Origin of the sequence: Pseudomonas mediterranea CFBP 5447 (assembly GCF_000774145.1) — a bacterium.
In the GTDB taxonomy this organism is placed as follows: Bacteria; Pseudomonadota; Gammaproteobacteria; order Pseudomonadales; family Pseudomonadaceae; genus Aquipseudomonas; species Aquipseudomonas mediterranea.
Window position 1 is genome coordinate 1,644,588 of sequence record NZ_KN322987.1, and the last position, 56,839, is coordinate 1,701,426.

Annotated in this window: 51 protein-coding genes (2 of these 51 only partly in view); 25 read left to right on the forward strand and 26 right to left on the reverse strand. The window is 61.1% G+C overall.

Annotation, left to right across the window (positions count from 1 at the left end; all coding sequences use genetic code 11):
* Positions 1–154, forward strand: partial view of a hypothetical protein gene (locus tag N005_RS27130; RefSeq protein WP_193754048.1) — the end only. The gene continues 587 nt to the left of window position 1, outside the view; 154 of the gene's 741 nt are visible here — the last part of the coding sequence; its start codon lies beyond the left edge, outside the window; its stop codon occupies positions 152–154.
* A 69-nt stretch (positions 155–223) separates the two neighbouring features.
* Here N005_RS27130 and N005_RS27135 read toward each other — a convergent pair whose 3' ends face one another.
* The 5 genes from N005_RS27135 to N005_RS27155 all read right to left on the reverse strand — a co-directional run bounded on the left by N005_RS27135 (position 224) and on the right by N005_RS27155 (position 4,627).
* Positions 224–1,351 carry a GGDEF domain-containing protein gene (locus N005_RS27135; RefSeq protein WP_047703969.1) on the reverse strand — a complete coding sequence of 376 codons (1,128 nt, stop codon included), beginning with the start codon at positions 1,349–1,351 and terminating at the stop codon, positions 224–226.
* 249 nt (positions 1,352–1,600) lie between these two features.
* A complete protein-coding gene (locus tag N005_RS27140; RefSeq protein WP_081993370.1) occupies positions 1,601–1,975 on the reverse strand; it encodes a lysozyme inhibitor LprI family protein in 375 nt (124 codons plus the stop codon).
* A gap of 121 nt (positions 1,976–2,096) precedes the next feature.
* Positions 2,097–2,867, reverse strand: coding sequence for a MetQ/NlpA family ABC transporter substrate-binding protein (locus tag N005_RS27145; protein WP_047703970.1), 771 nt, complete (start codon positions 2,865–2,867; stop codon positions 2,097–2,099).
* Between the two features lie 78 nt (positions 2,868–2,945).
* Positions 2,946–3,620, reverse strand: a complete 675-nt coding sequence (locus N005_RS27150) for a methionine ABC transporter permease (RefSeq protein ID WP_041024679.1) — start codon at positions 3,618–3,620, stop codon at positions 2,946–2,948.
* On the reverse strand, positions 3,620–4,627 hold the full coding sequence (locus N005_RS27155; RefSeq protein WP_047703971.1) for a methionine ABC transporter ATP-binding protein: 1,008 nt from the start codon (positions 4,625–4,627) through the stop codon (positions 3,620–3,622). Before N005_RS27155 ends, N005_RS27150 begins: the two co-directional genes overlap by 1 nt.
* Before the next feature lie 414 nt (positions 4,628–5,041).
* Here N005_RS27155 and N005_RS27160 point away from each other — a divergent pair, with 414 nt between their 5' ends.
* Both N005_RS27160 and katE read left to right on the forward strand, forming a co-directional pair.
* Positions 5,042–6,928 (forward strand): ricin-type beta-trefoil lectin domain protein, encoded by a 1,887-nt coding sequence (locus tag N005_RS27160; RefSeq protein WP_144402732.1) that lies wholly within the window; start codon positions 5,042–5,044, stop codon positions 6,926–6,928.
* A 203-nt stretch (positions 6,929–7,131) separates the two neighbouring features.
* A complete protein-coding gene (gene katE / locus N005_RS27165; RefSeq protein ID WP_047703973.1) occupies positions 7,132–9,270 on the forward strand; it encodes a catalase HPII in 2,139 nt (712 codons plus the stop codon).
* Positions 9,271–9,391: 121 nt separating this feature from the next.
* On the opposite strand, the gene N005_RS27170 is transcribed toward katE, so the two are convergent.
* The 4 genes from N005_RS27170 to zur are packed head-to-tail and all read right to left on the reverse strand — an operon-like array spanning position 9,392 to position 12,188.
* Positions 9,392–10,105 carry a PA5502 family lipoprotein gene (locus N005_RS27170; protein ID WP_047703974.1) on the reverse strand — a complete coding sequence of 238 codons (714 nt, stop codon included), beginning with the start codon at positions 10,103–10,105 and terminating at the stop codon, positions 9,392–9,394.
* Positions 10,106–10,142: 37 nt separating this feature from the next.
* Positions 10,143–10,931, reverse strand: coding sequence for a zinc ABC transporter permease subunit ZnuB (znuB, locus tag N005_RS27175; RefSeq protein WP_024778402.1), 789 nt, complete (start codon positions 10,929–10,931; stop codon positions 10,143–10,145).
* Complete coding sequence (gene znuC, locus N005_RS27180; protein WP_041024685.1) at positions 10,924–11,706, reverse strand: zinc ABC transporter ATP-binding protein ZnuC; 783 nt, start codon at positions 11,704–11,706, stop codon at positions 10,924–10,926. Before znuC ends, znuB begins: the two co-directional genes overlap by 8 nt.
* A complete protein-coding gene (zur, locus tag N005_RS27185) occupies positions 11,706–12,188 on the reverse strand; it encodes a zinc uptake transcriptional repressor Zur (RefSeq protein WP_047703975.1) in 483 nt (160 codons plus the stop codon). Before zur ends, znuC begins: the two co-directional genes overlap by 1 nt.
* A gap of 66 nt (positions 12,189–12,254) precedes the next feature.
* On the opposite strand from zur, the gene N005_RS27190 reads away from it, so the two are divergent.
* Positions 12,255–13,178 carry a zinc ABC transporter substrate-binding protein ZnuA gene (locus tag N005_RS27190; RefSeq protein ID WP_047703976.1) on the forward strand — a complete coding sequence of 308 codons (924 nt, stop codon included), beginning with the start codon at positions 12,255–12,257 and terminating at the stop codon, positions 13,176–13,178.
* Between the two features lie 91 nt (positions 13,179–13,269).
* On the opposite strand, the gene N005_RS27195 is transcribed toward N005_RS27190, so the two are convergent.
* Positions 13,270–14,220 (reverse strand): homoserine kinase, encoded by a 951-nt coding sequence (locus N005_RS27195; protein WP_047703977.1) that lies wholly within the window; start codon positions 14,218–14,220, stop codon positions 13,270–13,272.
* 55 nt (positions 14,221–14,275) lie between these two features.
* On the reverse strand, positions 14,276–14,566 hold the full coding sequence (locus N005_RS27200) for a DUF2782 domain-containing protein (RefSeq protein WP_041024687.1): 291 nt from the start codon (positions 14,564–14,566) through the stop codon (positions 14,276–14,278).
* Positions 14,567–14,640: 74 nt separating this feature from the next.
* Here N005_RS27200 and polA point away from each other — a divergent pair, with 74 nt between their 5' ends.
* Positions 14,641–17,409, forward strand: a complete 2,769-nt coding sequence (gene polA, locus N005_RS27205) for a DNA polymerase I (protein WP_047703978.1) — start codon at positions 14,641–14,643, stop codon at positions 17,407–17,409.
* A gap of 338 nt (positions 17,410–17,747) precedes the next feature.
* On the opposite strand, the gene yihA is transcribed toward polA, so the two are convergent.
* Complete coding sequence (gene yihA / locus N005_RS27210; RefSeq protein WP_047703979.1) at positions 17,748–18,389, reverse strand: ribosome biogenesis GTP-binding protein YihA/YsxC; 642 nt, start codon at positions 18,387–18,389, stop codon at positions 17,748–17,750.
* 191 nt (positions 18,390–18,580) lie between these two features.
* Here yihA and N005_RS27215 point away from each other — a divergent pair, with 191 nt between their 5' ends.
* From N005_RS27215 to N005_RS27245, 7 genes are all read left to right on the forward strand, one after another.
* The gene (locus N005_RS27215) at positions 18,581–18,871 is read left to right on the forward strand and encodes a c-type cytochrome (protein WP_024778410.1); all 291 of its coding nucleotides are present in this window, start codon (positions 18,581–18,583) and stop codon (positions 18,869–18,871) included.
* A gap of 46 nt (positions 18,872–18,917) precedes the next feature.
* Entirely contained in the window at positions 18,918–19,529 is a 612-nt protein-coding gene (locus N005_RS27220) for a c-type cytochrome (protein ID WP_041020743.1), read from the forward strand.
* A gap of 195 nt (positions 19,530–19,724) precedes the next feature.
* Positions 19,725–20,369: a thiol:disulfide interchange protein DsbA/DsbL gene (locus N005_RS27225; protein ID WP_047703980.1), complete on the forward strand. Its 645-nt coding sequence runs from the start codon at positions 19,725–19,727 to the stop codon at positions 20,367–20,369.
* 14 nt (positions 20,370–20,383) lie between these two features.
* A complete protein-coding gene (locus tag N005_RS27230; RefSeq protein ID WP_047703981.1) occupies positions 20,384–21,262 on the forward strand; it encodes an endonuclease/exonuclease/phosphatase family protein in 879 nt (292 codons plus the stop codon).
* Positions 21,259–23,289 (forward strand): GGDEF domain-containing protein, encoded by a 2,031-nt coding sequence (locus tag N005_RS27235; protein WP_047703982.1) that lies wholly within the window; start codon positions 21,259–21,261, stop codon positions 23,287–23,289. The genes N005_RS27230 and N005_RS27235 overlap by 4 nt, the downstream gene beginning before the upstream one ends.
* Before the next feature lie 104 nt (positions 23,290–23,393).
* On the forward strand, positions 23,394–24,173 hold the full coding sequence (locus tag N005_RS27240) for an N-acetylmuramoyl-L-alanine amidase (RefSeq protein ID WP_047703983.1): 780 nt from the start codon (positions 23,394–23,396) through the stop codon (positions 24,171–24,173).
* Positions 24,174–24,250: 77 nt separating this feature from the next.
* Positions 24,251–25,864 (forward strand): EAL domain-containing protein, encoded by a 1,614-nt coding sequence (locus N005_RS27245; protein WP_047703984.1) that lies wholly within the window; start codon positions 24,251–24,253, stop codon positions 25,862–25,864.
* Positions 25,865–25,875: 11 nt separating this feature from the next.
* Here the strand turns inward: N005_RS27245 and N005_RS27250 are convergent, their stop codons facing one another.
* Both N005_RS27250 and algB read right to left on the reverse strand, forming a co-directional pair.
* On the reverse strand, positions 25,876–27,666 hold the full coding sequence (locus N005_RS27250; protein WP_047703985.1) for a KinB sensor domain-containing domain: 1,791 nt from the start codon (positions 27,664–27,666) through the stop codon (positions 25,876–25,878).
* 10 nt (positions 27,667–27,676) lie between these two features.
* Positions 27,677–29,023 (reverse strand): sigma-54-dependent response regulator transcription factor AlgB, encoded by a 1,347-nt coding sequence (gene algB / locus N005_RS27255; protein ID WP_047703986.1) that lies wholly within the window; start codon positions 29,021–29,023, stop codon positions 27,677–27,679.
* Between the two features lie 436 nt (positions 29,024–29,459).
* Here algB and N005_RS27260 point away from each other — a divergent pair, with 436 nt between their 5' ends.
* The 5 genes from N005_RS27260 to N005_RS27280 all read left to right on the forward strand — a co-directional run bounded on the left by N005_RS27260 (position 29,460) and on the right by N005_RS27280 (position 33,944).
* A complete protein-coding gene (locus N005_RS27260; RefSeq protein WP_047703987.1) occupies positions 29,460–29,747 on the forward strand; it encodes a hypothetical protein in 288 nt (95 codons plus the stop codon).
* An 80-nt stretch (positions 29,748–29,827) separates the two neighbouring features.
* Positions 29,828–29,992, forward strand: a complete 165-nt coding sequence (locus tag N005_RS28570) for a DUF1328 domain-containing protein (RefSeq protein ID WP_003177151.1) — start codon at positions 29,828–29,830, stop codon at positions 29,990–29,992.
* A 2-nt stretch (positions 29,993–29,994) separates the two neighbouring features.
* Complete coding sequence (locus N005_RS27270) at positions 29,995–30,459, forward strand: inhibitor of vertebrate lysozyme family protein (RefSeq protein ID WP_047703988.1); 465 nt, start codon at positions 29,995–29,997, stop codon at positions 30,457–30,459.
* 691 nt (positions 30,460–31,150) lie between these two features.
* Positions 31,151–32,482: a glutamate/aspartate:proton symporter GltP gene (gene gltP, locus N005_RS27275; protein ID WP_047703989.1), complete on the forward strand. Its 1,332-nt coding sequence runs from the start codon at positions 31,151–31,153 to the stop codon at positions 32,480–32,482.
* Between the two features lie 232 nt (positions 32,483–32,714).
* Complete coding sequence (locus N005_RS27280) at positions 32,715–33,944, forward strand: nucleoside recognition domain-containing protein (protein ID WP_047703990.1); 1,230 nt, start codon at positions 32,715–32,717, stop codon at positions 33,942–33,944.
* A 201-nt stretch (positions 33,945–34,145) separates the two neighbouring features.
* Here N005_RS27280 and N005_RS27285 read toward each other — a convergent pair whose 3' ends face one another.
* The 6 genes from N005_RS27285 to N005_RS27310 all read right to left on the reverse strand — a co-directional run bounded on the left by N005_RS27285 (position 34,146) and on the right by N005_RS27310 (position 41,627).
* On the reverse strand, positions 34,146–35,153 hold the full coding sequence (locus tag N005_RS27285; protein ID WP_047703991.1) for a DUF5924 family protein: 1,008 nt from the start codon (positions 35,151–35,153) through the stop codon (positions 34,146–34,148).
* 210 nt (positions 35,154–35,363) lie between these two features.
* Positions 35,364–36,740 carry a M16 family metallopeptidase gene (locus tag N005_RS27290; protein ID WP_047703992.1) on the reverse strand — a complete coding sequence of 459 codons (1,377 nt, stop codon included), beginning with the start codon at positions 36,738–36,740 and terminating at the stop codon, positions 35,364–35,366.
* A gap of 58 nt (positions 36,741–36,798) precedes the next feature.
* Positions 36,799–38,457 (reverse strand): Na/Pi cotransporter family protein, encoded by a 1,659-nt coding sequence (locus N005_RS27295; protein WP_047703993.1) that lies wholly within the window; start codon positions 38,455–38,457, stop codon positions 36,799–36,801.
* A gap of 313 nt (positions 38,458–38,770) precedes the next feature.
* A complete protein-coding gene (locus N005_RS27300) occupies positions 38,771–39,538 on the reverse strand; it encodes a TerC family protein (protein WP_024778426.1) in 768 nt (255 codons plus the stop codon).
* Between the two features lie 76 nt (positions 39,539–39,614).
* The gene (locus N005_RS27305; protein ID WP_047703994.1) at positions 39,615–40,922 is read right to left on the reverse strand and encodes a CitMHS family transporter; all 1,308 of its coding nucleotides are present in this window, start codon (positions 40,920–40,922) and stop codon (positions 39,615–39,617) included.
* A gap of 378 nt (positions 40,923–41,300) precedes the next feature.
* Positions 41,301–41,627 carry a DOPA 4,5-dioxygenase family protein gene (locus N005_RS27310; protein WP_047703995.1) on the reverse strand — a complete coding sequence of 109 codons (327 nt, stop codon included), beginning with the start codon at positions 41,625–41,627 and terminating at the stop codon, positions 41,301–41,303.
* Between the two features lie 74 nt (positions 41,628–41,701).
* Between N005_RS27310 and N005_RS27315 the strand changes: the two genes are divergently transcribed.
* A complete protein-coding gene (locus N005_RS27315; RefSeq protein ID WP_047703996.1) occupies positions 41,702–42,361 on the forward strand; it encodes an NAD(P)-dependent oxidoreductase in 660 nt (219 codons plus the stop codon).
* A 183-nt stretch (positions 42,362–42,544) separates the two neighbouring features.
* On the opposite strand, the gene N005_RS27320 is transcribed toward N005_RS27315, so the two are convergent.
* The gene (locus N005_RS27320; protein WP_047698861.1) at positions 42,545–43,495 is read right to left on the reverse strand and encodes a choline sulfate utilization transcriptional regulator; all 951 of its coding nucleotides are present in this window, start codon (positions 43,493–43,495) and stop codon (positions 42,545–42,547) included.
* A gap of 114 nt (positions 43,496–43,609) precedes the next feature.
* Between N005_RS27320 and betC the strand changes: the two genes are divergently transcribed.
* The 3 genes from betC to N005_RS27335 all read left to right on the forward strand — a co-directional run bounded on the left by betC (position 43,610) and on the right by N005_RS27335 (position 47,869).
* Positions 43,610–45,124 (forward strand): choline-sulfatase, encoded by a 1,515-nt coding sequence (gene betC / locus N005_RS27325; RefSeq protein ID WP_047698863.1) that lies wholly within the window; start codon positions 43,610–43,612, stop codon positions 45,122–45,124.
* A gap of 19 nt (positions 45,125–45,143) precedes the next feature.
* On the forward strand, positions 45,144–46,064 hold the full coding sequence (choX, locus tag N005_RS27330) for a choline ABC transporter substrate-binding protein (RefSeq protein ID WP_047698865.1): 921 nt from the start codon (positions 45,144–45,146) through the stop codon (positions 46,062–46,064).
* Between the two features lie 236 nt (positions 46,065–46,300).
* Positions 46,301–47,869, forward strand: coding sequence for a SulP family inorganic anion transporter (locus N005_RS27335; protein WP_047703997.1), 1,569 nt, complete (start codon positions 46,301–46,303; stop codon positions 47,867–47,869).
* A gap of 104 nt (positions 47,870–47,973) precedes the next feature.
* Here N005_RS27335 and aroE read toward each other — a convergent pair whose 3' ends face one another.
* Complete coding sequence (gene aroE / locus N005_RS27340; RefSeq protein ID WP_047704195.1) at positions 47,974–48,795, reverse strand: shikimate dehydrogenase; 822 nt, start codon at positions 48,793–48,795, stop codon at positions 47,974–47,976.
* A gap of 20 nt (positions 48,796–48,815) precedes the next feature.
* A complete protein-coding gene (gene hemF, locus N005_RS27345; RefSeq protein ID WP_047703998.1) occupies positions 48,816–49,730 on the reverse strand; it encodes an oxygen-dependent coproporphyrinogen oxidase in 915 nt (304 codons plus the stop codon).
* 165 nt (positions 49,731–49,895) lie between these two features.
* On the opposite strand from hemF, the gene N005_RS27350 reads away from it, so the two are divergent.
* Positions 49,896–50,873: an NADPH:quinone reductase gene (locus tag N005_RS27350; RefSeq protein WP_047703999.1), complete on the forward strand. Its 978-nt coding sequence runs from the start codon at positions 49,896–49,898 to the stop codon at positions 50,871–50,873.
* Between the two features lie 281 nt (positions 50,874–51,154).
* Here N005_RS27350 and tsaC read toward each other — a convergent pair whose 3' ends face one another.
* From tsaC to N005_RS27365, 3 genes are all read right to left on the reverse strand, one after another.
* Complete coding sequence (gene tsaC / locus N005_RS27355; RefSeq protein ID WP_003196294.1) at positions 51,155–51,712, reverse strand: L-threonylcarbamoyladenylate synthase type 1 TsaC; 558 nt, start codon at positions 51,710–51,712, stop codon at positions 51,155–51,157.
* A 61-nt stretch (positions 51,713–51,773) separates the two neighbouring features.
* Positions 51,774–52,874 (reverse strand): DNA-processing protein DprA, encoded by a 1,101-nt coding sequence (gene dprA / locus N005_RS27360; RefSeq protein WP_047704000.1) that lies wholly within the window; start codon positions 52,872–52,874, stop codon positions 51,774–51,776.
* Between the two features lie 81 nt (positions 52,875–52,955).
* The gene (locus tag N005_RS27365) at positions 52,956–53,981 is read right to left on the reverse strand and encodes a LysM peptidoglycan-binding domain-containing protein (protein ID WP_047704001.1); all 1,026 of its coding nucleotides are present in this window, start codon (positions 53,979–53,981) and stop codon (positions 52,956–52,958) included.
* Between the two features lie 180 nt (positions 53,982–54,161).
* On the opposite strand from N005_RS27365, the gene def reads away from it, so the two are divergent.
* The 3 genes from def to rsmB form a co-directional block, all read left to right on the forward strand.
* Positions 54,162–54,668, forward strand: coding sequence for a peptide deformylase (gene def / locus N005_RS27370; RefSeq protein WP_047704002.1), 507 nt, complete (start codon positions 54,162–54,164; stop codon positions 54,666–54,668).
* Positions 54,669–54,738: 70 nt separating this feature from the next.
* The gene (gene fmt / locus N005_RS27375; RefSeq protein WP_047704003.1) at positions 54,739–55,698 is read left to right on the forward strand and encodes a methionyl-tRNA formyltransferase; all 960 of its coding nucleotides are present in this window, start codon (positions 54,739–54,741) and stop codon (positions 55,696–55,698) included.
* Positions 55,695–56,839: the 5' portion of a 16S rRNA (cytosine(967)-C(5))-methyltransferase RsmB gene (gene rsmB, locus N005_RS27380; protein ID WP_047704004.1), read on the forward strand. It continues 166 nt past the right edge of the window; 1,145 of the gene's 1,311 nt are visible here — the first part of the coding sequence; it begins with the start codon at positions 55,695–55,697; its stop codon lies beyond the right edge, outside the window. The genes fmt and rsmB overlap by 4 nt, the downstream gene beginning before the upstream one ends.

Below are 56,839 nucleotides of genomic sequence, written 5' to 3' on the forward strand. Positions count from 1 at the left end.
CACTCAAAAGCCGCTGCTTGCTGCTCAGTACGAAGCCGAAGCCCGCCGTCTGGCTGGTTGTGCGACCAGTATTGAACGTCAGTTCTTATCGGTTAGCCTCGCCAAAGGCAAGGAGCTTGAGCCCGTTGGCCGGATGGCTGGCGCTAAATCCTGAACTCTGTTCATATATAAAAAAACCGCCATATAGGCGGTTTTCTGGTTCCTGCGCCGGACAAATCCACCGCTACTGCGCAACCGCCACCTGATTGCGCCCCAACGCCTTAGCCCGATACAACGCCTTATCCGCATTATTCATCAAGCTATGCAGATCCTTATGCCCAGACTCCGTCGACGCGACGCCGAGGCTGGCCGTTATCCCGTGGACAGGCTCGATCATCAACCCGCCAATGGTTCGGATCAGTTCCTCTGCAATCCTGGTAGCGACCTCGATGGAAGTGTCCGGAAGCAAAATCGCGAACTCTTCCCCACCCAGCCGACCGTGAATGTCCGTCGCACGGAACGACGAACTGATGACCCCACCCATCTGGCGCAGTACCTGATCCCCAACCTGATGACCGTAGGTGTCGTTGATCTGCTTGAAATGATCCATGTCCAGCATCACCACGCATAACCCCAGCCGGTTGGCTTTACAGTCGTTGTAGAGGCGCTGGGCGTGTTCGAAAAAAGCCCGCCGGCTTTTCAGGCCGGTCAGTTCATCGGTTTGGGCGGCGCGGGTTGAGATGCTGTTCGCCTGTTCCATTTCACGGGTGAGTCGGAAAGCGGTTTCCAGTGCCTGGGACATTTTGTGTGTGGCGCGGGCGGCAAAGGCTGCGAACACCACGATCGAAAGCGCCATGCCCACCTGGATCGGCGACGGTTGGAACAGCAGCCAGGCGGTGCAGGGAAACAGAACCAGACCAATGGAGGCGAGCGTCATGTCGCGGTAGGCCGAGTAACAGGACACCGCGCTGACGGACATGCCGACCGTAAAGAGCATGACCAATGCCTGGGACAAAAGATCGTCCGCCGGCATGACCGCCAATGCACCTGTTCCCCAGATGCTGGCGGACAACACCAGCGTGACCCAGTATTTGCGCTCCCAGCGCCGAGGCGTGCGTCTGCTTTCGTCGCTGCGCACATAGGCAACGAACAGCGAGACGCGCAATAGCGTCGATCCGGTCAGGAAGACGAGCCACCAGAAGATGACATTGTGGTCAAAGCGATCCCAGCACAGCCAACACAACATGATAGCCGCGAGGTAGCTACCAAACACCGCAGAAACCGATTGGCGAAAAAGTTGCTGTAGCCGGTCGGTTCGCACCTGCTCGGCGATGAACAAATCCTGCTCATCCCGAGATCCTAGGCAACCCATATGATTCACCTGATCGTGACGCAACTGAAAAAGAACGATTGTGGCACCTTGCCAGCAACGCAAACAACCGGGTTGAGTTCGTTGCTGGCGAATCGGCCGTTGAATAGCGTTGAGCCGCGATAGCGGGTGAACCCGTTAAAGAAAAACCCGACGCTTTACGTCGGGTTTTTCGGTACGGCTTTGCGCCTGTCCTACCTCTTCCTGGCGATGGACGTCAGCGATCCTTGGCAGACGGCTAGCGGTTACGGCTTACTCGACTTGCGACAGCTTGGCGTCATCGCAACCGGCTGCACGGCACTCGCGCTCGACAGCTTTGAGTATGACGATACGCGCTTCGGTCTTCTCGTTGGCGCAGTCCAGGTAGAGCAGGCCATCGTTGGAACAGGCGTTGTCACGAATTTTGATCCACTGGATCTGAGCGGCTTTCACCTTTTTCTTTTGATCCGGGTTCAGGGCACTCATTGTTTTCTTGTATTGATCGTTGATTTCCTGATCCGACTGAACCATTTTCAGCGACGCGCAATAGGTTCTGTCATAGGCGTTTCTAGGGTTATCGCAACTCATCGCTGATGCCGAAGCGGATGCCATTGCCAGCAATGCGCCAACCAACAAAGACTTGATCACTTACTTCTCTCCCTGAATGCCCTCTATTCATTAGAGGTCGCGGCGAGGAATTTATCATGAGTGCAAAAAAAACGAGCCTGCATTCCCACGCAGCCCTGTTTTTTTTTAACACCCGATCAGATCAAAACGCCGGTAATACCGCGCCTTTGTATTTCTCCAGAATAAACGCCTTCACTTCCGGGCTATGCAACGCAGCCGCCAGCTTTTTCATCGCCTCACTGTCCTTGTCGTCCTCACGGGCCACCAGGATGTTCACGTAAGGCGAGTCGCTGCCTTCGATCACCAGGGCGTCCTTGGACGGATCCAGCTTGGCTTCCAGCGCATAGTTGGTGTTGATCAGCGCCAGGTCGACCTGAGTCAGCACGCGGGGAATGGTCGCGGCTTCCAGTTCGCGGAATTTCAGGTCCTTGGGGTTATCGATGATGTCCTTGGTGGTCGATAGGATGTTGTTCGAATCCTTGAGCTTGATCACTCCAGCCTTCGCCAGCAGCAACAGCGCACGGCCGCCGTTGGTGGCGTCGTTCGGGATCACTACGTTGGCGCCGCCAGGGAGTTCTTCGAGCTTCTTGTACTTGTTCGAATAAGCGCCCAGGGGTTCCAGGTGCACGCCAGTTACGGCTACCAGCTGGGTACCCTTGGCCTTGTTGAACTCATCCAGGTACAGCTGGTGTTGGAAGAAGTTGGCGTCCAGGCGTTTTTCGGCGACCTGTACGTTCGGCTGGATGTAGTCGGTGAAGACCTTGACCTTGAGGTCCACGCCTTCCTTGGCCAGTGCCGGTTTGACGAATTCGAGGATTTCCGCGTGCGGCACCGGCGTTGCGGCGACGGTCAGGGTGTCGGCATGGGCGGAAAAGGCTGCGGCGGCAGCGAAGGCAACCAGTAACTTCTTCATTCAGCTAACTCCTTGTGGGGCGCCCGCTCTCGGCGCCTGCCAGCGAATGGCTGGCTCATGGTTTATGGGCGCGAGGCCTTATTTTCTAGAGAAATGCACAACCAGCTTGTCGCCTACGGTTTGCAGGACCTGGACCAGCACCAGCAGCAGTACCACCGTGACCACCATGACATCGGTCTGGAAACGCTGGTAACCGAACCGGATCGCCAGGTCGCCCAAGCCACCGGCGCCCACCACACCGGCCATGGCCGTGTAGGACACCAGCGTAATTGCTGTCACCGTAATCGCTGCAAAGATGCCCGGACGGGCTTCCGGCAGCAAGGCGTTGACGATGATCTGCCGGGTGGTTGCGCCCATGGCCTGGGTCGCTTCGATGATGCCGCGGTCGACTTCGCGCAGGGCGGTTTCCACCAGGCGAGCGAAGAACGGGGTCGCGCCCACCACCAGCGGTGGAATTGCCCCGGCCACGCCCAACGAGGTGCCGGTAATCAACACCGTGAACGGGATCATCACGATCAACAGGATGATGAACGGCAGCGAGCGCAGGATGTTGACGATCAGCGACAACAGCGCATAAACGCCGCGGGCCTCAAGCAACTGGCGTGGGCTGCACAGAAACAGCAGCACGCCCAGGGGCAAGCCGAGCAGCACGGTGAACAGCAGCGAACCGAACAGCATCAGGAAGGTGTCGCCGGTCGCCAGCCAGATTTCCAGCCAGTCGATGTTTGCAAAGAAATTCGTCAGCAGTTCCATCAGCGCAGCACCTCCATGTGGACATCGGCCGCGGTGAAGCGGGCAAACGCCGCCTCCATGTCACCGCCGGTGATGGCGAGGGTCAGTTGCCCGTAGGGGGTGTCTTTGATGCGGTCGATACGACCGGCCAGGATGCTGTAGTCCACGCCGGTTTCCCGGGCGACGGTGCCGAGCAAGGGCGCGTAGGTCGCATCGCCCTGGAAGGTCAGACGCACGATGCGCCCGGGCACATGGGCAAAATCGTCGCGCTGTTCGCTTTCGTCGATCTGCTCGTCTTCCTGGACGAAACGCTTGGTGGTCGGGTGCTTGGGATGCAGGAACACCTCGGCCACCGGACCTTGCTCGACGATGACGCCGGCATCCATCACCGCCACTTCATCGCAGACCCGGCGGATCACGTCCATTTCATGGGTGATCAATACAATAGTCAGCTTCAGCTCGCGGTTGATTTCGGCCAGCAGTTGCAGCACCGATGCGGTGGTCTGCGGGTCCAGGGCACTGGTGGCTTCGTCGCACAGCAGGATCTTGGGCTTGGTCGCCAGGGCGCGGGCGATGCCGACGCGCTGCTTCTGGCCGCCGGACAACTGCGCCGGGTATTTTCTGGCATGGTCGGACAAGCCTACCCGGGCCAGCAATTCGGCCACTCGTTGGTCGATTTCGCTGCGGGACAATTCACCGGCCAATGTCAGCGGCAACGCGACGTTGTCGGCCACGGTCTTGGAGGCCAACAGGTTGAAGTGCTGGAAAATCATCCCGACCTGTTGACGGAAGCGTCGCAGGCCCGTGGCATCCAGAGCGGTGACTTCTTCACCGTCGACAATGATCTTGCCGCCGCTGGCGTCTTCCAAGCGATTGATCAGACGCAGCAGGGTACTTTTTCCTGCACCGGAATGACCAATCAGACCGAAGACCTGACCGTTCTCGATCGTCAGGCTGGTCGGGTGCAGCGCGGGGATATCCTTACCGGCGACGCGGTAGGTTTTATGGACGTTTTGAAACTCGATCACGTAGCGAACCTTGTGGGGCGCGTTGGAAAAGGGGCAGCGGTTAGCCGGGGGCGCATTTTAGCCTGTCTGTATAGAGGTCATTAGCATTTATTTCGCAATCCGGCTGCCATTTGGCAATAACGCGATAGAAGGCCTGCAAACCTGCCGTCAGTCGTCGGGCACCCATCCGAGCCGCTATCAGGGGGCGATGGACATGCAGCGGTCGTCAGGCCTGGCAGGCAAACGATCGTTCGTGCGTTCTGCGAAAGCGCATTTAAAGTTGGCTGTTAAATATATTCACATACTCGGTTTCATTTCGAATAAGTCCTTTCGGTTGTCCATGGATAAGTATCTGCTAAGTTACCGGCCGTCGCTCACTACAGCGAAGTAAAGCCCGTCACGCAACGGCGGGGAAATATTTAAAAGGAATTGAATGTGAAAAAGCATAACGCTATTTTTGCAGGATTGTTTGCGTTGAGCTTAATGGCTAACGCGGTGGCTGCAAGTTCGAATCCCTCGGACATTTTAATGATCTTCGGTGAACTTCCCGATGCGCAGGTGGCTCTGCCCCAATACCAGGCGCTGTCAGTCGTGGCGATGCCCGAGGAAGAGTTCAGGAAACGACTCGCCGACGACAAGTTTTCTTCCCTGGCCTATCTGGACATTGCCTCAGTAAAGGATGATGAAGCCGCCATCGAGAAAGCCATGGCGATTTTCCGCTCGGGAAAACCGGTGCTGTTGAAGATGGGTTACCAGACGACAGAACTGGCGAAAACAGTAAGCAGCATATTCGGAATCTCCAGCGCGTTTGACTATGCCTTGTTTCACCGGGTGAGCCATTCGGAGATCAATGTCTATCGCCTGGAAGGTTATCAGGATGAAGCCGTCCTGGAAGCGGTGGGGTTGCTGGTCACGGAGCTGCAGGCACAGGCCGGGTACCCCCGGGAGGAAGGCGAGTTCATTGGCCTGCCGAAACTGACCTACAACATCAATCTTCAGAGCCCGAACCAGGAAATGACTTCGGTGGTGAATATCGATGTCATCCGGAGTGCAGAGCGAAGCCAGGACAAGAAGTTTGTTTCCATCAAGACGTCGCCCACGACAACGCGCTCGACGAAAAACGGTATCACCATCGGTGGATTCGGACCGGGTGGCAGTGGGGAAAATCTCTGGGGGGCATACCTGCCACATGCGTACCGGTTCACTCACCAATTGACCGCTGAACAGATTGTTCCGGTGTTGGTCAATTCGGCGCCTGCCAGTGATTCGAGGACGGATTTCAATTACAGCGAGACGAAAACCAATGGATTTTCCATTGGCGGAACATTGGGTAGCGAGTTTGGTGGAACGAAAGCCGAAAACATTACCTATGCCGCCAAATCGCCGTTCAATGTGAACTTCGGTCTGAGTTATTCACATTCCAAGACCATGAGTTACGCGTTCCAGGACTACTCGTTGATCGCAGCGCAGAACGGTTCGAAGTTGACGTGGAACGCTCCCATAGATCCCAAGCTGAAGGCGGTATTGGTCGACCGGCTCACAGCCGGCATGCCTGTTCTAACGGAGGCGCGAATGACGCCGATGATGCGTTCGGCATCGCTCGAGTCTTATACCTTGTGGGAGTTGCCCGGTGCCTACACCGGTGCGGCAACCATCAGCATTGGCGGTGGCTATGATTTGAATCGGCGAGAATGGTGGTGGGATCGGACCCAGGTCAGATCCCTTCATGTCACCGATGTCTACGATGCCGCCGAGCAATACACGCTGGACTTGAACAGTCCGTTCCTGACACGCGAGATGACCGTGCTGATTCGCTCCGCCGACGGTGTCGGCAAATGCATGTCCGAAAATGCCAACTCGGGCGTTTCCCTTGAAGCCTGCGCGGCCTCGAACACCAATCAGCTGTGGGGCCTGGATTCGGAGAATCGCTACGTCAACCGGGCCTCGAACCGGTGCCTGAGCGTGCGCGAAACGGATGGTGCCCTGATCACCGAGAGCTGCGCCCTGGATAACCGGCAGCAGTGGGAGTGGCAAGCGGACCGGATCCATTCGCTGTACAACCGCGACTGGCGCCTTTACGCCGACAACAGCCGGCTGAAAGCCATTCCAGATGACTCCATGCACTTCCAGGACACGCCCAAGAACGTGTTCAACCCGCTGAACATTCCTTGGGCCAGTTATCCACGGGCACCGTCCATCCATGATGTGATGCCCAACCACCTGGGCCCATCGCCTCAGATCAGCCCGGAATGGGTCGACCGCTATCAAGGCGTGGATACGCGCCAGCGCTGGAGAATCGAGATTCTGCGCGATGGCATCTGACCGCTGAAGCTTCGCCAACCCAGCGGTGATGCCCATCATCGCTGGGTTGGCGCTGGTGGGGAAAATCCAGGCGCGTTCCGAGGGAACGGCTCGAACCGTCATCAGTCACTACATAAGCCACTCCCAAATGCCTGGGCGCCACTGCCCGGCGCTTGTCCGCAAGCCCTGGATGAAAAGGGATCGAAACGAGGAGTTTATGTCTGATGAATACCAAGCAGCCTGCAACCGGCAAGAGTCAACTGGCCGGGACCGACACCCTGGATCGCAGCAACACCAACGCCAAGCTTGAGAGCCTGGAGCCGTTTCGCTCCGATGCCACCGAGCAGGCCCTGCGCACCAATCAGGGTGTGAAGATCGCCGACAACCAGAACACCCTCCGCGCCGGTGCCCGCGGGCCCTCGCTGCTGGAAGATTTCATCATGCGTGAAAAGATCACGCATTTTGACCATGAGCGCATTCCTGAGCGCATCGTGCACGCCCGCGGTACCGGGGCCCACGGTTACTTTCAGAGCTATGAAGCGCATTCGGCACTGACCAAGGCTGGTTTCCTACAGGACCCGAGCAAAAAGACCCCGGTGTTCGTGCGCTTTTCCACCGTGCAAGGGCCGCGGGGTTCCGGTGACACGGTGCGTGACGTACGGGGTTTTGCGGTGAAGTTCTTCACCGACGAAGGCAACTTCGACCTGGTGGGCAATAACATGCCGGTCTTTTTCATACAGGATGCGGTGAAGTTTCCGGACTTCGTCCACGCGGTAAAACCCGAACCCCACAACGAGATTCCTACTGGAGGCTCGGCCCACGACACCTTCTGGGATTTTGTCTCGCTGGTGCCGGAGTCGGCGCATATGGTGATCTGGGCGATGTCCGACCGGGCCATTCCAAAAAGCCTGCGGAGCATGCAAGGCTTCGGCGTGCATACTTTCCGCATGATCAACGCCGAAGGCCGCAGCAGTTTCGTCAAATTCCATTGGCGGCCCAAGGTCGGCACATGTTCATTGGTGTGGGACGAAGCCCAGAAGCTGGCCGGTAAAGATACGGACTACCACCGTCGCGATCTGTGGGAAGCGATCGAGATGGGGGATTACCCGGAATGGGAATTCGGTGTGCAGATCGTCGCCGAGGAAGACGAGCACAAATTCGACTTCGACTTGCTCGACCCGACCAAGATCATTCCTGAAGAACTCGTGCCCATTACGCCCTTGGGCAAGATGGTGCTGAACCGCAACCCGGACAACTTCTTCGCCGAAGTCGAGCAAGTCGCCTTCTGCCCCGGACATATCGTACCGGGCATCGACTTTTCCAACGACCCGTTGCTGCAAGGCCGGCTCTTTTCCTACACCGATACGCAAATCAGCCGACTCGGTGGGCCGAATTTCCATGAGCTGCCGATCAACCGGGCGATCACCCCGGTGCACAACGGCCAGCGCGACGCCATGCACCGCACCACCATCGACAAGGGGCGGACCTCCTACGAGCCCAACTCCATCGACGGCGGTTGGCCGAAGGAAACCCCACCCGGCCCGCAAGACGGTGGTTTTGAAAGCTATCCGGAGCGTATCGACGCCTACAAGATCCGCCAGCGCAGTGACTCGTTCGGCGACCATTTCTCCCAGGCGCGGCTGTTCTACAAGAGCATGAGCGCTCACGAGCAGGAGCACATCATCGCGGCCTACAGTTTCGAATTGGGCAAGGTCGAGCGCGAGTACATCAGGGCGCGGCAGGTTAACGAAATTCTCGCCAACATCGATTTGGAGCTGGCGGCGCGAGTGGCGAAAAACCTTGGTTTGCCGGCGCCCACCGCATGCACCGTGGATGTACCGATGCCTTCGCTGGAGCAATCCCCGGCCTTGAGCCAGGCGAACCTGCTGTCTGGAGATATCAAGACGCGCAAGGTTGCGGTGTTGGTGGCGAACGGTGTCGATGGGGCGATCATCGATGCGTTCAAACAGGCGCTGAAGGCCGAGGGCGCCCACGCAAAAATCCTCGGGCCGACCTCCGCGCCGGTCATGACCGCTGCTGGGCAAACGTTGCCGGTGGATGCGTCCATGGAAGGGTTGCCATCCATTGCGTTTGACGCAGTGTTCGTACCGGGCGGCGCGCAATCGATCCAGGCCCTGAGCGGCGATGGCGTTGCGTTGCATTACCTGCTGGAGGCCTACAAACACCTGAAGGCTATCGCCCTCCATGGTGAAGCCCGGCAATTACTGACGCTGTTGAAACTGGACGCAGACGCGGGGCTGATTCCGGATGCGGATGCCGGCAAGTTCGCGGATTTCTTTGCGGCGATTGCCCAGCATCGGGTTTGGGCGCGGGAGCCCAAGGCCAAGGGGATTCCGGCTTGATGCTCGTCTGCTTGTAAGGACGCTATCGCGAGCAGGCTCGCTCCCACATGGGCTTTGTTGTGAATACGAATGTTGTATCCAACACCAAACCCTGTGGGAGCGAGCCTGCTCGCGATGCCTTTTAAGATTTATGCGGAGTCAGCACCAGCTGCGCCGGCACGCTGCGCAGGATCTGTTTGCGAAGCTTCAGATCGAACCCCGGCTCCAGCTTCTTGACCCGCTTGGTCAGCAGGTTCGCCAGCCACGGATAATCGTCGGTACGCGGCACCTGGACTGTGACATCACACTGAAAATTCACCACATCAGCGGCAATGGCATCCAGTTGCCGACGCATTTGCTGGATATCGTTGATATTGAGCTGAATCGTGGTGCTCTCGGCGCTCGGATCGATCAACTTGGCGGCCGGTTTGGTTTCGGCAGCCTGGAGAGCGGCCTCGGCTTTATCCAGCTCGACCTTACGGGCCTGGGCTATCGCGCCATTGAATTCACCGGTCAGCGCCGGCGCCTTGGGCATCAGCGCGCGGGCACGGCTCAGGGCGGTGGCGGCGGCGTTTACATCGCCTTTTTGCAGATCGATCTGGCTACGGCGCAGATACGCCTCGGCCAGTTGCCGCTGATAGGGCTCCAACGCCGGATCGTTGGGCGTCTGGGCCTGCAGCGCGGCCAATTGATCTTCAGCGGTGGCCAGTTCATTGCTGGCCAGGCTTTGTTCCAGCTGCGCAATGGCCGGCCCCCGGGTGTCGGGTGCTTCGGTCACTGGCGGCGAACTCGTGCAAGCCCCCAGCAGCAAGGAAAATGCGACAAGGAGCAGATAACGGGAGGCGAACGGCTTCATTCCTGCGACTCTCTATTTGCGCAAAAAGCGAGCAAGTCTACACCCCTCGGCGGGGCAGGACAAAACTCAGCAGAAACAAGGCCGCGGCGCTGACCACGATCGACGGTCCCGCCGGGGTGTCCTTGAACCACGACAAGGCCAGCCCGCCACACACCGCAAGCATGCCCAGCAGGCTCGCGCCCAGGGCCATCTGCTCCGGCGAGCGGGCGTGACGTTGTGCCGCGGCGGCCGGGATAATCAGCAATGAGGTAATCAGCAACACACCGACGATTTTCATCGCTACCGCAATAACCACAGCAATCAGCAGCATCAGCGCCAGCCGCAGCCCCGTCACGGGCAGGCCTTCGACCCGGGCCAGTTCTTCGTGGACGGTGACGGCCAGCAAGGGTCGCCAGAGCGCCACCAGCAACAGCAGCACGGCGGCGCTGCCACCCAGGATCCAGGCCAGGTCCGTCGGGCTGATGGCCAGCAGGTCTCCGAACAGGTAGGCCATCAAGTCGATCCGCACTTCACGCATGAAGCTCAGCACCACCAGCCCAAGGGACAGGGTGCTGGGCGCAAGGATGCCCAGCAGTGTGTCGGACGCCAGCGGCTGGCGCTGCTGCAGGGTTACCAGCACCACCGCCAGCAACAGGCAGCCGACGGTCACCGCCACCGTCGGGCTGACGTCCAGCAGGAACCCCAGCGCTACACCGAGCAAGGCCGCGTGGGACAAGGTATCGCCGAAATAAGCCATGCGCCGCCAGACCACGAACGAACCCAGGGGACCGGCCACCAGCGCGAGGGCCAGGCCTGCAAGCAGGGCGTACACCAGAAAATCAGCCATGCTTGCAGCCATCTCCATGAACGTGGGGAGTAACAGGGGCACCGATGACCACCGAACCGTGCAGGTCGTGGGCGTGGTCATGGTGGTGGTGATAAATCGCCAGGCTGGGTGCGTTCTTGCCGAACAGCTCGACGAACGCCGGGTCGCCGCTGACCTGCTCGGGGTGCCCGGAACAGCAGACATGCCGATTGAGGCAGACCACCTGGTCGGTGGTGCTCATGACCAGGTGAAGATCGTGGGAGACCATCAGCACGCCGCAGCCATGACGGTCGCGCAAGCGGGTGATCAGGCTGTACAGCTCGGCCTGCCCCGCCACGTCGACCCCTTGTACCGGCTCGTCGAGCACCAGCAGCTCGGGCTCGCGCAACAAGGCACGGGCCAGCAGCACACGCTGCATTTCACCGCCGGAGATGCTTTGCACCGGGCTGTCGATCACGTGTTCGGCGCCGACTTCGTTGAGTGCCGCCAGGGCCCGCCCGCGATCCACGCCAGGCACCAGGCGCAGGAAACGCAGGACCGACAGAGGCAGCGTCGGGTCTACATGGAGTTTCTGTGGCATGTAGCCGACCCGCAGCTTCGGTTTGCGCCAGACGCTGCCGCTGTCCGGCTTGAGCAAACCCAGCACGGCGCGCACCAGCGTGGTCTTGCCGGCGCCGTTGGGGCCGATCAGGGTGACGATTTGCCCCGGCTCGACGCTCAGGTGGATGTTATCCAGCACGTTCTGCCCGGCGAACGTCACGGCCACCTGCTCGAGGCGGATCAAGGCGTTGCTCATCAGGCCCCCTGGCAACCGGAGCAGAGACCGACCACTTCGACGGTCTGGCTGTCGACCACGAAGCCGACCTCTTTGGCGCTGGCGACAATGGCATCGCTGATGGACTTCTGTTCCAGCTCGATGGCCGCGTGGCATTCGCGGCAGATCAGGAATTGGCCCTGGTGGGCGTGTTCGGGATGGTTGCAGCCGACGAAGGCGTTCAGCGAGGAAATGCGATGCACCAGGCCGTTTTCCAGCAGGAAATCCAGCGCCCGATAGACGGTTGGTGGCGCAGCGCGGCGGCCATCCTGTTCGCTGAGTACCGCCAGGATGTCGTAGGCACCCAACGGCTTGTGGCTTTGCCAGACCAGTTCCAGCACGCGTCGCCGCAAGGCGGTCAGGCGCAGCCCCTGCCGTGCACAGATGGCATCGGCGTCGGATAGCGCGCTGTGCACGCAGTGGGAGTGATCGTGGGGACGACTGGCGAGGGGTGTAATAGGCATGGGCAGCGACGAGTTCAGTGAGAGACGTTATTATGTTACCCGGTCTCGCCTCTTCGAGTGGTTATTGTGTCCCGATTTTTTTCGCTGTTTGTCGCTTTTGTCGCAACTTTTCTACTGATCGGTCCAGCCCAGGCCGAGGTCAAGGTCCTTACCAGCATCAAGCCGTTGCAGTTGATTGCCGCTGCGGTGCAGGACGGCGTGGCCGTTCCCGAGGTGCTGCTGCCTCCCGGTGCTTCGCCTCACCACTATGCCTTGCGCCCATCCGACGTACGCAAGGTGCAGTCGGTGGACCTGCTGTACTGGATCGGTCCGGACATGGAAGGTTTCTTGCCGAGGGTACTGAGCGGTCGTACGCTGCCATCCGTTGCGGTACAGGATCTGCCAGGACTCAAATTGCGGCATTTTGCCGAGGACAGCCAATCCCATACCGACGAGGATGGCGACGAGCATGATCATGATCATCGGCCTGGCACCATCGATGCTCATTTGTGGCTTTCACCGATCAATGCGCGGGTGATCGCCGCCAAAATGGCCGCTGACCTGAGCGCTGCCGACCCGGCCAATGCCGAGCGCTATCAACGCAACCTCAAGGGCTTCAACCAGCGTCTCGATGCGTTGGACACACGTCTCAAGGCCCGTCTGGCCGGAATTGCGGGCAAGCCCTACTTCGTGTTCCACGAAGCGTTCGATTATTTCGAAGACACCTATGGCCTCAAGCACGCCGGGGTGTTCGCCGTGGCCGCCGAGGTCCAGCCCGGTGCCCAGCATGTGGCGGCGATGCGCACGCGCTTGCAGGCGGTGGGCAAGACCTGCGTGTTCAGCGAACCGCCCCTGCGCCCACGCCTGGCCGAAACCCTGGTGGCCGGGTTGCCGGTGAAGCTTGCGGAGCTGGATGCGCTGGGCGGCTACACCCCGGCGACAGCGCAGGGATATGAGCAGTTGTTGGAAAAATTGGGGAATGATCTGGCGGGGTGCCTGGAGTCGTTGTAACGCTTGATTGGCGACGATCCCGATCGCGGGCAAGCCATGCTCCCACAGAGTAAACACAGACCTGTGGGAGCAAGGCTTGCCCGCGATGCTTTTACAGGGCAAAAGGCAGCGGCGTATGAACATCCTGCCGCTGTGCCAACCGCTGCTGAAACTCCATCGGATCGTGAATCAGCACATCCTGCCCGGCAAAGGATTCGGCAGCGATCAAGCGCGACAGCCAGAACCGTACGCATGCCACGCGCAGCATGGTCGGCCAAAGCTCGGCTTCGGCGGCGGTGAAGGGACGCAGGGCCGCATAAGCGCCCAGCAGCGCCCGCGCCCTCGGGCCGTCGAGCACACCATTGTCATCCGAACACCAGTCGTTCAGGGCAATGGCGACGTCATACAGCATCGGCCCGGAACAGGCGTTGTAGAAGTCGATCAACCCGGTCAGGTGCGTGCCTTCGAACATGGCGTTATCACGGAACAGGTCCGCGTGGATGTTGGCGCGGGGCAGCGCGAGGATGCCGGTCTTCTGCAGCGAGATTTCATCCAGTGCCGCCTGCAACAGACGACGAGGCTCGGTCTCGAGGTGTGAAAGCAGCTTTGCGCCCTCCCCCTGCATCCAGTCCAGGCCGCGATCGGTCTTGCGCTTGATCATGTTGTCCCGGGTGGCCAGGTGCAGATGCGCCAGCAACTCGCCGACCTGGGCGCAATGCTGGGCATTGGCCTGCTTGATATGTTTGCCGGCCAGGCGCGGTTGCAGCAACGCGGGTTTGCCGGCCAGCTCCCTGAGCGCAACGCCGTCGGTGGTGCGCAAGGCATAAGGTACCGGCAGGTCGGCCTCGTGCAGCACATCCAGCAGTTCGATGAAGAACGGCATTTCCTGCACCGGACCGCGCTCCACCAGGGTCAGGACGAATTCGCCCTGCTCCAGGCTGATAAAGAAATTGGTGTTTTCGCTGCCAGCGGCGATCCCCTGGAAATCAAGCAGGCGGCCGAGCCCGTAAGGGGCAAGAAAGGTTTCCAGCTCGGGCCGAGCCAGGGGGGTGAACACAGACATGGTTAGAACTGCCATTACGGGCGCCCTCAAGCGAGCGCCGGTTGAAATTAGGAAACTATTTCCACTCAAAGATCTTCCATGACGGGATCAGCATATCCGGTTGGTCCGAACGGATGAAGTTTGCATCAGTGCCGTCGGCGCGCACCAGGAAATAAGGCTTGCCGTGCTTGGGCGTGACCTTGATCGCATACAGGAAGCCGTTTTGCCGGTATTCCTGGATGGTTTTATCGCCTTCCGTGCGAATGGTGACGTCCGGGTCAGCTGAAGGTGCGTCGTCCGCCGCCATGACGGTAAGTGGAGTGATCGCAAACAAGCCAGCCAGTAACAGGCGATTTAGTGTACGCATGATAACCTTGTCCCTTTGTCGTCAACGGTCCCGCTATTCTAGCCCCGGACCCGCCGAAAAGGTTGATCCTGCTCATGAGCCAAGCGCCCCTCGTCCTGGTGGACGGTTCTTCTTATCTGTACCGCGCGTTTCACGCGCTGCCACCGCTGACCACGTCCAAAGGCCTGCCGACCGGCGCGGTCAAGGGCGTGCTGAACATGCTCAAGAGCCTGCGCAAGCAGTATCCGGACAGCCCGTTTGCCGTGGTGTTCGACGCCAAGGGTGGGACGTTTCGCGATGCGCTGTACGCCGAGTACAAGGCCAATCGCCCGAGCATGCCCGATGACATGCGCGTGCAGATCGAGCCGCTGCACGCCAGCGTCAAGGCCCTGGGCTTCCCGCTGCTGTGTGTGGACAACGTCGAAGCCGACGACGTGATCGGCACCCTGGCCCGCAGCAGCGCCGCAGCCGACCGCCCGGTGGTGATCTCCACCGGTGACAAGGACATGGCGCAATTGGTCGACGGGCACATTACCTTGGTCAATACCATGACCGGTAGCTCGCTGGACGTGGCTGGCGTAAAGGAGAAATTTGGTGTCGCTCCGGAGCAGATCATCGATTATCTGGCGTTGATGGGCGATTCTTCCGACAACATCCCGGGCGTTCCGGGCATCGGGCCAAAGACCGCCTCCGGCTTGCTGGTGGGGGTCAACGGCGGGCTGACCGAGCTGTATGCGCAACTGGACATCGTCCCCACGTTGCCGATTCGTGGTGCCAAGGCCCTGCCGGCCAAGCTCGAAGAACACAAGGAAATGGCGTTTCTTTCCTACGAACTGGCCACCATCAAGACTGACGTGCCGCTGGATGTCGGCCTCGATGACCTGCAAATGGGTCCACCGGACCACGAAAAACTTGCCGAGCTGTACACCCTGCTGGAGTTCAAGAGCTGGTTCGAAGAAAACCAGCGGGACGCCAAGCGTGTCGGCCAGGAAATCGTCGAAGTGGCCGACGAACAGCCCGGTGGCGCCGAGGCGAAGTACGAAGTCATTCTCGATCAGGCGCGCTTCGACGCCTGGCTGGCCAAGCTCGAGCAAGCGCCGCTGTTTGCGTTCGTCACGGAAACCAACGGTGACGATCCCCAGCATGCGCAACTGGTCGGGTTGTCGTTTGCCGTGGCGGCCCATGAAGCGGCCTACATCCCGCTGACCCATTCCTACATGGGCGTGCCGGAGCAGCTGGATCGCGACACGGTGCTCAAGGCCCTCAAGCCCTTGCTGGAAAATCCCGACAAGCGCAAGGTCGGCCAGCACGCCAAGTTCGAGACCAACATCCTGGCCAACTGCGCCATTGGTGGTGATCAGGACAACGGCATCCTGGTCCAGGGCATTGCCTTCGACACCATGCTCGAATCCTACGTGCTGGACTCCACCGCGACCCGTCACGACATGGACAGCCTGGCGCTCAAATACCTGGGGCAAAGCAAGACCGATTTCCAGGACATCGCCGGCAAAGGAGTCAAACAGCTGACTTTCGACCAGATCTCCCTGGAACTGGCCGGCCCGTACGCCGCTGAAGATGCCGACGTAACCTTCCGTTTGCACCAGGCCTTGCAGGAAAAACTGGCGGCGATCCCGAGCCTGGGCAAGGTGCTCAATGAAATCGAGATGCCGCTGATGCCGGTGCTGGCGCGTATCGAGCGCCAGGGTGCGTTGGTGGATGCCAACCTGTTGGGTGTGCAGAGCGTCGAGCTGGGCGAGAAACTGGTGGCCCTGGAGCGTGAGGCGTTCGCCATCGCTGGAGAGGAATTCAACCTCGGCTCGCCGAAGCAATTGGGCGTGATCCTGTATGAAAAACTCGGTTTGCCAGTGCTCAGCAAAACCGCCAAGGGCCAGGCATCCACCGCCGAAGCGGTGCTCGCCGAACTGGCGGAGCAGGATTACCCGCTGCCCAAGGTGCTGATGCAGTACCGCTCGCTGAGCAAGCTCAAGAGTACCTACACCGATCGCCTGCCGGAGCAGATCAACAGCCGCACCGGCCGCGTCCACACCAATTACCAGCAAGCCGTTGCCGCGACCGGACGCCTGTCGTCCATCGACCCGAACCTGCAGAACATTCCGATCCGTACCGCCGAAGGTCGACGGATCCGGCAAGCGTTCGTGGCGCCGAAAGGCTACAAGCTGCTGGCGGCGGACTATTCGCAGATCGAGTTGAGGATCATGGCGCACCTGGCCAAGGATGAAGGTCTGCTCCACGCGTTCCGCAACGACCTGGACGTGCACCGGGCCACTGCCGCCGAGGTTTTCGGCGTCGAGCTGGAGGCCGTCAGCCATGACCAGCGCCGCAGTGCCAAGGCGATCAACTTCGGCTTGATCTACGGCATGAGCGCTTTTGGTCTCGCCAAACAGATCGGCGTCGACCGCAAGCAGTCCCAGGCCTACATCGACCGCTACTTCGCCCGCTATCCGGGTGTGCTGGAGTACATGGAGCGCACCCGCGCCCAAGCCGCCGAACAGGGGTTCGTCGAAACCATTTTCGGCCGCCGGCTGTACCTGCCGGACATCAATGCGAAGAATCCGGCACTGCGCAAGGGGGCTGAGCGCACGGCGATCAACGCACCGATGCAAGGCACCGCTGCCGACATCATCAAGAAAGCGATGGTGGCCGTGGATCGCTGGTTGTCGACCTCAGGGCTGGATGCCCGGGTCATCCTCCAGGTGCACGACGAACTGGTGCTGGAAGTACGAGAGGATCTGGTCGAACAGGTCAGCAAGGACATCCGCCAGCACATGAGCGCCGCCGCCACGCTGGACGTGCCGTTGCTGGTGGAAGTGGGCGTGGGCAACAACTGGGATGAGGCGCACTGAGAGTAGCCCTCTGCAGCTGGAGGAGCGCTGTGGCGAGGGAGCTCTCACAAGATCTCTGGGGCGGCTGCGCCACCCAGCGGGAGCAAGCTCCCTCGCCACAATTGAGTGTCAGCGTCTGGGGAGTCAGAAGTTTCCTAAGGGCATTTCAAAAAATAATCTGAACTAAACCCATGAAATGCCACTCAGAGATTCTGAATGGCTGGTGAAGCCCTTCAATGCTCCTATGTTGTGTTAAGTGTTGGCAGATATCTGGACCCCGCCCTAGCGGTCCGGAACTTGGACCCCGAACTTCCCCCTCCCCATACGAAGTCCGGGGTTTTTTTTGCCTGCGATTTGGCTTATTCGGCCTCTTCGCTGCCCTTGTCCGCCAGTTCCATCCAGTCGGCCAGCACCGTGTAGGCTTCTTCCAGACCCATGCGCTTGGGGGCCGAGAACAGCTGGATGGTGATCGCTTCGCCCCAACCCTTGCGGATTTCCGACTGTACTTTGAGCAGCGTGTTCTTGGCCGCACCGTAGGTGAGCTTGTCCGCCTTGGTCAGCAGGATGTGCATGGGCATGCCGCTGGCAACGGCCCAGTCGAGCATCAGCGTGTCGAAGTCGGTCATCGGATGGCGGATGTCCATCATCAGGATCAGCCCTTTCAAACTCTCGCGGTTGCCCAGGTAGGCTTCCAGGTGACGCTGCCAGTGTTGCTTGAGCGGAATCGGCACCTTGGCGTAGCCGTAGCCGGGCAGGTCGACCAAACGGCGTTCATCGTCTAGCTTGAAGAAGTTCAACAGCTGCGTGCGACCCGGCGTTTTCGAGGTGCGTGCCAGGCTTGCATGGGTCAAGGTATTCAATGCGCTGGATTTACCGGCGTTGGAGCGCCCGGCAAACGCCACCTCGTAACCTTCGTCGTCGGGGCATTGATCGACTTTGGCGGCGCTGAGCATGAAGGTGGACTGTTGGCACAGGCCAAGGATGGGGTTCTTCAGTTGCATGGGATTTCCGATGTGGGCGGCGTCGGGAATGGACGCGGCAAGCTGTGTCGTTTCCGTTTCAGTGACGCCAGTATATAATGCCGCAGATTTTGTGTGCGCTTTGTCCCAGCGAAGGATGAGGCTCACGAGAGCGATCGACCTAAATTGCGCATCAGAACGCAGCTTGCTCTCAACCCTGAAAAGGTCGTTTTATGACGAAATGGCTGCTAGCTGCCGGCGTCCTGATGCCGCTTTACAGCGCTCAGGCTACACAGGATCCGGAAGCTGTGTACAACCGTGTTTGTGGTGCCTGCCATTCCGGCCAACTCCCAACGGCGCCCCGCAAGGGCGATCAGGAAGCTTGGACGCCGAGGTTGGCGAAAGGTATGGGGACGCTGGTGCAACACGTGACCCAGGGTTTCAAGGCGATGCCGCCGCGTGGTTTGTGCATGGACTGCAGTGCCGAGGATTACCAAGCCATCATCCAGTGGATGAGCGAGTGAACCCGGTCCATAACTCTTTAACCCTTAGCCGTAGTTGGATTAGCTGATGAACAAACTGATCGTGAGTCTGCTGTTGACCTTGGGGATATCCGGCGTAGCCCACGCCGCTGGCGATGCCGCTGCCGGCCAGGCGAAAGCCGCCGTATGCGGGGCCTGCCACGGCCCGGATGGCAACAGCGCAGCGCCAAACTTTCCGAAACTGGCGGGCCAGGGCGAACGCTACCTGACCAAGCAATTGCACGACATCAAGTCCGGCAAGCGTACCGTTCTGGAAATGACCGGCCTGCTGACCAACCTGAGCGATCAGGACCTGTCGGACATCGCCGCTTATTTCGCCAGCCAGAAGGGCAGCGTCGGCGCCGCCGACGAGAAACTCGTGGCCCGCGGTGAGAAGCTGTTCCGTGGCGGTGACCTGGACAAGGGCCTGCCGGCTTGCACCGGTTGCCATTCGCCGAACGGTGCCGGCAACGCCGCTGCCGGCTTCCCGCACCTGGGCGGCCAGCATGCCCAGTACGTGGCCAAGCAACTGACCGATTTCCGCAAGGAAGAAGGTGGTCGTGCCAACGACGGCGACGCGATGACCATGCGCACCATCGCTCGCAAGTTGAGCGACGAAGACATCGCCGCCGTCTCCAGCTACATCCAAGGCCTGCACTGAGGTCTTGAGCGGCGTTGCGGCGGGTGTACACCGCTTGTAACGTTAACGCTCGATTAATCTGTCGATGCAAGCATCAAAAGGGTGGCTTTGGCCGCCCTTTTTTGTGGCCGCTGCCGTTACACTAAGAACTTGAACCCGCCATGGTCTGTCTGAAGACACACCCCGCGAGGCCACCTATTTGTCCAGGAGTAAAGCATGCGTAATCTGATCATCAGCGCCGCGCTCGTCGCCGCGAGCCTGTTCGGCATCGGCGCTCAAGCCAACGCCGAGGAATCGAAGGCCCCTTACGTCGAACTGAGCAACCCGGTCCCGGTGGCCGTGCCCGGCAAGATCGAAGTGGTGGAGCTGTTCTGGTATGGCTGCCCGCATTGCTACGCATTCGAGCCGGTGATCAATCCATGGGTCGATAAGCTGCCTTCAGACGTGAACTTCGTCCGCATCCCCGCCATGTTCGGCGGCCCATGGGATGCCCACGGCCAGATGTTCCTGGCTCTCGAGGCCATGGGTGTCGAGCACAGGGTGCACGCGGCGGTGTTCAACGCGATCCAGAAAGAACATAAAAGGCTGATCGACGAAAAGGAAATGGCTGAGTTCCTGGCGACCCAAGGTGTGGACGCGGATAAATTCCTGGCGACCTTCAATTCTTTCGCCGTGAAAGGTCAAATCACCAAGGCCAAGGAACTGGCGAAAAAGTACGAAATCACTGGCGTACCGACCATGATCGTCAACGGCAAATACCGCTTTGATATCGGCTCTGCCGGCGGCGCAGACCAGGCCTTGCAACTGGCTGACAAGCTGATCGCCAAGGAACGAGCGACGACCAAGGCAGTTGCCAACTAAGCGCCGCCCACGCCATGGCCCGCTGGAGCACCGAACGCATCGTTGGCCTGCATGAACCGCGGGTCAACGAGCATCATGTCGCGTCCACGGGCCTGCCCGCCGATAGTCGCCTGCGACTGCTCAGTTTCAACATCCAGGTGGGCATCAGCACCGAGCGCTACCGGCATTACCTGACCCGGGGTTGGCAGCATCTGCTGCCTCACACCGGGCGTGCCGGTAACCTGCAGAAAATCGGTGAACTGCTGAAGGATTTCGACCTGGTGGCCTTGCAAGAGGCCGATGGCGGCAGCCTGAGGTCGGGCTACGTGAACCAGGTGGAACATCTGGCCCAACTGGGCGCATTCCCCTACTGGTATCAGCAACTCAATCGCAACCTCGGCCGTCTCGGCCAGCACAGCAATGGGGTGTTGAGTCGCCTGCGGCCCTGGGCGATCGAAGACCATCCGTTGCCGGGTCCCAAGGGGCGCGGGGCGATCCTGGCGCGCTTCGGCGAAGGTCCTGAGGCACTGGTCGTGGTCATGATGCACCTGGCTCTCGGGGCGCGTACCCGGACGATGCAGCTGGCCTATATCCGTGAGCTGATCGGCGGCTATAAACACCAAGTGCTGATGGGCGACATGAACACCCACGCCAACGACTTGCTGCAGACCTCGCCCCTGCGCGACCTCGGCCTGCTTGCGCCGCAACTCGAAGCGACATTCCCCAGCTGGCGCCCCCAGCGCTGCCTGGACCATATTCTGCTGAGCCCGACCTTGACCCTTGAGCGTGTCGAGGTCCTGGCCCAGCCCATTTCCGACCACCTGCCGGTTGCAGTCGAAATTCGTCTACCGGGTTCGCTCACGGCTGACGCATTTCCTGTGCTGAGTCCTGCCCCTTGCGGACCCGATGAATGAGCGACGACGCCGAACGCTGGAGAGAGAAGTACCTCAAGAGCATTGAACAGCAGGAAAAGCTCGAGCGCCGCTGGGATGCCCGGCTCGACTTGCTGCGCCGTGGCCTGGTGCGCAGTACCCTGGCCGCCGAGGGCACGGACCGGGCGGTCGATCAATGCATGAAAGAGATGCGCGAAGTGGTGCGCACCGATGACATGGACGCCGCCCTCGCTGCCCTGTTGCCTCGCTTGGAAAAAGCCGTGTTGGATTCCGAGCAGCGCCGCGAGACCCGGGTCGAACAGATGAGCACCGCATTGACCGCGTTGGTCGCTCAGCTACAGACCCTGCCGCTGCCGAAAGAAGTCCGTCGGCCGCTGAAACGGTTTGCCAAGCATCTGGAGGCGCGGGTCGACCAGGCCCGGGAAATTCCCCTGTTGCTCAGCGAGTTGAGCGATTTGCAGGGCAAGGCGCTGAGTGCACTGGAGACGCCTGCCGAAGTGAGTCGCCCCGGTCTGCTGCAACGGCTGTTTGGCGGTCATCACGACGAGACCGCTCCTCAGTCCCACGACCCCGCTCCGAGCAACGTTGCGCCTGTGTCCCCGACCCCATCGACCGAAGCGGCACCGCCGTTGCCGATGCAGGCGGCGGCCATTTCCGACCCCGTCTTGCCGGCGGTGGAACAGGCCCGGCCCGTCGATGCAACGCCTGAACCGGTTGCCTTCATTCCGCCCATGGTCGAATCCGCGCCGAAGCCAGTGACCGACAGCGTGGTACCGATTCTCGAACCTGAGGAGGCCGACGAGCCCGCCCCGACTATCCCGGAGCCTGCGGTCGCCGTCGCGCCGGAGAATCCCGACGAGCTGATGGTCGAAGCGCCGTCACCGGTGCAGGAGGAAGCACCGTCTCTCGGTATGGAACCTGAGGAGCCTTCGACAGCCGTCGAGCCACTGTCCGCCGATCCGGATGAGGCCCATTACGCCCTGCCCGACTCCCCGGAACCTTCCTACAGTTCGGTGGCGAAGCACATCGAAGACACCCTGCTCGGCCTGCTGGGTGACCTGACCCTGCCTGAGCGGCATCGCCCTCAAGCCGAGGCCATGGGCGAGCGTCTTCGAAATGGTTTGAATTGGTACGAGTTGCTGCCGATTCTTGACGATTTTGCGACGCTCATGTTGGCCATTACTGACAGTGGCCAGCTTGAATTCGAAGCGTATCTGCAACGCCTCAATGATCGGTTGGAGTCGTTCCAGAGTAGCTTGCGTGCTGCCAGTGAAGGCCACGCAGACCATCTCTCGGCCTCCAGGGAAATGGACACCCAGATTCGCGAGCAGGTCGATGGCCTGCAAAGCAGCGTGCAGGAAGCCGACGATCTGGAAAGCCTCAAGCAGGTGCTGGAGAACCATCTGGAAGGGCTGCTCGGTACGATGGACCAGCATCAGAAGCAGCGTGCCCAGCGCGAGCAGGAGGTTTCCAGCCGCCTCAAGAGTCTGGCCGAGCGCGTCGCGGTGATGGAGCAGGAAGCCCAGGTCGTGCGTGAGAACCTTGAAGAGCAACGACAGAAGGCATTGATTGACCCGCTCACCGGGTTGCCCAATCGCGCTGCCTGGACCGAGCGGCTTGAACACGAGGTCGCTCAGTGGCAGCGACACGGCAACAGCTTGCTGATGGCAATACTCGACCTCGATCACTTCAAGCGGATCAACGACAACTATGGACACCTGGCGGGCGACCGGGTGCTGAAGATCATTGCCACCGTATTGCGCAAGCGTCTGCGCGGCAGCGACTTCATCGCCCGCTTTGGCGGTGAGGAGTTTGTCCTGCTGGTACCCGATACGCCCCTGGCCTCGGGCGCCAAACTGGCAGAGGGTCTGCGAGCGGCCATCGAAGCCTGTCCGTTTCACTTCAAAGGCGAGCCGGTGACAATTACCGTGTCGGTGGGCATGACCGCATTCAGGCCGGGAGAATACAGCGATCTGGTGCTTAAAAGAGCCGATCAGGCGCTATATCGGGCCAAATCTGCTGGACGCAACCGGGTGGAGCTGGGCTGAGGCCAATTGTTCCATTTTGTTTAATTTCGGAAGGCAAGCCAGATCCCTGCACGGTGATACGTTACACTGTTGCATTATTCGTCATCCGTAAACGCGTTTGCGCCATGAAAATCATTTCCACTGTTGTCTTTTTACTGGCCCTGGCCGGTTGCGCCAGCGGCCCCCGGCTGGATACCAGCCACCCGTCGGTCAATCAGGACAGCCGCATCCAGTTTGTCGTGGTGCATTACACCTCGGCTTCCCTGGAACGCTCCCTGGCGTTGCTGACCCATGGCGAAGTCAGCGCCCATTACCTGATCGGCGACGACAAGGACGCGACCATCTACAAGCTGGTGGATGAAAGCCGGCGCGCCTGGCACGCCGGGGAGAGCGAATGGCAGGGGCGGACCTGGCTCAACTCCAGCTCCATCGGCATCGAGATCGTCAACCCGGGCTACGTCGATGGCCCTACCGGGCGTCTCTGGTACCCCTATAGCGAAGCCCAGGTCCAATCCTTGATCGCCTTGCTCAAGGACATCACCCGGCGCAACGCGATCAACCCGATCAACATCATCGGACATAGCGACATTGCCCCCCTGCGCAAGCTTGATCCAGGACCGTTGTTTCCCTGGAAGCGTCTGGCGGAGGCCGGCCTGGGCGTCTGGCCGGACGAACAGGCGGTGGCGCGCCAGCAGGCCTTCTTCCTGACGCAGTTGCCGAGCGCCACCTGGTTCCAGACTGAGTTGGCCCGCCTCGGCTACCCGACGCCCCGCACCGGTGAATGGGACGTGGCTACCCGCCATGTGCTGGCTGCCTTCCAGATGCGGTATCGACCGGCCCGGTTCGACGGTACGCCGGACGCGCAAAGTGCGGCGATCCTGCAGGTACTCAACCAGACAAAATAATGACGCCTGTCCGACGATACAGGCTAAATCCAAATCAGCGGCTATAACTCATTGGTAACTTTCGGATTTACCAATTGATGAAAGATGCCCGAGAAACCCTGCACAGCTGGCTCCATCGCCCGCTTTTCCTGGCGATGGTCGCGGCTGCCCTGAGTACGTTGCTCCTGCTGGCGGGAAGCCTGTTCGTTGTCATGCAACAGACCCAGCAGCGCGAAAGCGAACAGATGAACGCCCAGGGTGAACGGTTCCTGCAGAGGCTGGAACAGCTTTTCGGGCAGTTGCGCGAAAGCCTCGATGATCTGCAGAACCAACCGCTGCGCGGATGCGACGAGGAAATGATCGCGACCTTGCAGCAGGTCAGCTTCAACTACCGCTTCGTCTACGAGGCGGTGTATATCGACAGTCGCGGTACCTGCTCCAGCCGTCCACGGCAGAGCGGATTGTCCCTTGCCCGTGCACCCGACTTGCGGGGGCCGACCTACAGTTATTGGCTGAACACCACCACCGAGCCCGACGAAAACCGCGCTGCGTTGATGTTGGGGCGCGGTAACTTTCGGGTCGCCACCTCCAGGGGGCATCTGACCGACGTGGTGGACCTGCCACCCGGCAGCAGCCTGTTGGTGGTCCTGGACCATGGTGAGCGAGCCGTTCCCGTGCTGGGTACCGATCAATATTGGCCGCCCAACGAGCCTTGGCCGCCGAAGAACCGCAATGCCCTGCAGGTGACAGCGAACCGGCTGATCTATCGCATGCAGACCGACAGTCCGGAATATCAACTGGTGCTGATTGCCCAGCGCAACGGCTTTCATATTCCGGCCAACGCCTGGTGGATGCTGCCCACCAGCCTGATATTGGGCTTGGGGATCGGTTTCCTGGTGTTTCTCCTGGCGCGTCAGCGTCAATCCATGGATGTCGAGCTGCATGGGGCCATCCGGCGGGGCGAGTTCCAGGTGCTGTATCAGCCGATTTTCGACCTGAGCAGCCGCCACTGTGTCGGTGCTGAAGCCTTGTTGCGCTGGCGGCGACCGGACGGCAGCTTGACCAGCCCGGAGCTGTTCATTCCTATGGCAGAAGATACCGGACAGATCCGCCAGATCACCGACTTCGTCTTGCAGCGGCTGTTTGATCAGTTGGGCCAGCTGTTGCGGGCCAATCCGCAGCTTTATATTTCGGTGAACCTGGCGGCATGCGACGTGATGGTACCGCGCATCGGCGAAGTGATCGCTCGTCTGCTGGCACGGTATCGGGTGTCGGCGCGGCAGATTGCCTTTGAAGTGACGGAGCGAGGGCTGATCGATGTATTGGTTGCCAGGGATAACCTGCAATCGTTACGCGATGTGGGCCATCAGGTATTGATCGACGATTTTGGCACCGGTTATTGCAGCCTGGCTTACCTGCAGACCCTGCCGGTGGACTGCCTTAAAATCGACAAGGCGTTTATCGATGCCCTCGGCCATGACGCCGCCAGCAGTGGCGTAGCGCCGCACATCATTCGCATGGCCCATGCGTTGGAGCTCAAGGTGATTGCCGAAGGTATCGAGCACGAGGCCCAGGCATCATATCTGCGTAGCGAAGGCGTAACGTTTGGCCAGGGTTGGCTGTTTGCCCATGCCCTCAGTGCCGTGCAATTCATCGAACTGATTACCCGCGGGCGACGACGGCTCGGGCGGCGCCTGGATGACGAGGCTTAGACAGTACCGCCTCAAACCGTCAGCGCCATGTAGAACTGGGTGCCCTGCCCCGGCCTTGAGTAGACACCCATGCGCCCTCCATGGAGTTGAACGATCTCCTTGCACAGGGCCAGCCCGAGGCCTGCGCCACCTTTCTTGCGTCCGACCTGGACGAACGGTTCGAAGATCCGCCCCTGTTGGCCATAGGCGATACCTTCGCCGTTGTCTTCGACGCTGATGATCACCCGTTCACCGTGGCGCCGGCCTTGCAGGCGGATCTGACCGTTGTCGCCGGTGTGGCGCATGGCATTGTCGATCAGGTTATCCAATACCCGCTCCAACTGCGCCGCATCGGCGTGCAGGCGTGGCAGCGGACCCTGGATCGCCACGAGCAACTCGATGCCCTTGGCTTGGGCCTGGGCGGCGAATCGCAGGCGGGCCGCTTCCAGCAAGTCTTCGATGGAGCAAGGGGCCAGATTCAGCTTTTGCAAGCCGTTCTGGTAGCGCGAGAAATTCAGCAGGTCATTGATGAGCTGCATCAATCGCTGCATTTCTTCATTGACGGTGTCGAGCAGATCCGCTTCGCGGGATTCTTCAGGAAAATGGACACGTTCGCGCAACAGGCCGAACGCCATATGCATGCCGGTCACCGGTGTGCGCAACTCGTGGGAAGCCCGCAGCACGAACTCACTGCGTACCCGTTCGAAGGCGCGCTGTTCGGTGACGTCGTGCAGCACCATCACCGCCCCGAGGATATGCCCTTGGGTATGGCTGACAGGCGTAAGGCTGTAGGTCAGCAACCGGGATTCGCCATCCACCTCAATGCTCAGATCGTCCGGTGCCCGCTCCAACGTTCCGCCGCGCAGCACCAGGTGCAATTCTTCATCCAGATCAAGGCGTCCGAGCGCCTCGCCCAAGCCCTGGCCCAGGCGTTCCTCGTCCCAGCCCAGCTGTCGTTGAGCCACCGGGTTGAGGTGCTCCAACCGGCCCTGGCGGTCGATCATCAGCAAGCCATCGTCGATGCTGTCGAGTACCGCTTGCAGGCGCTGCTGGCCGGCCAGCAACTCATCGACATTGGTGGCCTGATGCTCACGCAGGGCCTGGGCCATGATTCCGAAACGACGTGTCAGCAAGTTCAGTTCAGGGGAAGAGGAGACCGGCAACGTCACTTCGAAATTGCCCTGGCCGATGTCGTCCGCAGCCGAAACCAGCGCCTCGATGGGTGTGCCGAAACGCCGGGCGATGCCATGGGCCGTGATGAAACCGATGACCAGCACCGCCACCCCCACCAGGCCCAGCAGGCCGGAGATCAGCAACGCCCGGTCACGGGAGCGGGTCTGGGTGTCGCTGATGTTGTTCAAGGCGTGCCGATAGCCTTCGATCAGCCCGTTACGCAATACATTGAATTTCTCGGTGAGGTCCTGGATGCCCGTGAGTTGGGGCGGCTGCTGGCGAGAGGCGGCAAAAGCCTCAAGAAATCCAAGGTAGTCGGCCTTGGCCTGGGTGAAGTTGGTCGTCGGCTTCTCCTGGCCCTGTTCGTGGGCGATGCCCTCCTCCAGCAGACCAAAATATTGCCGCTTGGAATCTTCCAGCGCGGCCAAGTCGGGCTTGTCATCGAGCATGATCATCAACTGGTCGCCCAGGGTCTGGCGCAGCTTGAGACCCAGGTCCAGGAGGATGAAGTTGTCGCGCACCGATTGTTCCTGGGTATTGGCCATTTGCATCACGCTGACCAAGCCAAGCAGCAACCCCAGCAAAGCCACTGTTATCAGGGCCGAGATACTGAGAAACAGTCGAGTGCGCAGCTTCATCGCCAGTTTCATAAGGTGCCGCTCACAGGTTGTATTGCTTGCGTTTGCGATACAGCGTGGAGGCATCGATGCCCAGGGTCTTGGCCGCCTGGTCCAGCGTATCGGCCGTCGCCAGTACGGCGCCGATATGGGCCTTCTCCAGTTCGTCGAGGCTCAGCGCGGCGCCGATGCGCGGTGCGTTGTTGACCGGTTGCTCGGCCATGCCCAGATGACTGATCTCGACCTTTTCCTGGGGACAAATGATGCTGGCGCGCTCCACTACGTTGCGCAGTTCCCGGATGTTACCCGGCCAACGATAGCCTAGCAGCGCTTCACGGGCTTCGTCGCTGAATCCCCGGGCCGGACGTGCATACTCCTTGACGAAGCGGGCCAGGAAACGGTCCGCCAGGGTCAGGATGTCCTCGGCGCGCTCGCGCAGCGGTGGCAAGTGCAGGGTAATGACGTTCAAGCGGTACAGCAGGTCTTCCCGAAAACGCCCGTCGCGGACCATGTCTTCGAGGTTCAGGTTGGTCGCTGCGAGGATTCGCACATCGGCCCGGCGGGTGACCGGATCGCCGACCCGTTCGTATTCCTTGTCCTGGATGAAACGCAACAACTTCGGCTGTAACGTCAGGGGAAAATCGCCGATCTCGTCGAGAAAAAGCGTTCCGCCGTCCGCCTGGTTGACCCGTCCCAGCGTGCTCTCGCTGGCACCGGTGAACGCGCCACGACTGTGACCGAACAACTCGCTTTCCATCAGTTCGGTCGTCAGGGACGGACAATTGATGGTGACACAGGATTTCTTCGCACGTTTGCTCCAGCCATGGATCGCCCGCGCGAGTTCTCCTTTACCGGTGCCGGATTCGCCAAGAATCAGGATGTTGGCATCGGTGCTGGCTACTTGGCGGGCTGTCTCCAGCACCACCTTCATCGCCGGGCTGTGGGAGTCGAGGCCGTCCTTGGGTTTGCGAATCTCGCCTTCCAGCGCCTCCAGCCTTGCCGATAGCTGGCGGACTTCCAGTTGCTTGGCCGTCGCCAGGCGCAACTGATCGGGGCTGCATGGCTTGACCAGGTAGTCGGCGGCACCGGCCTGGATCGCGTCCACCGCAGTGTCGACAGCCGAATGGGCGGTGACGATCACCACACGCATCCACGGCGCCTGGATGCGCATCTGGGCCAGCACATCGAGGCCGTTATCTTCCCCCAGGCGAAGGTCGAGAAAGCACAGGTCGAATACCTGGCGCTGCAACAAGGCATCGGCCTGGGCGGCGCTGTTGGCAGTGGCAACGGTATAGCCTTCGTCTTCCAGGCAATAGCGGAACGTACGCAGGATGGCGGACTCATCGTCTACCAGCAGAATGCGGCCTTGATGCTCAGTGGCTGATTCCATTTTTCCTACGCTCCTTTAATGAATGATGTTGGTTAGTGTCAGAAAAATCGGGCAAGTTGCATGGTCGATTTTGAGCGAATATTACCTATAGAAAGCGCCGCAGTGAGCTGTAGAGATCTAAAGGGCTGATTTAAGTAAATTTTTTTCAGCTCGTTCGCGATGAGCGGTCAGCCTGCGCATTCCGACCGCCATTTTCCAATCGCAATTCAAAAAGAATCTGCCCGCCTTTCTCCTCTTCATTCGTGCAATACGCACGACCGCGTTCAGGGTCATCGTGCAGGATGCGATTTCGCTGTTTGATTGGTTATATATAACTGATTGATTATAAAGGTATTTTTCTCTGAAAATTTCTGGCATGCCGCCTGCAATAGTCAGGTCATCATGGCGTTTAGAGCGCCTAACCAGATCACCACCCGGGGTGGGGAGGAATTCCAGGATGAATTTGCAACGTGCCGCCCGATTACCAATCACTTCCCTGCAGATTCAGCAGGGCTTGTGGGCTGTCCTGGCATTGCTGGTGACCCTCGTGGCAGGTCAGCAACTGCTCCTCTGGCATTACAGCCAGCAGCCCGAGCCAGCGCCGGTGTCGATTCATCGCGCGACCCAAACCCACTTCAGTGCCGTAAGCAGCGTCGCGGAAGCGTCCGCCTCCATGCGGATGATGGATGTCGATCAGGCTCAGCCGGTGACCGACATGCCCCGCCAGGAACGCTGGGTGTTTTAACGCAATGACCGTGCGTCCGACGCGCTCGGAACCATTCCAACCAGTCCCTAACTAAATAGAAAAGCGTAAGGAGAATCACCATGTTGAGCTGGGCAATTACCTTCCTGATCATTGCCATCATCGCTGCAGTCCTGGGCTTCGGTGGTATCGCCGGCACCGCCACGGGCATCGCCAAGATTCTCTTTGTCGTGTTCCTGGTGATGTTCATCGCCTCCTTCTTCTTTGGCCGTCGCGGCCGAGGCTGACCATGAACGCTGCACTGAAAGGACTGGCCGCCGCCCTGCTACTGGGCGGCTGCGCCACGGCAATGGCTGCCAATGACGGTCAGATGCGGGTCAACCAATTGCTTCAGGCTGACGCGCAATACCGTGAAACCTGGCAGCACGTCGTCAAGAAAGAAGAGCGTCTGCCGGAATGGGTCATGAATCTGACCGGCGATTCGGAACAGATGAACGCTGTCGAGGAAGATGGCGACAAATATCTGGTCGGCCCGCTGTGCGAAACCCATGCGACGTGCCGCAACGAGCGCCTGTTCGTGGCTTTCAGTTTTGACAAGGATGAGGCCTACGCCTTGCTGGTCGAGGTGCCCGCCGGGTTGCCCGCCGACAAGTCGCCGACCCGTCATGCCAATTACCGCTTCCTCGGCAATCCCGATGAAGGTATGCAAGAACTGTTAATGGAACAACTCAAGAAAGATCCCAACTGGTACTGAATCTGGATAACGGGAAAGACAACCTTGTTTTTCCCTCTGCACAGCCCGAGGAGGGCCGATGCATGACCAGGGGGCCGGGACGTTCTGACCATTCAGGGTCGGAGTGACCTACGGGCACAAGGGGTGCCTGCGAAAGGGCCGGGTCAGGAAAAAGCTGCGACGCAGGTTCGCGAAACCGCAACGGCTTGGCGAACCTGCGTAGAGCTTATTGAGCAAGAAGCCTATTCCAGAGCGGTTGGTTATTCGGATTTGATGACCGCAGGTTCAATGCGGCATTTTGTCCCGTCTCTTCGATCTTTTTCCTGACGTCTGACCGTATATCGGAGAGCTTTCCAGCCAACGCCGTTGCCTTCGGCTACCCGTTTCATCGGTTTCCCCGGCAGAAGACATCAAGCCAGGCTACGCTGAAACCGCCGGTTCACGGCATTTTTGCCTGATGAAATCCCGCATCCAAACGATTTGGAACGCGGGTTTTGTTTTGAAAATCTCATGCCGATTCGGCATAGGGTAGGCGTTTACGGCATTAGACGATCCCCCCTCGCATCGCAATAGTTGCGCCTTTTTTCGCCCGCCAGTAAGCCGCCAGCGCGCGTTCGGGTGACCTTATACGGGGGCGGGAGCACGATTCGCATCGCCATGGGCGATCGGATTTGCGCTTCTGTCCGAGTCCAATCGAAGTAAGGGTAACGATATGAAGAAGGCAAGATTAAGCCTCGCCTGGCAGATCCTCATCGGTCTGGTGCTCGGTATTGCACTGGGCGCGCTGCTCAACCATTTCAGTGCCGAGAAGGCCTGGTGGATCAGCAACGTACTGCAACCGGCGGGCGATATCTTTATCCGTCTGATCAAGATGATCGTGATCCCTATCGTGATTTCCTCGCTGATCGTCGGCATTGCCGGGGTCGGTGACGCGAAGAAACTCGGGCGGATCGGCCTCAAGACGATCCTCTACTTTGAAATCGTTACCACCATCGCCATTGTCGTCGGTCTGCTGTTGGCGAATTTCTTCCATCCGGGCAGCGGCATCGACATGAGCACTCTGGGCACGGTGGATATCTCCAAGTACCAGGCCACGGCCGCCGAAGTGCAGCACGAGCATGCCTTTGTCCAGACCATTCTCAATCTGATCCCGTCGAACATCTTCGCGGCGCTGACCCGCGGCGAGATGCTGCCGATCATTTTCTTCTCCGTACTGTTCGGCCTGGGTCTTTCCAGCCTGCAAGCGGACCTGCGCGAGCCGCTGGTGAAGATGTTCCAGGGCGTGTCCGAAAGCATGTTCAAAGTCACCCATATGATCATGCAGTACGCCCCGATCGGCGTGTTCGCGTTGATTGCGGTGACCGTGGCCAACTTCGGCTTCGCTTCCCTGCTGCCGCTGGCGAAACTGGTGATCCTGGTTTACGTCGCCATCGCTTTCTTCGCCTTCGTGGTCCTGGGTCTGATCGCCCGTCTGTTCGGCTTCTCGGTGATCAAGCTGATGCGCATCTTCAAGGACGAACTGGTGCTGGCCTATTCCACCGCCAGCTCCGAAACCGTGTTGCCACGCGTGATTGAGAAGATGGAAGCCTACGGTGCGCCGAAAGCCATTTGCAGCTTCGTGGTGCCTACCGGTTACTCGTTCAACCTCGACGGTTCGACGCTGTACCAGAGCATCGCGGCGATTTTCATCGCCCAGCTGTATGGCATCGACCTGTCCATCAGCCAGCAATTGCTGCTGGTGCTGACGTTGATGGTCACTTCCAAGGGCATCGCCGGCGTGCCGGGCGTGTCCTTCGTGGTATTGCTGGCGACCCTGGGCAGCGTCGGTATCCCGTTGGAAGGCCTGGCCTTCATCGCCGGTGTCGACCGGGTCATGGACATGGCCCGTACCGCGCTGAACGTGATCGGCAACGCCCTGGCGGTGCTGGTGATCGCTCGCTGGGAAGGTATGTACGATGATGCCAAGGGTCAGCGCTACTGGAATTCCCTGCCGCACTGGCGCAGCAAGGAGCCGCTGCCGGCCGGTGAGCCTTCCAGCCGCTGATCCGCCTGGAACTGAAATGTTTGTGAGAGCAAAAATACCTGTGGGAGCAAAGCTTGCTCGCGATAGCAGTCTGTCAGCCACATTAAGCCAGCAGATCTTTCGCTGATCGCGAGCAAGCTTTGCTCCCACAGGGAATGCTCTGTGTACCCTGTCTGAACCCCGGAGAAATCCGGGGTTTGTCGTTTCTGCCGGCCCCGCTATCATTCGCGGCATCTTCCGGGGGATTTAACCGATGCTCAATGGCCTGTGGCTTGGCTTCTTTATCGTGGCGGCCGTCTCGGCGCTGATGCAGTGGCTGGTGGGTGGCAACGCCGGCATCTTCGCGGCGATGGTGGAAAGCATCTTCGCCATGGCCAAGCTGTCGGTGGAGGTGATGGTCCTGCTGTTCGGCACCCTGACCCTGTGGCTGGGGTTCCTGCGGATCGCCGAGAAGGCCGGGATCGTCGACTGGCTGGCCAAGGCCCTCGGCCCGCTGTTCCTGCGGTTGATGCCGGAAGTGCCGCCGGGCCATCCGGCTATTGGCCTGATCACCCTCAACTTCGCCGCCAACGGCCTGGGCCTGGACAACGCCGCCACCCCCATCGGCCTGAAAGCCATGCGCGCCCTGCAGGACCTGAACCCCAGCCCGACCATTGCCAGCAATGCGCAGATCCTGTTCCTGGTGCTCAATGCCTCGTCGCTGACGCTGCTGCCGGTGACGATCTTCATGTACCGCGCCCAGCAAGGCGCGCCGGATCCGACCCTGGTGTTCCTGCCGATCCTGCTCGCCACCAGTTGTTCGACCCTGGTGGGGCTGCTGTCGGTGGCCTTCATGCAGCGTCTGCGGCTGTGGGACCCGGTGGTGCTGGCTTACCTGATTCCCGGTGCGCTGGCGCTGGGTGGCTTCATGGCGTTGTTGGCGACGCTCTCGGCCACGGCCCTGGCGGGGTTGTCATCGATCCTCGGCAACCTGACGCTGTTCGGCCTGATCATCCTGTTCCTGGCGGTGGGTGCCCTGCGCAAGGTCAAGGTGTACGAAGCGTTCGTCGAGGGCGCGAAGGAAGGCTTCGACGTGGCCAAGGGGCTGCTGCCTTACTTGGTGGCGATGCTCTGTGCGGTCGGCGTGCTACGGGCCTCGGGGGCGCTGGATTTCGGTCTGGATGGTATCCGGCATCTGGTGGAATGGGCTGGCTGGGACACGCGTTTCGTCGACGCCTTGCCGACGGCAATGGTCAAGCCGTTCTCCGGCAGCGCCGCCCGGGCGATGCTGATCGAAACCATGAAGACCTCTGGCGTGGACAGCTTCCCGGCCCTGGTGGCGGCAACCATCCAGGGCAGCACCGAGACCACGTTCTATGTACTGGCGGTGTACTTCGGCGCCGTGGGCATCCAGCGGGCGCGGCACGCGGTGGGCTGTGCGTTGCTGGCGGAGCTGGCCGGCGTGCTGGGGGCCATCGGGGTCTGCTACTGGTTCTTTGGCTGACAACGAGTTTCTGTGGGGGCAGGCTTGCCTTAATGCCAGTCTGCCAAGCCACAAACCTGGTGTGGGAGCGAAGCTTGCTCGCGATTGCGGTAAGTCAGTCAGCAACCATGTGACGTGTCTGTTGCTATCGCGAGCAAGCTTTGCTCCCACGGGTTTTGCGCCGTTTGATCCTTAACTGACTGGTATCAGGGCTTGCCTTGCTCATTCAGTTACGCTGAACCGCAGCACCCCGATCATCTGCCCGTTCTCCGTCAGTACCCGTACCTGCCATTTGCCCGCCGGCTTGTCCGGGAAGTTCTGCTTGTGGGTCCAGGCGCGGTAGCCTTCCTTGCGTCCGCCATGAATGTCCAGGGCGATGCGGTCCACTTCTCTGCCGTTGAACTGCCAGACGTGATAGATCCGCTCATCCAGCCCCCGCGGCGCATTGATGGCGGTATAGGCATACAAACCGTTGCCGCGGATCTGCGCGGCGCTGACTTCCTTGAAGCTGTCACCGGGTGTGCGATCCTCCAGCTGGGTGCTGATCGCCACTTCGGTCATCCACAGCGTGGCCGGTGGTACCCAGGAGCGCAGCACCCATCCGGCGGCACCAATGCCGAGGGTGATGCACAGAATCGCCAGGGCGTTGCGCACGGTGCGGATCGGAAAGATCGAGGCCAGGCTCGGAAACGACAACAGCATGGCGATGCCCAGCGCCAGCTTGAAGCTCTGGTCGGTGGTCAGGTGCATGATGATCGGCAGCGCGGTGAGCAGGGCGGCGAACAGCGTCAGCGTGTGCAACGCCAGGAACGCCCAGCGCCGGGGCGCCAGCCATTTGTAATACAGCGGATCGGTGATCGAAATCAGCCCTGAGGCTCCCAGCAGCCCGGTGAAAATCAGCTGGCTGCTGTTCCAGGTGGTGGTGATCAGGAAAAACGGCAGAACGAAGAACAGGCTTTCCTGATGAATCATCTGCGTGGCATAGCGCAGCAACGGCTGCGGTATTTCCCGCTTGAAAATCCTGGTGAACAGCCGGGTCGCGCTGTTTTCCAGCATCAGCCAGAGCCAGCTCACCAGCATCAGGATGGCGATCAAGGTCGCCAGGCCTTGTTGGCGGTCCACCAGTACGAAACTGCCGGCACCGGAGATGAAGCCGCCGAGCGCAATGACCCCTGGGTAGCGCTTCATCAATTCAAGGATGCGCTGGATGTAATGGGTCAGGGTCTGCATTAGGCGGTTTCACAGTAAGTCGTAGGAAATATCCCTGACAGAGTATCGTCCGGACACCTATATGGCGAGGCTCGCATCGGCTCTTGTGGCGAGGGGATTTACGGCCCTTAAACCTGGCGCCTCGGTGTGTCTGACGGATCGAGTTGTCTGATTTGGGGCCGCTTCGCGACCCAGCGGGGATAAATCCCCTCGCCACAAGAACCCAGCAGGTCAGGTTTTGCGACGCAACCGCCACACCACCAACCCCAACAGCAACAATCCCACCAAGCCGCTTACTCCCCAGACCAGCTCATCGTCACTGAGCAGCGGCTTCTCGATGCGCAGGTAGCCCGGGTCCTTAAGCAGTTCGCGCAGGGCCTGATTGGCCTGTTCCAGGCTCACCGCCTGCAAGCGCACGGCCGGGTTGGCGAAGCGACCGTCTTCGTAGTCGCCCAGGGCGCCCCAGTAATAATCCGCCAGTGCACTGTTACCTTGAACCGCCCAGGTCTGGTGGGCAATGGCTGCGCGTTTGATGCGCATGAAGCTGTCGGGGTCCAGCCCGTCCTTGAGCAGCGTTATGCGCAACTCTTCGAGGGCCTGTTCGGCTTGCGGCAGGTCTTCGCGGGCCAGGTCCGCGTTCAGGCTGAGGAAGCCGACGCCGCCGAACACTTCCCGCTCCACCCACGGCCCATAAGACAGGCCGCGGGCCAGGCGCAGCTGGCGATAGAGGGCCCAGTCCAGATAGTTCTTGAGCAGGTCGAAGGTCTCGTCGTGTTGCTGTTCCAGTACCGGTTCGGGGAACAACCAGTGCAGCTTGGCGCCATCGCCCACCAGGCTGCGGATCAGGTTGCGCTTGGTCACGGCGCTGTAGCGGATCTGTGGCAATGCTTCGTGGGCGGTGGGCTCGACCGGTTTGAGTTTGCCGTAGGTGCGCTCCAGGTAGGCCGGCAGCAAGCGATCAAGGTCGCCGACCACGATCAGCGTCATGTTGTTCGGCGCATACCAGGCTTTGCGAACCTGTTCGAGGCGGGCGAGGGTGTGTTGCTCGACTTCGGCCCGTTCCGCGCAACGTAAGCCCAGTTCCACCGCCAACTGGTTGCTGGCCTTGTGTCCCAGGTCCTGGCGATCGAGCCAGCGTTGCAGGTGGGTGTAGTGGCCGCCGTCCTCGCGTTCGACCACCCGTTTCGCTGCCTCCAGGGCCTTTTCATCGATGCGGGTGCGGGTCAGCACCGCCAGCAGCAGGTCGAGGATCTTGCGCTGGTTACTTGCCGGTGCCTCGATGACAAAGGTGGTGTCGGCATTGCTGGTGAAGGCGTTCCACTCGCCGCCCAGCGCCTGCATCCGTTCTTCCAAGGCGCCTTCGCCGCCTTCATCGATCCCGCTGAACAGCGCATGCTCGAGCAGGTGCGGCAGTTCCTTGTCGGCGCAGCTGAAGTCGTCCAGGCCCACGCCGATCACCAGCCGGATGGCGACGTGACCGCGTTCGCTGCCGGGCTTGAGCAGCAGCTGCATGCCGTTGGGCAGCGAGTAGCCTTCGACCTGGAACCGGTCCAGGGCTACCGCGGGCAGCGAACCGAACAAGAAAAGAGCGAATAACAGACCACGCATAAACGGCTTCCTGGCGACTGACAGTCCAACCCTACTGACTGAACAATGCGCCAGATGTTCAAGGCGAGTGGGTGATGTCGGATATTTCATCCGCCGCCAGGGCGCCGATTTCGGCGGTTTCCAGCACCACATAGGCGCTGCCGCAGAACAGCGAATTGAGGCGCCGCATGTCGGCAATCAGCTCCAGATGCAGGGAACTGGTCTCCAGGCTCTGTACGATCTTGCGCTGCAAGCGGCTGACATGGGCATGGGCCATCCGTCTTTCCTGGGCACGAAAACGCCGTTTCTCGCGCAGCAATTGACGGGCGCTTTCCCGATCGCCACTGAGGAACACCGACAAGCCCAGCCGCAGGTTGGCGATCAAATGGCTGTGCAGCCCCGCCAGCTCCTCCAGGCCCACCTCGGAAAAGGACAAGCGCTGCGAGGTCTTCTGCTGCTGGACCTTGCGGAGCATGCGTTCGATGAGGTCGCTGCCAAGCTTCAGGTTGATCGCCAGCTCGATGATCTCCGCCCATCGACGACTGTCCTGCTCACTGAGGTCTTCGCGGGGCATCTGGGCCATGTACAACTTGATGGCGCTGCACAGTATCTCGACGTCATCGCTCACGCGCCGCACCTCCTGGGTGAGCGCCGTCTGCTGGCCGCGCAACACGTCGAGCATGGCTTCGAGCATGTTTTCGATCAGGTCGCCGATGCGCAGTGTTTCCCGGGCCGCATTGGCCAGGGCCAGGCTCGGGGTGACGAGGGCCGTAGGATCCAGGTGCCGGGGCTTGGCGGTGCCGTTGGTCTCCGCGCGCTCCGGCAGCAGCCAGGCGCACAGCCTGGCCATCGGCGCGACACTGGGCAGCAGCACCAGGCAGCGCACGGAGTTGTAGAGCAGGTGAAAGCCGATGACGGTTTCCTGGGGGCTGAAGTCCAGGCTGTCCAGCCACCCCACCAGCGGGTCGAGCGCGGGGATGATCAGCAACAATCCGATCAGCTTGTACAGCAGGCTCCCCAGTGCCACCTGGCGTCCGGCGGCGTTCTGCATGCTGGTGCTGAGGAACGCCAGGATGCCGCTGCCGATGTTGGCGCCGATCACCAGGCCGATGGCCACCGGCAGGCTGATCACCGCCGCGCCGGCCAGGGTTGCCGTCAGCAGCACGGCGGCCAGGCTCGAATAGGAAATCATGGCGAACAGCGCGCCCACCAACGCATCGAGCAGGATGTCGCCGGTCAGCGAGGCGAAGATCACCTTCACGCCTTGGGCCTGGGTGATGGGCGCGGCGGCTTCGACGATCAATTGCAGCGCGAGGATGATCAGCCCCAGGCCGATGGAGACACGGCCCATTTGCCCGACGCGGGTCTGTTTGCGCGACAGGAAAAAAATCACCCCGAGGAAAATCAGCAACGGCGACAACCACGACAGATCGAGGGTCAGCACCCGGGCCATCAACGCCGTGCCGACATCGGCGCCGAGCATGGTCGCCAGGGCAGGGGTCAGCGCCATCAGCCCCTGGCCGACGAACGAGGTGACCAGCATGGCCGTGGCGTTGCTGCTCTGGACCATGGCGGTGACCATGATACCGGCGACAAATGCCAGCCAGCGCCGGGACATGTTCTGGCCGATGACGTGGCGCAGGTTGGAGCCATAGACCCGCAGGATGCCGGTACGGACGATATGCGTGCCCCAGATCAGCAAGGCTACGGCAGAGAGTAGATTCAGCAGGGTCAGCATGAGAGGCCCCCTGTTAGCGTCTCAAAGAGACAAGTTGACGATGCCACATCGTTCTTCGTTGTACTTAAGCTGTAGTTGGCGAACGGTTCGGACGCCAGCATTGCACAGCTAAAGAATTGATTGAAACAAAACTGTCATGAAAAACACCGCAAGCCCTGTGGGAGCGAGCCTGCTCGCGATAGCGGTGTATCGATCGATACTGTTGTGACTGAAAGGACGCTATCGCGAGCAGGCTCGCTCCCACAGGTCCTCACTTTCCTGCGGGCATGAAAAAGGGGCTCCAAAGAGCCCCTTCGTTCATTGCTCCGTTCAGTTACTGACCCGGAACGTCCTTGCGCAGTTTCACCGGATCCTGCTGCTTGCGCTTGCGTGCAATCGCGGTGCGCATCTTGATGTTGATCGCTTCCACGGCCAGGGAGAACGCCATGGCGAAGTAGACATAGCCTTTCGGTACATGGACGTCGAACGACTCGGCGATCAGCACGGTACCGACCACCAGCAGGAACGACAGCGCCAGCATCTTCAGCGATGGATGTTTGTCGATGAACTCGCTGATGGTGCCCGAGGCCAGCATCATCACCAGCACGGCCACGATGATCGCCGCCACCATCACCGGCACATGGGAGACCATGCCGACGGCAGTGATGACCGAGTCCAGGGAGAACACGATGTCGATGATCGCGATCTGGATGATGGTGTAGAGGAAGTTGCCACCCTTGCCCGACGGTTGATCGTCGCTTTCGTCGTCGCCTTCCAGCGCGTGGTACATCTCCTGGGAGCTTTTCCACAGCAGGAACAGGCCACCGAAGAACAGGATCAGGTCGCGACCGGAGATGCCCTGGCCGAACACTTCGAACAAATCGGCGGTCAGGCGCATGACCCAGGTGATGGACAGCAGCAACAGGATCCGCGTGATCATGGCCAGGGCCAGACCGAAGATCCGGGTGCGCGCCTGCATGTGCTTGGGCATGCGGCTGACCAGGATCGAGATCATGATGATGTTATCGATGCCCAGGACGATTTCCAGGGCGGTCAGGGTAAAGAAGGCAACCCAGATTTCCGGGTTGGTCAGCCATTCCATGTGAGTTCCTTTGAACGAGTGTTAGGCCGCGCCGCGCTTCGGATTCACCGAAGCGGCGGCGCCGCGGGTATTGCTTTTATAGAGTGCTGAACAGCGGAAAGATCCCCATCAGCAAGGCGGCGACCATTATGCACAGGCAGACCAGCACTGCCCACTTCAGGGTGAAACGCTGGTGATCGCCGAACTCGATCCCGGCCAGTGCCACCAGCAGGTAGGTGGACGGAACCAGCGGGCTCAACAGGTGGACGGGCTGGCCGACGATGGAGGCACGGGCCATTTCCACTGCTGTGATGCCGTAATGGCTGGCGGCTTCGGCGAGAACCGGTAACACCCCGTAATAAAATGCATCGTTAGACATGAAGAATGTGAACGGCATGCTCACCAGCGCGGTAATCACCGCCAGGTACGGACCGAGGAAGTCCGGGATCACCGCCAGCAGACTCTTGGACATGGCGTCGACCATGCCGGTACCGGACAGGATGCCGGTGAAGATACCCGCCGCGAAAATCAACCCGACCACCGCCAATACGCTGCCGGCGTGCGCCGCAACACGGTCTTTCTGCTGTTGCAGGCATGGGTAGTTGACGATCATCGCGATACTGAAGGCCACCATGAACAGCACCGGCAGCGGCAACAGGCCGGCGATCAGGGTGCACATCAGGGCCAGGGTCAGGGCGCCGTTGAACCAGATCAGCTTTGGACGGCGGGCGTCGGGGAACTGGGACACGCTGATTTCGCTGTGGTCGATTTCATCGTGGGCCAGGTGCAATTCACCCAGGCGCGCCCGCTCGCGTTTACCGTACATGTAGGCAATCGCCAGGATCGCCAGCACACCGAACGCCATCGCCGGAATCATCGGCACGAAGATCTCGGACGGATCCACATGCAAGGCACTGGCCGCACGGGCCGTCGGGCCGCCCCAGGGGGTCATGTTCATCACGCCACCGGCGAGGATGATCAGGCCGGCCATGATCCGCGGGCTCATGCCGATGCGGCTGTAGAGCGGCAGCATCGCGGCCACGCAGATCATGTAAGTGGTCGCGCCGTCACCATCGAGGGAAACGACGAGCGCCAGAACGGCGGTACCGACCGAAACTTTCAGCGGGTCACCCTTGACCAGCTTGAGGATCTTGCGCACGGCCGGGTCGAACAGGCCGGAGTCGATCATCAGGGCAAAGTAGAGAATCGCGAACATCAGCATCACCCCGGTTGGGGCGAGCTTGGTGATGCCTTCGAGCATCATCGGGCCGATCTTCGGCGCAAAGCCGCCGAACAGGGCGAACAGGATCGGGATGATGATCAGGGCGATCAGCGCGGACAGGCGCTTGGTCATGATCAGGAACATGAACGTGATGACCATGGCGAAGCCAAGGAAAGTCAGCATGGGAAATACTCCAGGCGTGGCGCGGCGAGGTTAAGGCGAACCGGACAGGTCAGCGCAGAACGTGAGGCACGGAACGGACGGATGGAGTGGTTGCAGCGGGACGGGTAGCAGCGGACATCAGAATCACCATTGTTGTTGTTAAAAAGGCCAAACGGTCGTGGAAATCCGTTTCTGGCCACCGGTCTTTGCCGGTAGTGAGGCGATCCTAATCGCGCAAGCTTTCAGCCAGCTTTCGCTGCAGGCGATGGTTTTTCCGCTGGTCGGGGTCTGTGGGAGCAAGGCTTGCCCGCGATGAAGCTGACGCGGTCGTCCTGCATATCGAGTGCCCCTTGTCGCGAGCAAGCTTTGTTCCCACAGGTCGTCCTGCCTCAGTACATTTCAGAACACCGAAAGATCCAGCGGCCGCACCGCCCCCATCCAGATCGCATGGTCGGTGTGGTCCGCCAGCTCATCGCCAGTGTTCGGGTGAAGGAAGATCACCAGCCCTTTGCGATAGAGCGCCAGCCACGGCAGCACTACGCCGATGTACTGCGGATCGAACGAGAGCTGGCAGCTCCAGTCCGGATGGGGACCGACCGGGCGCTCGTGGACGCGGCCCATTTCCAGTGGAAACAGACGCGACGCTTCCTCACACAATGCCCGCGCCTGGTCGATGGTGCTGGCATCGAAGTAAACATGGGCGTGGTAACCCTTGATCCGTTGCATTGTGACTCCTTGCGAACCCTCGCCGTTTCCCGCTGGTCAGAGCCTTATACGCGGTAAAAAAGGGAAAAACAGCCATGAAAAACGCCGAAACCCCGGTGATCAAAATGGTGCTCTATGGTGCCATGAGCAGCCTCGGCAGTGCGTTGATGGCTGAGATGCTGCGACGCCAGCATGAAGTCATTGCCGTTCTCGATGATCTCACGGCCCTGGCGCCGCGTCCGGGCCTGCGGACCAAGACGGGAGATCTCTATGATCCCGAGCGGGTCAAGCAAAGCGTCGCCGGTGCCGATGCGGTGGTCTGTCTGCTGAACGCGCCGGGGCTGCCCATGAACAGCGAGCACGTGGAACGCACGCTGATTCCGGGCCCCGTGGAGCAGGTGCTGGCGGTGGATGCGCTGATCGCCGGCATGCAGGCGGTGAATATCCCCCGGCTGTTTCTGGTGGGGGATTTCGCCGTACTCGACGAGGAAGAGGGCGAAGACGACTTGCAGCGTCATGCCGCCGAGGAAATCCTCGATGCCCTGCGCAACAGCACATTGCAATGGACCCTCGTCAACTCGCCTTATGCTGTTGCCGGGTTGAGCATCGAGCATTTCACCCAGGTCAGCACCAGCCTGGAACCGGGTATGGCCGAATCCCTGGAGCGGCTCAACCGGGTGGCCGTCGGCATTGCCGATGAGCTGCGCTTGAACCTGCATGTGGGGGAGCATGTCAGCTTCGTAGCCGCTACCTGACGACCGCACAACATTGCGGCAAGAATCACTATTGTGGCGAGGGGATTTATCGAAACGTCGCACCGCCCCGCTGGGCTGCGAAGCGGCCCCAAAAAAGCAGGGCCGCTTCGCGCCCCAGCGGGGATAAATCCCCTCGCCACAGTAGTTTTTCTTTGGCTATGGAAGTGCCTTCACCCGCAAGTCTCAAACAGCGATGGACGGCAACGGCAACCCCGTGAGCGACTCGCCACTGTTGGCCTGTTCTTCCATCAGCCAATCCACGAACTGCCTGATCAGTGCCCCACGCCGTTTACGCTGGGGCAGGACTACGTAATACCCCAGGCGCGACAGCACCGTTTCGGCGATTGGACGACAGAGCAGGCCCTGGGCCAACAAGTTATCCACAAGGTGACGCCAGCCGATGGCAACCCCCTGGCCGCCAATCGCCGCCTGGATCAGCAAGGTGTAGTTGTCGAAACGCAGTTGCCCTGGCGCCGGGGGTGAGGTGATGCCCAGCTCGCGGAAGACGCCATTCCAGTCGAACCAGTGACTGCTGTTGCCACCGCGCAAGTGCAGGAGCGGGAACTCGGATAAGGCCTGGGCGGGCAAGGGCAGGGGACGTTCCTTGAGCAACAACGGGCTGCACACCGGAAAGACTTCTTCGCTGAACAGCCAGCGACTTTCGCCCTGTTTGAAGCGACCGTCGCCGAACAGTACGGCAACGTCGATGTCGGTGCGCAACATGTTGTGATTGCGCTCGCTGGTCACCAGGCTGACGTCCACTTGCGGGTTGGCGGCGTGAAAACGATGCAGGCGCGGCATCAGCCAGTAGGCGGCGAAAGCGAAATCGGTGGCGACCTGTAACACCTCATGCTGATGTTGCGCGGTGATCGCGCTCAATCCTGCGTCGATGTTCTGCAAACCGGCCTGCACCTGTTCGAACAGCGTCGTTCCGGCCTCGGTCAGTTCTATGCCGCGGTAAATGCGATCGAACAACCGCGTGCCCAGCTGTTCCTCCAGGCGTTTGATCTGCTGGCTGATGGCCGGTTGCGTGGTGCCCAGCTCAATCGCCGCTGCCGTAAAGCTTCGTTGCCTGGCCGCTGCTTCGAAGACTCGAAACAGATCCAGGGACAGGTCACCCAAGGCGTCATACATAAGCTGTGCTTATCCTAGTCATTATCCTGCATGGGCTTTACCCCAATAGGTCGGGGGAACATGCTCAATCGCAGCAATTTCGCATAACCGCTCACTATGGAATGCCGCGATTACATGAAGCGCAAGAATATTCTTTTCATCATGGCCGATCAGATGGCCGCGCCAATGTTGCCGATCTACGGTCCTTCGCCGATCAAGCTGCCGAATCTGTCGCGCCTGGCCGACCAGGGCGTGGTGTTCGACGCCGCGTACTGCAACAGCCCGCTGTGCGCGCCGTCGCGCTTTACCCTGGTGAGCGGCCAGTTGCCCAGCAAGATCGGCGCCTATGACAACGCCGCGGATTTTCCGGCCGACGTCCCGACGTACGCCCATTACCTGCGGCGCCTCGGCTACCGCACGGCGCTGTCCGGCAAGATGCACTTCTGTGGGCCGGATCAGCTGCACGGCTATGAAGAGCGCCTGACCAGTGACATTTATCCGGCCGACTACGGTTGGGCCGTGAACTGGGATGAGCCGGACGTGCGGCCGAGCTGGTACCACAACATGTCGTCGGTGCTGCAGGCCGGGCCTTGTGTGCGTACCAACCAGTTGGATTTCGATGAAGAAGTGGTGTTCAAGGCGCAGCAGTACCTGTTCGACCACATCCGCGAGGACGGTGACCAGCCGTTCTGCCTGACCGTGTCGATGACCCACCCACACGACCCGTACACGATTCCCAAGGCTTTCTGGGATCTGTATGACGACAACGACATCCCGCTGCCGCAAACGCCGGCGCAGACCGAGCTCGACCCTCACTCCCAGCGCCTGTTGAAGGTCTATGATCTGTGGGACAAGCCGCTGCCTGTGGATAAGATTCGCGATGCCCGCCGCGCCTATTTCGGCGCGTGCAGCTATATCGACAGCAATGTGGGCAAGCTGCTGCAGACCCTTGAGGACACTGGCTTGATGGAGGACACGATCATCGTGTTCTCCGGCGATCATGGCGACATGCTCGGTGAAAAAGGGCTCTGGTACAAAATGCATTGGTTCGAGATGTCCGCGCGGGTGCCGCTGCTGGTCAGCGCTCCGGGTCAATTCGCCAGCGGCCGGGTCGGCGCGGCGGTATCCACCGCCGACTTGCTGCCCACCCTGGTGGAACTGGCCGGCGGCACGCTGGAGCCCGGTTTGCCGCTGGACGGCCGCTCGTTGGTGCCGCATCTGCAAGGGCGGGGCGGGCACGATGAGGTCTTTGGCGAATACATGGCCGAGGGCACCATCAGCCCGTTGATGATGATCCGCCGCGGCCAATGGAAATTCATCTACAGCGAAGATGATCCGTGCCTGCTGTTCGATGTCCGTAACGACCCCAAGGAACTGGAAGACCTCAGCCAGTCACCGGAGCATCAGACCCTGTTCGCCGAGTTTCTCGCCGAAGCCAGGGCCAAGTGGGACATTCCGACCATTCATCGACAGGTGCTCGCCAGCCAGCGTCGCCGTCGTTTCGTCGCCCAGGCGCTGACCCTGGGCAAACTCAAGAGCTGGGATCACCAGCCGCTGGTGGATGCCAGTCAGCAATACATGCGCAACCACATCGACCTCGACGATCTGGAGCGCAAGGCCCGTTATCCACAACCCTGCCAAAACCAATAACGAACGTAAGGGGAAGCACATGCAAAAGTTATCCACAGTACTGGCCGCTGGGCTGTTGGCGTTGAGCAGTGCCTCGGCGTGGGCCGAGCAGAGCTGCGAGACGGTAAAGATGGCTGACCCGGGTTGGAGCGATATCGCGGCGACCAATGCCATCACCGGTTTTCTGTTGGAAGGCATGGGCTACAAGCCCAAGGTCGACACCCTCGCGGTGCCGATCACGTTCGGCGGCCTCAAGGATGGCCAGGTCGATGTGTTCCTGGGCAACTGGATGCCGGCGCAGCAGGGGTTCTATGACAAATTCGTGGCTAACGGGGATGTCACCCAATTGGCCAAGAACCTGGAAGGCACCGAGTTCACCCTGGCTGTCCCGGACTACGTCTGGGATGCCGGTGTGCATAACTTTGCCGACCTGAATAAATTCGCCGACAAGTTCGAGAAGAAAATCTACGGCATCGGTTCCGGAGCGCCGGCGAACCTCTCCCTGAAGGAAATCATCAAGACCAACGATTTCGGCATGGGCGACTGGAAACTGGTGGAGTCCAGCGAGCAGGCGATGCTGGCGGAAGTGTCCCGGGCGGTGAAGAAACAGAAGTTCGTGACCTTCCTCGGCTGGACCCCGCACCCGATGAACGTGCAGCTGAAAATGCATTACCTCAAGGGCGGCGAGAAGTACTTCGGCGATACCGGCAGCGTCTATACCCTGACCCGCAAGGGTTATGCACAGGCCTGCCCGAACGTGGGCAAACTGTTGACCAACCTGAGCTTCACCCAGGAAATGGAAAACAGCATCATGGCCGACGTAGCGAACAAGAAGCTCAGCAATGCCGAGGCGGCCAAGGCCTGGATCAAGGCCAACCCGACGGTGTTGGATAAGTGGCTGGATGGCGTGAAGACCGTGGATGGCCAGGAGGCGTTGGCGGCGGTGAAGGCCAAGCTCTGATGACCCGCGTGCTCCGGATAAGCCCTCAAAAGGTGATCCGGAGCACTTTTGTGGCGAGGGGATTTATCCCCGCTGGGTCGCGGAGCGGCCCCAAACAGCTGAACGCAAATGATCTGACACACCGAGTCGACACATTAGGGCCGCTTCGCGACCCAGCGGGGATAAATCCCCTCGCCACAGGGAGAACGGTGCCTGGTCCTGATACTCTTGTCCGCAATCCCCATCTTTGAGGCCCCATGGCAATCCCCACCCGCCATTCACTGTTCCCTTTCCTGAGCTGGCTGCCCCGACAGACCCGGGCCAGTGTCGGCCGTGACCTGGTCGTGGGTCTGAGCGGCGCGATTCTGGCGTTGCCGCAGTCCATCGCTTACGCCCTGATTGCCGGTCTGCCCCCTGAATACGGCTTGTACGCCGCCATCGTGCCGGTGCTGATTGCTTGCCTGTGGGGTTCGTCATGGCATCTGATCTGCGGTCCTACGGCGGCGATCTCCATTGTCCTGTACGCCAGCGTCAGCCCCCTGGCCGTGCCCGCGACCCAGGACTACATCACCTTGATCCTGCTGCTGACGGTACTGGCGGGCATTTTCCAATGGTTGTTGGGCCTGTTACGTTTCGGCGCGCTGGTGAACTTCGTCTCGCACTCGGTGGTGCTCGGCTTCACCCTGGGCGCTGCAGTGGTGATCGCACTGGGGCAGTTGCCGAATCTTATGGGGCTCGATCTGCCGAACGAGGCCACGGCCTTGAAGGGCGTGCTGATGTTGCTCAGCCACCTTGGGGCTGTGGATAACCCTTCGTTGCTGCTGGGCTTGGGTACGCTGATCCTCGGCGTGATACTCAAGCGACTGCTGCCGCGCTGGCCGAGCCTGTTGATAACCCTGGTCATCAGCAGCCTGGTGGTCTGGTTGTGGCCGGCCATGTTCGGGCATGTGGCGCTGGTCAGCGCCTTTGCCGGGCGCCTGCCGCCGTTCACTGCGCTGCCACTGGACCTCGACCTGATCCTGCGCCTGCTTCCAGGCGCCGTGGCGGTGGGCATGCTCGGGCTGGTCACCAGCCTGTCCATTGCCCGCTCGTTATCGGTGCGTTCCGGGCAATTGCTCGACGCCAACCAGGAGGTCAGGGCGCAGGGGCTTTCCAACATCGTGGGCGGATTTTTCTCCGGCTCCTTGTCAGCCGGTTCCTTTACCCGTTCCGGCCTCAGCTATGACGCGGGGGCCTGCTCGCCCCTGGCCGGGGTGTTCTCGGCCTTGTGGGTGGCCTTGTTTGCGGTCGCCGGTGCGAAACTGATCTCGCACATCCCGATTCCGGCCATGGCCGGCAGCATTCTGCTGATTGCCTGGGGGCTGGTGGACCACCGCGGCATCCGGGCGCTGTACCGCGTGAGCCGGGCCGAATTCGTGGTGATGAGCCTGACCTGCCTGGCCACGTTGTTGTTGGAGCTGCAAACCGCCATCTACGCCGGTGTGCTGGCGTCGCTGTTTTTCTACCTCAAGCGCACGTCACAGCCGCGGGTGCAGCATTCCCACGAAGGCGAGGCGGATGTGCTGCGGGTGGGCGGTTCGATTTTCTTCGGTGCCAGTCATTACCTGCAGGTGCGCCTGCAACGCTTGCAAGGGCAACGGGTGGTGATCGATGCCCAGCAGATCAACTTCATCGACTATTCGGGGGTGGAAATGCTCCACCAGGAAGCCCGGCGCCTGGGGACTCAAGGGCGCAGCCTGACCTTGCGCAAGGCCAGGCCTCATGTGGTGGAGGAGTTGAAGAAGCTTGAAGGGCCAGAGAGATGCCCGATTTACTTCGAGGATTGATACGGTCTGCGCTGTGGGAGCAAAGCTTGCTCGCGATGAAAGCGACCCGGTCTGTTGGAAACCGAGGCGCCTGTCTCGCGAGCAAGCTTTGCTCCCACAGTGGTTTACAGCGCCAACTGGCGACGCAACTCGGCCAGCACCGGCGCGGTATCCGGGCGCACGCCGCGCCACAGGTAGAACGCTTCGCCTGCCTGTTCCGCCAGCATCCCCAGGCCATCCATCGCCACCGCGGCGCCCTGCTCGCTGGCCCAGCGGCAGAACGAAGTAGGCTCCTTGCCATACATCATGTCGTAGCACACGGTCTTGCCGGGCTCGATCAGGCTGCCTGCAATCGGCGGTACATCCCCTGACAGGCTCGCGGACGTGGCGTTGATGATCAGATCCACCGGCTCGCGCAGCCAATCGAAACCACTGGCCGAGACCGGGCCCAGGTCGGCGAACAGTTCGGCCAGCAACTCGGCTTTTTCCACCGTACGGTTGGCGATGATCACCGAGGCCGGTGCCTCGGCCAGCAATGGTTCCAGGGCGCCGCGCACCGCGCCGCCAGCCCCCAGCACCAGGATGCGTTTACCCTTGAGGCTGAAGCCGGCATTGACGGTCAGGTCCCGCACCAGCCCGGCACCGTCGGTGTTGTCGCCCAACAGGCTGCCGTCGGCCTGCTTGCTCAAGGTGTTGACCGCCCCAGCCCGCTGCGCCCGTTCGGTCAGGCTGTCGGCCAGGCGGAAGGCGTCTTCCTTGAACGGCACGGTGACATTCGCCCCACGTCCCTCACGGAAAAATTCCCGCGCGCAACCGGCGAAATTATCCAGGGGAGCCAGAAGGGTGCTGTAGTCCAGTGTCTGCCCGGTCTGTTCGGCAAACAGGCGATGGATCAATGGCGACTTGCTGTGGCCGATGGGGTTACCCATTACAACGTAGCGGTCCATGGTCATGGGGTCAGTCTCCATCAGGCCTGCGCCAGCCAATCGCGATCCTGCAGGAAATACTCGGTCAGGCGCGCTTCTTCGCTGCCCGGCTCGGCTTTCCAGTCGTAGCCCCAGCGTACCTGCGGCGGCAACGACATCAGGATCGACTCGGTGCGTCCGCCCGATTGCAGCCCGAACAGGGTGCCGCGGTCGTAGACCAGGTTGAATTCCACGTAGCGTCCACGGCGGAATTCCTGGAACTCCCGTTGCTTGGCGGTGAACGGCTCATGTTTGCGCCGGCGCACGATGGGCAGGTAGGCCTCGATGTAGGCATCGCCGATCGCACGGATGAAGGCGAAGCAGGTGTCGAACCCCCACTCGTTCAGGTCATCGAAAAACAGGCCGCCGATACCCCGGGGTTCGTTCCGATGCTTGAGGTGGAAATAGCTGTCGCACCAGGCCTTGTAGCGCGGATACACCTCCGGGCCGAACGGGGCACAGGCCTGCTCGGCCACGCGGTGCCAATGCACGCAGTCTTCGGCGACGCCGTAGTACGGCGTCAGGTCGAAGCCGCCACCGAACCACCAGACCGGCTCTTCGCCTTCCTTTTCCGCGATGAAAAAGCGCACGTTGGCGTGGGAAGTCGGAACGTGGGGGTTGTGCGGGTGGATCACCAGCGACACGCCCAGGGCTTCGAAGCCACGCCCAGCCAGTTCCGGCCGATGAGCACTGGCCGACGGTGGGAGACCGCTGCCGAAGACGTGGGAAAAGTTGACGCCGCCCTTTTCAATGACCGTACCGTTTTCCAGCACCCGGGTGCGACCGCCACCGCCGGCAGGCCGGGTCCAGGCGTCTTCGACGAAGCGAGTGCCGCCGTCCTCGGCTTCCAATGCAGCGCAGATGCGGTCTTGCAGGTCGAGCAGATAGGCTTTCACGGCCTCGGTGCGAGTGGTCATGACACCCCCTTTGATCAGGACTGGGCTACGCGGCGTACAGCGGGCCGGTGGCCAATGGGCGCACAGGATACCACCGCACTTGCCTACGCCACAGTTGACGAAGATCAAGCTTAGGAGTCCGATGGGAGGCTTGGTGAAAAGTCCTGCGACAAGGAGAAAGTGAAGATGGCCAAACGTATCCAGTTCAGTTCCCACGGCGGCCCCGAAGTGCTTGAGTACGTGGATTATCAACCTGCCGAACCGGGCCCGCAGCAGGTGCGCGTGAGCAACCGGGCCATCGGCCTGAATTTCATCGACACCTATTACCGCAGTGGCCTTTACCCACCGCCGGCCCTGCCTTCGGGCCTGGGCGCCGAAGGGGCGGGCGTGGTCGAGGCGGTCGGCTCGGGCGTCACCCGGTTCAAGGTGGGCGATCGGGTGGCCTATGGCAGCGGTCCGCTGGGCGCCTACAGCGATGTGCATGTGTTGCCCGAGGCCAACCTGGTGCACCTGCCGGAGTCGATCAGTTTCGAACAGGCCGCCGGCGTCATGCTCAAGGGCCTGACCGTGCAGTACTTGTTGCGTCAGACTTATGAACTCAAAGGTGGCGAAACCGTGCTGCTCCATGCCGCTGCCGGTGGCGTGGGCTCCCTGGCCTGCCAATGGGCCAAGGCCTTGGGCGTGAAGCTGATCGGTACGGTGAGCTCGGCGGAAAAAGCCGCCGTCGCCAAAGCCCATGGCGCCTGGGAAACCATCGATTACAGCAAGGAAAACGTCGCGCAGCGGGTGCTGGAGTTGACGGACGGCAAGAAAGTGCCAGTGGTATACGACGGGGTTGGCAAGGACACCTGGCTGACCTCGCTCGATTGCGTCGCGCCCCGTGGCCTGCTGGTGAGCTTCGGCAATGCCTCGGGAGCGGTGGACGGCGTGAACCTGGGGATTCTGTCAGCGAAGGGCTCGCTGTACGTGACCCGCCCGACCCTGGCGACCTATGCCAACAACGCCGAAAACCTGCAACGCATGGCCGACGAACTGTTCGGAATGATCAGCAGCGGCAAGCTCACGGTGGATATCAATCAGCGCTATCCCTTGGCGGAAGCGGCCAAGGCCCAGGCCGAATTGTCGGCGCGGCGCACGACGGGGTCGACCATTCTGTTGCCTTGAAATGGTGATGTGCACAAGTTCTGTGGCAACACAAAACCCTGTGGGAGCGAGCCTGCTCGCGATGGCGGTGTATCAGACAACACCTTTGCGGCTGACCCGGCGCTATCGCGAGCAGGCTCGCTNGCGTGCATAAGTTCTGTGTTCAACACAAACCCCTGTGGGAGCGAGCCTGCTCGCGATGGCGGTGTGTCAGACAACACCTCTGCGGCTGACCCGACGCCATCGCGAGCAGGCTCGCTCCCACATGGGATAGGTAGTGGGTCTGGAGGGTGCGACCGGGCTTAGTCCGGTCGAACCACTTTCCCGGTGGCCAGGTCGCGAATCACGCTGGGGTTCTTGCGCCCGCCCAGGTTGCCGCCGAGCACCAGGTCGATCTGCCCGCGGAAGTACTGCTCGACGCGAATCCGCGTGCGCGCTGCCGGGCGGCCCTGGGGATTGGCCGAAGTGGACACCAGCGGGCCGACCAGCGAACACAAGTCGCGCACGGTAGGATGATCGCTGACCCGCAGCGCCACGGTATCGTGCACTCCAGTGATCCATTCCGGCAGCAGGTTCTGGTGCGGTACCAGCCAGGTGTTGGGCCCCGGCCAGGTGCTGGCCATGCGGTCCATCCAGGTGTCGGGGAAGTCTTCGAACAGGAAGTCGAACTGGTGAATGTTGTCCGCCACCAGGATCAACCCTTTGTCGGGCAACCGCGACTTGATCGCCAACAGGCGCTCCACCGCCTCCTCGTTCCACGGATCGCAACCCAGGCCCCAGACCGCTTCGGTTGGATAGGCAATCACCGCCCCGGCGCGAATTTCTCGCGCGGCTTGTTGCACACGCCAACTGTTGACCATGAAAGATTCTCCGCAACACAAGATAAGGCTGTGCGCAGTTTACCGATCTTCCCCATAAAACCTAGCGCGTGCGCGCAAACCAGCGGCCATTGTCAGACGTGGCGCGCCCCTCCATTTCCAGTTCGGTCAGCGCCGCCAGCACTTTGGGCAATCCCCAGCCACTGGCCTCGGCCAAGGCTTCACTGGTCAGCGGCGCGGCATGCAGCAGGCGCAGCAGCGGGTGTGTCACCGGCACAGGCTCATCCGTCAACGATAACCGTTGCCAACCGCGCAAGGCTTCAAGGATGTGCTCGACGGTCTCCACCAGTGCCGCCCCGTCGCGGATCAATTGGTGACAACCCCGGGCGCCGGGGTGATGGATCGACCCTGGAATGGCGTACACCTCGCGCCCCTGTTCCGCCGCCAGCCGTGCCGTGATCAGCGAGCCGCTGGCGACGCTGGCTTCGACCACCAGGACGCCAAGGGACAAGCCGCTGATGATCCGGTTGCGGCGCGGAAAGTTGCTGGCGTGGGGCGGGGCGTCCAACGGAAACTCCGAGAGCACCGCGCTGCCTTGGGCAATCATGGCGTCCGCCAGGCGACGATTGCGCTGTGGATAAAAATTTTCCAGGCCGGTGCCCAGCACCCCGATGGTTAGCCCGCCGACATCCAGTGCCGCCTGATGAGCCGCCGCGTCGATGCCCAGGGCCAGGCCGCTGGTGATGACAAAACCGGCGCTGGCCAGGCTGCGGGAAAACGCCGCGGCCGTATCCATCCCCGGACGTGAGGCGCGGCGACTGCCCACCATCGCCAACTGCGGTTTTTCCAGGATGGTGGGATCGCCGGCGGCGAATAATAGCGGTGGCGGGTCGCTGATCTGCGCCAGCAGCGCCGGGTAGTCCGGCTGGTCCCACATCAGCAAATGCTGGCCCGAACCCTCCAGCCAGGCCAATGCATGGGCGGCGCCGTCGCGCACATCCGGGTTGCGCCGGGCTTCGGCGCTCGCTGCGGGCAACCCCAGCGCCCGCCATGCGCTGGCCGGTGCGCTGATAGCTTTGGAGGCCGAGCCGAAGGCTTCCATCAGGGTCATGAAACGTTTGGGTCCCAGCTCCGGCAAGCGGTGCAGGCGCAGGCGGGCCTCCAGTTCCGCCGGGGAAACCGAAGGGCATTCAGGCAATGTCATGTGATCAATCCTTGATCGTCATACGTCCCGTTCGAACGGGAACAAGCTGTGGATAACTCTGTTGGTAAGTTGTGAGACCCGTTATGGATTGCGCACCTTGTCGAGCACCGCCAATGAGCGCGAGGCATACAGCACCAGACCGTAGCTGAGCTTGTCGTAGGTGCGGAACACCATCAGCAGGCCGGCGCGTTCGTCGGGGATCTTCACCGGTTCGCCGGTAACGCGGTCGCGCACGGTTTCACCGGTCTTCATCACCGCCAGGACATTGCCCTCGGCCAGCCCATCGCGCCGGCCCTTGTTCAGCGTGACCACGTCCAGCGCGCCGATCTGGGTCACGCCGCGTGGCACGTCGAGGATCAGCCCGTTGATGTCCGTTTTCGGCGCGCTGGGCATGAAGGTCGAGTTGATCGAGCGTTCTTCGCCGCTGAACAGTCGATCGCCGAGGCGGACTTCCTGGGTGGTGCGTTGCAGGGTGAGGGTGGTGACGTCGCCCTCTGCGGTCACAACCTCCGCGCTGCCGATGTCGTCGGCATTGATGCCCAGCAGTTCCTTGGTCTGTGGATCGGTGTAGACCTTGCCCTGGCGGAAGATGCCGTAGGCCGACTGGTCTGTGGCGAATGCGCCGCGGGCGAAGATCTGGTCCCCGGCGCCGCTGAGCACCCGTTCGGCATTGCCGGCGACGACGTAGGGCGCCTTGTTGAAATCCGCCGCCGTGTCGACGATGCGGTTGCTCAGCAGGAAGCTGTTGATGGCCTGCAACGGGATGCTCGGGATGGCATCAGCCACCGGCGAGCTGCGGATCCGCGGCGACAGCTTGATGGTGCCCCGGGAGGCGCCGCGATTGAGGGTCAGCCGTGGCTGGCCATTGACGTAGACCAGTGACAGGGTATCGCCGGGGTAAATCAGGTTCGGGTTCTCGATCTGCGGGTTGGCCTGCCAGAGTTCGGGCCATTTCCACGGTTCGCGCAGGTATTTGCCAGAAATGTCCCACAGCGTGTCGCCAGCGACCACGGTGTATTGCTGCGGGAAACCTTCCCGAAGTTGCACTTGCCCGTGCGCGATACCGGCCGAGGCCAGGAGCAGCAGGGCGAGTAGTGATTTCCTCATGCGGTGAATCCCTTTATCATGTGCGTTCGCGTAAAACGCCAGAGCCCCCGTGGCTCGCTCCGCAAGGCGCTATGCTTCAGAAGCAGCGTTTCAGAGCAACGTTTTACAACGGTAGCCTGCATCCCAAGACACGCCAGGCCAGCCACCCGACTTTACCTCACACGTGCATTTATCAAGCTTATGGCCATTTTGAACATTCTCGAATTTCCGGACCCGCGCCTGCGCACGATTGCCAAACCGGTGGCCGTAGTGGACGACGAAGTGCGTCAGTTGGTCGATGACATGTTTGAAACAATGTATGAAGCGCCAGGCATCGGCCTCGCTGCGACCCAGGTCAACGTGCACAAGCGTATCGTCGTCATGGACCTCTCCGAAGACCGCAGCGAGCCACGGGTGTTCATCAACCCCGAGTTCGAAACCCTCACCGACGAGATGGACCAATACCAGGAAGGCTGCCTCTCGGTACCGGGTTTCTACGAGAACGTCGACCGTCCGCAGAAGGTCAGGATCAAGGCGCTGGACCGTGACGGCCAACCTTACGAACTGATCGCCGAAGGATTGCTGGCGGTGTGCATCCAGCATGAATGTGACCACCTCAACGGCAAGTTGTTCGTGGATTACCTGTCGACCCTCAAGCGCGACCGGATCAAGAAGAAACTGGAAAAGATCCACCGCCAGAATGCTTGATGCCCCCTTTCAAAGGCTTGCCGCGGCAAGCCTTTTTTCTTTATGCGACTGCTGTTAATTGAGAGCTTCCATGACTGAGCCACTGCGCATCGTCTTTGCCGGCACTCCCGAGTTTGCCGCCGAACACCTCAAGGCCCTGCTGGCCAGCCCCCATGAGATCATCGCGGTCTACACCCAGCCGGATCGGCCGGCCGGCCGTGGGCAAAAACTGATGCCCAGCCCGGTCAAGCAACTGGCCCTGGAAAACGGTTTGCAGGTGTTGCAGCCGCCGACCCTGCGCGATGGGCAAGCCCAGGCCGAACTGGCCGCGCTGAAACCGGACCTGATGGTGGTGGTCGCCTATGGCCTGATCCTGCCTCAAGTGGTGCTGGACATCCCGCGCCTGGGTTGCATCAACAGTCACGCCTCGCTGCTGCCGCGCTGGCGCGGTGCGGCGCCGATCCAGCGCGCCGTCGAAGCGGGCGATGCCGAGAGCGGCGTGACCGTGATGCGCATGGAGGCGGGCCTGGACACCGGGCCGATGCTGCTCAAGGTCGCCACCCCCATCAGCGCCGAAGACACCGGTGGCAGCCTGCACGATCGCCTCGCGCTGATCGGCCCGCCGGCCGTGGTCAAGGCCATTGCCGGCCTGGCCGCCGGCACGCTGGAGGGCGAAGTGCAGGATGACAGCCTCGCCACCTACGCGCACAAATTGAACAAGGACGAAGCCCGCATCGACTGGCGCCGTCCGGCGGTCGAACTGGAGCGGCTGGTACGCGCCTTCAACCCGTGGCCGATCTGCCACAGCACCTTGAACGGCGAAGCGGTGAAGGTACTGGCCGCCAGGTGCGCCGAAGGGAAGGGCGCTGCGGGGCAGATCCTCGAAGCCAGCAAGGACGGTCTCGTCGTGGCCTGTGGCGAGCAGGCGCTGTGCCTGACCCGTCTGCAACTGCCCGGCGGCAAGGCGCTGAACTTCAGCGACTTGTTCAACAGCCGGCGTGAGAAATTTGCCGTCGGCAGTGTCCTCGGCCAAGCGGTGGAGGCTTCATGAACCCGCGTCTGGCCGCCGCCAAGGCGCTTGCCGCCGTGCTCAGCGGCAAAGCGTCGCTCAACAGTTCCTTGCCGACCCAATTGGACAAGGTCGAGGACCGTGACCGCGGTTTCACCCAGGACCTGGCGTTCGGCACCGCTCGCTGGCAGCCACGGCTCTCGGCCCTGGCGGCCAAGCTGTTGCAGAAACCGTTCAAGGCCGCCGACGCCGACGTCGAGGCGCTGCTGCTGGTGGGGCTTTACCAATTGCTCTACACCCGCGTGCCTGCCCACGCCGCCATCGGCGAAACCGTGGGCTGCGCCGACAAACTGAAGAAACCCTGGGCCAAGGCCTTGCTCAACGCCGTGTTGCGTCGCGCCCAACGGGAAAGCGAAAGCCTGCTAGCCGAGCTGGAGCATGACCCGGTGGTGCGCACCGCCCACCCGCGCTGGTTGCAGAAAGCCTTGAAGGCGTTCTGGCCCGAGCAATGGGAAGCCATCTGCGCGGCCAACAATGCCCATCCGCCGATGATCCTGCGGGTCAACCGTCGCCACCATCGCCGCGATGCCTACCTGGCCTTGCTGGGCAAGGCCGGGATCCCGGCCCGGCCATGCGCGTACAGCCGCGACGGCATCCTGTTGGAAACCCCGGGCGATGTCCGTGCCCTGCCGGGCTTCGCCGACGGCTGCATCAGCGTCCAGGACGAAGCCGCGCAACTGGCCGCCGACCTGCTGGAGCTGGCGCCCGGGCAACGGGTGCTGGACGCCTGCTGCGCACCGGGGGGCAAGACCTGCCACATCCTCGAAGCCGAGCCGAAGCTGGCCGGCGTGGTCGCAGTGGACCTGGAAGCCAAGCGCCTGGTGCGGGTGAAGGAAAACCTCGAGCGCCTGGGCCTGGACGCCGAGCTGATCGCCGCCGACGGTCGCGACACCGCGGCCTGGTGGGACGGCAAGCCGTTCCAGCGCATCCTGCTCGACGCGCCGTGCTCGGCCACCGGCGTGATCCGCCGTCATCCGGACATCAAGCTCACCCGCCAACCGGACGACATTGCCGCATTGGCCCTGCTGCAGGGTGAGCTGCTCGACGCCCTGTGGCAGACCCTCGATGTGGGCGGCATCCTGCTCTATGCCACCTGCTCGACCTTGCCGACCGAGAACACCGA

What these genes read in the sequence shown, in the direction of transcription:
- znuC (WP_041024685.1), bottom strand. Translation starts at nt 11,706, where the DNA reads ATGAGCAACGCCTTGATCCGCCTCGAGCAGGTGGCCGTGACGTTCGCC.
- N005_RS27335 (WP_047703997.1), top strand. Translation starts at nt 46,301, where the DNA reads ATGGCAATCCCCACCCGCCATTCACTGTTCCCTTTCCTGAGCTGGCTG.
- znuB (WP_024778402.1), bottom strand. Translation starts at nt 10,931, where the DNA reads ATGGCTGATTTTCTGGTGTACGCCCTGCTTGCAGGCCTGGCCCTCGCG.
- N005_RS27260 (WP_047703987.1), top strand. Translation starts at nt 29,460, where the DNA reads ATGAATTTGCAACGTGCCGCCCGATTACCAATCACTTCCCTGCAGATT.
- N005_RS27285 (WP_047703991.1), bottom strand. Translation starts at nt 35,153, where the DNA reads ATGCAGACCCTGACCCATTACATCCAGCGCATCCTTGAATTGATGAAG.
- zur (WP_047703975.1), bottom strand. Translation starts at nt 12,188, where the DNA reads ATGCCTATTACACCCCTCGCCAGTCGTCCCCACGATCACTCCCACTGC.
- tsaC (WP_003196294.1), bottom strand. Translation starts at nt 51,712, where the DNA reads ATGGTCAACAGTTGGCGTGTGCAACAAGCCGCGCGAGAAATTCGCGCC.
- dprA (WP_047704000.1), bottom strand. Translation starts at nt 52,874, where the DNA reads ATGACATTGCCTGAATGCCCTTCGGTTTCCCCGGCGGAACTGGAGGCC.
- N005_RS27150 (WP_041024679.1), bottom strand. Translation starts at nt 3,620, where the DNA reads ATGGAACTGCTGACGAATTTCTTTGCAAACATCGACTGGCTGGAAATC.
- betC (WP_047698863.1), top strand. Translation starts at nt 43,610, where the DNA reads ATGAAGCGCAAGAATATTCTTTTCATCATGGCCGATCAGATGGCCGCG.
- N005_RS27235 (WP_047703982.1), top strand. Translation starts at nt 21,259, where the DNA reads ATGAGCGACGACGCCGAACGCTGGAGAGAGAAGTACCTCAAGAGCATT.
- algB (WP_047703986.1), bottom strand. Translation starts at nt 29,023, where the DNA reads ATGGAATCAGCCACTGAGCATCAAGGCCGCATTCTGCTGGTAGACGAT.
- yihA (WP_047703979.1), bottom strand. Translation starts at nt 18,389, where the DNA reads ATGCAACTGAAGAACCCCATCCTTGGCCTGTGCCAACAGTCCACCTTC.
- N005_RS27170 (WP_047703974.1), bottom strand. Translation starts at nt 10,105, where the DNA reads ATGAAGCCGTTCGCCTCCCGTTATCTGCTCCTTGTCGCATTTTCCTTG.
- katE (WP_047703973.1), top strand. Translation starts at nt 7,132, where the DNA reads ATGAATACCAAGCAGCCTGCAACCGGCAAGAGTCAACTGGCCGGGACC.
- N005_RS27220 (WP_041020743.1), top strand. Translation starts at nt 18,918, where the DNA reads ATGAACAAACTGATCGTGAGTCTGCTGTTGACCTTGGGGATATCCGGC.
- N005_RS27290 (WP_047703992.1), bottom strand. Translation starts at nt 36,740, where the DNA reads ATGCGTGGTCTGTTATTCGCTCTTTTCTTGTTCGGTTCGCTGCCCGCG.
- hemF (WP_047703998.1), bottom strand. Translation starts at nt 49,730, where the DNA reads ATGACCACTCGCACCGAGGCCGTGAAAGCCTATCTGCTCGACCTGCAA.
- N005_RS27320 (WP_047698861.1), bottom strand. Translation starts at nt 43,495, where the DNA reads ATGTATGACGCCTTGGGTGACCTGTCCCTGGATCTGTTTCGAGTCTTC.
- N005_RS27195 (WP_047703977.1), bottom strand. Translation starts at nt 14,220, where the DNA reads ATGTCTGTGTTCACCCCCCTGGCTCGGCCCGAGCTGGAAACCTTTCTT.
- N005_RS27135 (WP_047703969.1), bottom strand. Translation starts at nt 1,351, where the DNA reads ATGGGTTGCCTAGGATCTCGGGATGAGCAGGATTTGTTCATCGCCGAG.
- N005_RS27280 (WP_047703990.1), top strand. Translation starts at nt 32,715, where the DNA reads ATGCTCAATGGCCTGTGGCTTGGCTTCTTTATCGTGGCGGCCGTCTCG.
- N005_RS27295 (WP_047703993.1), bottom strand. Translation starts at nt 38,457, where the DNA reads ATGCTGACCCTGCTGAATCTACTCTCTGCCGTAGCCTTGCTGATCTGG.
- aroE (WP_047704195.1), bottom strand. Translation starts at nt 48,795, where the DNA reads ATGGACCGCTACGTTGTAATGGGTAACCCCATCGGCCACAGCAAGTCG.
- N005_RS27215 (WP_024778410.1), top strand. Translation starts at nt 18,581, where the DNA reads ATGACGAAATGGCTGCTAGCTGCCGGCGTCCTGATGCCGCTTTACAGC.
- N005_RS27250 (WP_047703985.1), bottom strand. Translation starts at nt 27,666, where the DNA reads ATGAAACTGGCGATGAAGCTGCGCACTCGACTGTTTCTCAGTATCTCG.
- N005_RS27245 (WP_047703984.1), top strand. Translation starts at nt 24,251, where the DNA reads ATGAAAGATGCCCGAGAAACCCTGCACAGCTGGCTCCATCGCCCGCTT.
- def (WP_047704002.1), top strand. Translation starts at nt 54,162, where the DNA reads ATGGCCATTTTGAACATTCTCGAATTTCCGGACCCGCGCCTGCGCACG.
- N005_RS27305 (WP_047703994.1), bottom strand. Translation starts at nt 40,922, where the DNA reads ATGCTGACTTTCCTTGGCTTCGCCATGGTCATCACGTTCATGTTCCTG.
- choX (WP_047698865.1), top strand. Translation starts at nt 45,144, where the DNA reads ATGCAAAAGTTATCCACAGTACTGGCCGCTGGGCTGTTGGCGTTGAGC.
- N005_RS27365 (WP_047704001.1), bottom strand. Translation starts at nt 53,981, where the DNA reads ATGAGGAAATCACTACTCGCCCTGCTGCTCCTGGCCTCGGCCGGTATC.
- N005_RS27240 (WP_047703983.1), top strand. Translation starts at nt 23,394, where the DNA reads ATGAAAATCATTTCCACTGTTGTCTTTTTACTGGCCCTGGCCGGTTGC.
- fmt (WP_047704003.1), top strand. Translation starts at nt 54,739, where the DNA reads ATGACTGAGCCACTGCGCATCGTCTTTGCCGGCACTCCCGAGTTTGCC.
- N005_RS27270 (WP_047703988.1), top strand. Translation starts at nt 29,995, where the DNA reads ATGAACGCTGCACTGAAAGGACTGGCCGCCGCCCTGCTACTGGGCGGC.
- N005_RS28570 (WP_003177151.1), top strand. Translation starts at nt 29,828, where the DNA reads ATGTTGAGCTGGGCAATTACCTTCCTGATCATTGCCATCATCGCTGCA.
- N005_RS27300 (WP_024778426.1), bottom strand. Translation starts at nt 39,538, where the DNA reads ATGGAATGGCTGACCAACCCGGAAATCTGGGTTGCCTTCTTTACCCTG.
- polA (WP_047703978.1), top strand. Translation starts at nt 14,641, where the DNA reads ATGAGCCAAGCGCCCCTCGTCCTGGTGGACGGTTCTTCTTATCTGTAC.
- N005_RS27200 (WP_041024687.1), bottom strand. Translation starts at nt 14,566, where the DNA reads ATGCGTACACTAAATCGCCTGTTACTGGCTGGCTTGTTTGCGATCACT.
- N005_RS27350 (WP_047703999.1), top strand. Translation starts at nt 49,896, where the DNA reads ATGGCCAAACGTATCCAGTTCAGTTCCCACGGCGGCCCCGAAGTGCTT.
- gltP (WP_047703989.1), top strand. Translation starts at nt 31,151, where the DNA reads ATGAAGAAGGCAAGATTAAGCCTCGCCTGGCAGATCCTCATCGGTCTG.
- N005_RS27230 (WP_047703981.1), top strand. Translation starts at nt 20,384, where the DNA reads ATGGCCCGCTGGAGCACCGAACGCATCGTTGGCCTGCATGAACCGCGG.
- N005_RS27310 (WP_047703995.1), bottom strand. Translation starts at nt 41,627, where the DNA reads ATGCAACGGATCAAGGGTTACCACGCCCATGTTTACTTCGATGCCAGC.
- N005_RS27225 (WP_047703980.1), top strand. Translation starts at nt 19,725, where the DNA reads ATGCGTAATCTGATCATCAGCGCCGCGCTCGTCGCCGCGAGCCTGTTC.
- N005_RS27145 (WP_047703970.1), bottom strand. Translation starts at nt 2,867, where the DNA reads ATGAAGAAGTTACTGGTTGCCTTCGCTGCCGCCGCAGCCTTTTCCGCC.
- N005_RS27315 (WP_047703996.1), top strand. Translation starts at nt 41,702, where the DNA reads ATGAAAAACGCCGAAACCCCGGTGATCAAAATGGTGCTCTATGGTGCC.